Raw genomic sequence first — 57,671 nt, forward strand, 5'->3', positions numbered from 1 at the left:
CCAAGTGCTAACAAGGTAGCTGCGCAAGCCATATTGATTTTAAAGGACATTTTGTCTCCCCCTACCCATTACTCCATATTGGCAATGGTTTTGTGTATTTTAGATGCAAAAAACTCATCGCCCTCAGACAGGTAAGTTAGTACAACTGTCCTTGGTACGATGAGTTCCGGCAATAAAACTAACGCATTAGTTTAGCTTGGTCAAATGATTAGTTTTATTTATTCATAAAAATGTTTCGAACGCTCAATAATCAGCCAGTTATAGCTCAAATGTATCGCTATGTATCGTATTTTATAGTTTTCTGTCGTGTATGCTTTTAAAAGGAGAGGCAAGAGTGAATATCAACAATGCATTTTTGCATTAGTTATTTTTTTATAATTCAGGACAGGTTATAGACTGCCTAAATCTACATTTCTCTGAAAATGGGAAGGTAAATTGTGTCAATACCTCTGTCAACGACCAAGCGAGATATGGTCGGTACACTTCTCTGGAGCGGGTGATTTTTGTGAAATGTTGTGTGTAGAAGCGAGTGTTTATACAAATTCCAGCGCAATCTTCTCGTCATCAATTCGAACAATACGCATGGCATGTAGAATCATCTTGCTTTCGTCCTCACCGAGGATGCCTTCAATATGAACCTTAACTACATCGCCTGAATTGACTCTATCGCCGAGATTGTTTTTGATGAGAACGCCACCTTCTGAAATGTCGAGGCTTTCTGTTAGAAATACCTGCGAATCATGCTGGCGAACAGCCACTGGCAGGTGAACAGTTACGCGGTAAAAACGACGTGCATCTTCCATATAAGGTACTGTGTTAGGTTTCATACTCATATCCTTGAGTGATTTCCATAAGTTCCATAATAATCAAAGTCGCTTATGCTGTAAAGGGGCAAAATTCTTGATCAAACAAGCACTTAATCTGCTTGATTTAACTCCACTTGACGACAAATATCTACAAATTGAGCCAACGAAAGTTGTTCTGCTCGTTCGGTGGATTTGATATCCAGTTGCTCTAAGCCGGATTCATCAATAAAGTTCTTCAGGCTGTTACGCAAGGTCTTGCGGCGTTGGCCAAATGCGGCGGTAACGATGTGGTTCAGGAGCTTTGCATCTTCAACCGGAAAAGGGAGTTGATCGTAAGGTTGTAATCGGACAATCGCAGACTCGACTTTAGGGGGAGGTTGGAAAGCCCCGGCCGGGACCAGAAACAACAGGTCGGCCTGACAGTAGTATTGAGTCATAACGCTTAAGCGGCCGTATGAGCTGGTACCTGGTTGGGCGCAAATGCGTTCTACCACCTCTTTTTGCAACATGAAGTACATATCTTTGATGCTTTCACGTTGATTGAGAAGATGGAAAATCAGTGGTGTTGAAATATTGTAAGGCAAGTTACCGACGACTCGGATTTGTTCACTATTGGCTAGTTGGCTGAAGTCGAACTTAAGCGCGTCACTATGGTGGATTGTGAAATTATTATGTTGGCCAAATTTTTGCTCTAAGCGCGGAATAAGATCGCGATCGAGTTCAACCACATGCAGCTCGGAAACCTTATCGACCAAGTGTTCGGTTATAGCTCCAAGACCTGGGCCAATTTCAACCAGTCGGTCACTAGCCTGGGGAGCAATCGACTCAACAATACGCTGAATATAGTGATTGTCTGAGAGGAAATTCTGACCGAAACGTTTGCGGGCCTGATGACCCTGAACCATACGAGATTTTGCCATGAGTTAGTAACTTAAGTGATTAGTTCGATTTGCTGTTATGAATCAATTGCTGAGTGAATTGTAGCGCATATTGCATGCTACCGATATCAGCAAAGCCTTGTCCTGCAATATCCAGACCTGTGCCGTGGTCAACTGAGGTGCGAATATAAGGCAGCCCGAGAGTCAGATTAATGGCATTGCCGAACCCTTTGTACTTTAAAGTCGGCAGGCCTTGGTCATGGTACATTGCCAAAACGGTATCCACCTGCTCTAACCATTTGGATTGGAAGGCGGTATCAGCGGGAATAGGGCCAATCAGCTCGGCATCGAACTGAGTGCGCATCTTTTCGAGAGTCGGAATAATGGTATCAATTTCTTCGCGCCCTAAATGTCCATCTTCGCCAGCATGAGGGTTCAATCCACAGACTAAAATCTTAGGGCGCTTAAGGGCAAACTTGTACTGTAGCTCGCCAATAAGAATCTCAATAACTTCATGCAACAATTGAGGCGTAATGGCATCAGGAACATCTTTTAATGGCAAGTGAGTAGTCGCTAGAGCTACTCGTAATCCTTCGGTCGCCAGCATCATAACTACTTTGCTGACATTGCTTTGCTCTGCAAAAAATTCAGTGTGCCCAGTGAAGGTTAAACCTGATTGATTAATAATGCCCTTGTGAACCGGGCCAGTAAGAATGGCATCAACCGTACCATTGAAGGCCAGCTTATGCGCTGTTTCAAGAGTGTTAATCACATAAGCAGCATTAGCCTGATCAAGTTTACCGGGTGCCACAGAGGACTCTAGATCAACTGGAACCAGCCAAAGGTGACCGCTTCGATGAGCGAGGACTGTTTCATTGGCATTAAACTCGGTAAGTTGCAGAGGAAGGTTTAATTGCTGGGCGGTATCTTTAAGAAGTGCTGGAGAGGCGCAGACAATCAGTTGGTCACTGTGAGGCAGTTGTGCCAGTTTGACGATAATTTCAGGGCCGATCCCGGCAGGTTCCCCTGCCGTAATCAGAATTCGTGCCGGTTGGATCAAGCGTCTTCTTCCACAATTTTCTTAACGTAAGCTTCGTCGCGTAATTCGCGAATCCAGTTTTCAACTTCTTCGCCAAACTTACGCTGTTGTAGAATGCGCATAGCTTGTTGGCGTTTCATCGCATCAGTTTGATCATTGGTGCGACGGCCAAGAAGCTGAACGATATGCCAGCCAAAACTAGACTGGAATGGTTCGCTGATTTCATTATCGTCAAGCCCTGCTAAGGTCTGTTCGAATACTGGGTCATACACACCCAAGTTATTCCAACCTAGCTCACCGCCAAGTTTTGCTGAGCCCGGGTCATCTGAGTGTTTCTTTGCTTCGTCCCCAAAGTCTGCTTCGCCTGCAAGCACGCGTTGACGAATATTTTGTAACTGCTGTTTAGCGTCTTCTTCGGTAGTGATAGCGTCAGGGCGGATTAAGATGTGTCGAGAGTTGGTTTGCTGAACTAAATGCTGCTGCTCGCCACGCTTGTCTTTAATCTTTAGGATATGAAAACCTGAAGGACTGCGAATTGGCTGTGAAACATCGCCGGTATCCAAGAAGCTCACCACATTAGCGAATAGTGTAGGCATGTTGCTTTCTGTACGCCAGCCAAAATCACCGCCTTCTTGTGCGTCAGGGCTATTTGAAACAGCTTTCGCAGTTTCAGTAAAGTCTGCACCAGCTTTAAGTTTTTTCATGACTGCTATAGCTTTTTGTTTAGCTTGGTTTTCAGTGTCTTCATCCGCATCTTCAGGTACTGAAATCAGGATATGTCCAAGATGATATTCGACCTGGTTTTGTGCATTCATGGATTGAATGACCGAGTCTATTTCTTTGTCACTGATTTTTATCCGGCGAGACACAAAAGCATCACGCAATTGACCGGTCAAAATTTCTTTGCGCAAGTCAGCCAGGAATAGTTCATAAGAAATTCCTTGCTGTGCCAGATTCAAGCGGAACTCATCCAGCGTCATGCCACTATTTTGTGCGACTTGAGCTGCATACTGCTGTAGTTCAGCCGGTTGAAGTTGCATGCCAGAGCGTTGGGCCATCTGATATTGCAAGCTTTGAATAATAAGCTGCTCAAGCAATTCTTTGCGTAGAATATCTTCAGGAGGCAATTGCCCGCCGCGTGAACGAATTTGTTGCTTAGCTTGAATTACTTTGCGATTAAGCTCGCTTTGCAGAATCACATCTTCATCCACATGCGCAATAACTTTATCAATGACTTCTGCCTGTAGAGAAAATGCCGCAAGGCATAAAGTAAAACCAATTAATGCTTTTTTAAGAATCATAGATTATTTGCCTAATAAATCTTCGTAACCGTAAATGCTGTCTTCTAAAAACTCTGTGGTACTGCCGCGCAGACTACCAATCCCTTTTAAGACAAACTGTAAAAAGACGCCGGAGTTATGTTCATCGCTTTGCCCCGGCAAGATAAATCCTTCACTATCGAGCTGAATATTCAAGTATCGTCGTGCCACTAAACGCACTGCCCAACAACATGACTCATACTCTAGACCAAGAAAGGAGTCATTGGTTCGATTTTCCACCAAATCTTGGTTGTAACGGCCTAAAAGGCGCCAATTATCTTTGATCGGCCAGGCAAAAGCCAGCTCTGCTTCTTCCTGCCTTCTATCCAGGCGTTCGCGGTAACGGTGGCCTAAATTGATAATGTGGTTAGGTTCTGGTTCGTAGTGCAAATTGATCAAGCCATGAGTGGTATCGTTGGTCTGATCATCCCATTCTACAACCGATTTCACTTCAAGCGAGTCGGTCCAGCGCCAGTTGACTTCGGCAAGTAGCCCCGACTGCTTTTCAGTCTCTCGGTCTGTGGTGTCTATCAGTTGCACCTGACGATCAGCCAAATAGACAATTCGACCTAATGACATGGAAACCTTTTCGCGTCCTTCAGAGTCTAGGATTCGGCTGGTTAATGCACCGCTGATTTGATTGGCGTCACCAATGCGGTCAATTCCGCTGAATCGGTTGGTGTTAAACAGTTGAGTAAAGTTGAAGGTGGGCAAGCTGGTGTCATAGATACCAATATCACTTTGTGCTTCGTAGGGCGTATAAAGGTAGAACAGTCTCGGCTCCAGGGTGTGGGTATAGCGTTCATCATCCACATCCATAAAGCGCTCGAAATACAGGCCCGTATCCACAGAGGCGGTAGGCAATGTACGAGTTAAGTGGTCGACATTGCCAGTGAGATCTTTCTGCTGATAGTGGGTTACTGCATATTTAACCTGTGGGCGGAAGAAGCTGTATAAGGTTTCATGGCTCCAGCCAATAGATGGCTCAAAATGATAGCGGTTGGCGGTAATCTCATTATCTTTATCGAATCGAGTCAGCTCGCTGTGAATTTGTGCATGGAAGCCGTTTTCATCTGGCTCGAAAAAGCGAGTCATTTGTATGCGTGGGGCGATGGTATAACGCTCTACCGGACTATTCAGCAATTCCCAATCTTTATACTCAGTGCGGAAAAACCAGTCCTTACTGCGGTGTTGAACATATAAGTTCTGCGATAAAATATCCTGGTTACTGTTTTCCAAACTGCCGCCAAAGTCCTGATAATAGCCATCATCGCTGACGTTGCGGGCATTGATGCCGGTGGTCCAGTCATCGCCAAGGTCGGTCAAGTGTTGAACTTCGTATTGCCAACGCTTATCACCCAATGCATTGGGGTCTTTATCGTTAGGCAGATATTCGAAAAACAGTTCGCCATTGCTGTCTTCCGTTAAATAGCGAAACTCTGAACCCAGCATGGAACCGCGTGAGGTCATGTAGCGCGGAGTGAGCGTTAAATCATAATTGGGTGCCAGATTAAAATAATAAGGCACACTAATATCGCGGCCATTGCGATCTGAGTTACTGAATGATGGTGGCAAGATTCCGCTTTTGCGACGGTCATCAATTGGGAATGTAATGTAGGGTAGCCAGAATACCGGCACATCCGCCACTTTAACGACACTGTTGTAAGCTTTGCCCCAGCCACTTTCCCGATCAATAACAATTTCGTCGGACTCAAAAGCCCAGCTTCGTTGATTGGTCGGGCAGGTAGAAAATTCAGAGTCCGAAAGGGTTAAAACCTGGTTGTTATCAATGGTAATGGTCTCCGCTGAGCCGTTACCATTGTTGCTGTATAGGTGAAAACGCGTGTTGCTGATTTCAGTTTTACCTTGTAGAGCCTGGAAGCTCAGGTTATCAGCACCGACCACGAAATTCTGATTAGTGAATAATAAGTCGCCTTCCGCTCGGTAACTTTGCGTCAGGTTGTCGGCTGTCAGGCTATTGGCAGTCAGTTGCTGGCCATCTTGAGTGACCACCACATTGCCATTTAAGTAGGCTCTATCACCTTCGCGCACGGCGCTATCAGAATAGACTCGAATTGGACCGGTTTCTTCATTACGAACAGCTTGATAACGAATAGGCTCCATCGGCTCACTAGGGCAGGTGTAGAACTCTGGAAACTTAAAGCCAACATCTTTACTGACTAAGTCATTCTCTTCGGTCTGCTCAATAAGGGTTTGCTCAGAGAGGTTATTTTCTGAAAGAGCTTCTTCTGAAAGAGTTTCCTGCGTGACGGTTTGATTTTCAGCAGCCAAGGCAAGCGCCGGCACAGAAGATGCCGCAAACAGGAAGCCAGTCGCTAAAAAAGGGTGTACCCAAGGAGTTTTCTTGCTTACCATGTATCCGTTATTTTACCTTCCGCTATTCGCCACCAACGCTTTGTTACATAGGTTTCAAGGCGCGGAAAGTGACCAAGTGATAGAATGGCACAATGATAAACGCTTATTTGCAAGAATGAAAACCTATAATGGAAAAAGATAGCCGACAAGAAGCTCTTAAATTCTGGGCATACGCCAAAATTCGCACTCTGAATCCTCATGTTGCAACACTGCAATGGAGCATGGTGTCCGGTGATGCCAGCTTCCGCCGTTATTTTCGCTGGGGCAATGACCAGCAAAGCTGGATCTGCGTTGATGCGCCACCAGAGCACGAAAACTCCGAACAATTCATTAAAGTTGCTGATATGCTCAAAGTAGTCAATGCCCCGCAGGTATTGGCCTACGACCTTGCTGATGGCTTTATGTTGCTGTCAGATTTAGGCGACCAGCTGTACTTGCCACTACTACTCAATCCTTCCGAATCGGCTCCAAGTGCTGATGTTCTGTATAAAAGCGCAATTGATAGCCTGGTCACCATGCAGTCGATTGATAATGCCGATTCACTTCCTGCTTATGACAGCACTCTATTGAATACTGAGATGGAGTTGTTTCGTGAGTGGTTTTTAGGTCGTTATCTGAATTATCCGTTGTCGGAGCAGGAACATCAGTTACTGGACAAGACTTTCGAGCAACTGACGGTCAGCGCACTGGAACAGCCGCAAGTATTTGTGCATCGCGATTATCATTCTAGAAATATCATGTATATCGAAGGGCAGGAGCCCGGCATTATTGATTTCCAGGACGCGGTTTATGGTCCAATAACCTATGATTTATTGTCATTGCTGCGTGATTGCTATATCCAATGGCCGCAGGACAAAGTGCTGGACTGGATTGACTATTTTATTGAGCAGTCGCCGTTTCCACTCGAAAAACAAACCTTTCTGAAATGGTTCGACTGGATGGGCCTACAGCGCCATATCAAGGTTGCTGGCATTTTTTCGCGCCTGAATTTCCGGGACGGCAAAGCGGGTTACTTGAAAGATATCCCACTGACCCTCAACTATATACTTCAGCAAGCAGAAAAATATCCTGAAATGGCTAATTTCCATCAGTGGTTACAAGACACCATTATGCCGCTCTATCGTAAGCGTATTGAAGAAGATGCATTAGGGGTCGGTGTATGAAAGCCATGATATTGGCGGCTGGTCGCGGCGAGCGGATGCGTCCGCTGACGGATGAGCGACCCAAGCCACTACTTAAAGTCAATGGCAAAGCACTTGTTGAGTGGCATATCGAAGCGCTCAAAGAAGCGGGCATTGACGATATTATTATTAATACCTCATGGCTCGGTGAGCTGATTCCTGAATACTTGGGCGATGGTGCTTATTGGGGCGTGAACCTGAGCTTCTCACCCGAAGAGCAGGCACTGGAAACAGCCGGTGGCATTCGCAAAGCGTTAGATTTTTTTGAAAACGAACCTTTTATCGTGGTCAATGGCGATGTCTGGACTGACATCGACTATACGCCTATTGCAAAAGAACCTGAGGCGAGCGCACACATTGTTTTAGTGCCAAACCCAGAGCATCATCCAGAAGGTGATTTTTGTGTTACCGAAGGTGGCAAGGTGAAGTCAGAAGGCGAACCTAAACTGACTTTCTCAGGAGTGGGCGTTTATCACCCCAAGGTGTTTGCGGACTTGCCTGAAGATGAGGCGATTCCATTAGGCCCGATCTTGCGTCAGTTGATGGAGCAGGATGAAGTGACCTATGAGTTATATCAGGGGCGCTGGCACGATATTGGAACGCCTGAACGTTTGCAGAAACTAAACGAAAGTTTTCAGCGTAAACTGAAAACCATTGAATTTAACTTAGAGAACGATAAAAACGTATGACTTGGTTTGGAAAATTACTGGGTGGTGTCATTGGCTTTTCGCTTGGCGGCCCTATCGGTGCGATTTTGGGTGGTGTGGTTGGCCATCAAATTGATAAAAAAGGTGAAGAGCATTTAGAGCCAGGTTCGCAGGAACGTGTGCAGGCGGCATTCTTTACCGCAACCTTTTCGGTGATGGGGCATATCGCTAAAGCCGATGGGCGCGTCACAGAAGTAGAAATTCGCCATGCCGAAGAAGTGATGCGTCGAATGGGTCTTGATCAGACTGCGCGCAAATTGGCGGTTGACTTATTTAGCCAGGGCAAAGCGCAGGACTTTGATCTGAATGGCGTGTTGGAGCAATTTAAGCGCGAGTGTCACAGACGGCGCAACTTAATGCAGATGTTTATGGAAGTGCAGATCAGCATGGCGATGGCCGATGGCATTGTGCACGAACGCGAAAGAGCTGTTTTGCATTATGTCGGCAAGTCGCTTGGCTTTGCAGCCTTCATGATTGACCAGCTGATCAAAATGGTGCAGGCTCAGCAAAGGTTTTATCAACATTCGCAACAGCAGGGCGGGCAGCATCACGGTGGATATAGCCAGGCAGATGTGAGCGGGCCCAGTGTTGAGCAGGCCTATCAAGTGCTCGGTGTTAAAGCCAGCGATGACCAGCAAAGCGTAAAACGTGCTTACCGTCGGCTGATGTCGCAGCATCATCCTGATAAACTGGTAGCTAAAGGGTTGCCAGAACAGATGATTAAGATGGCAACTGAAAAAACGCAGGAAATTAAAGCAGCCTACGAATTGATTAAACGCCATAAAAACTGGTAGTTTGAATGTGTGATCGACAGTTAGGTATTGTCATTCCCCAATAGCGGGGAGTTTATAAAGTATTTAAGGAAATGTTATGCCAGATAAACACACCATGATTAGACAAATTGCAGTGATGCTTGAAATGCAAAACGCCATGAATGCCAAAGTGAATGAACAGTGGTTCGAACAAGGTTTCGAATGGTATCGCGCGATCTGGATTGAATGTGCCGAAATGTTGGAGCACTACGGTTGGAAATGGTGGAAACATCAAAAGCCGGATGCGGATCAGGTGAAGATGGAGCTGGTGGATATTCTTCACTTTGGTTTAAGTTCGCGTATTGATGGTGAAACCTCGTTCGAAGCCATTGCTGAAGAGCTTGCCAATGAAATGTTAGAGCCAAAAGTTAAAGATGACTTTAAACAAACGCTTGAAACGATGGCAGCTCAGGCTGTAATGTACCAACATTTTGATGGCGCCAGTTTCGCCGGTTGTATGCAGCAAATGGAGATGCCATTTGAAGAGCTATTTAAAAGTTATGTGGGTAAAAATACCTTAAACTTTTTCCGTCAGGATAAAGGCTATAAAGAAGGTACCTACATCAAAGAATGGGATGGCCGTGAAGACAATGAAGTTTTGGTCGAAATTCTGAATAAGCTGGATTCTTCAGAAGAAGATTTCAGACATCTGCTTTATCAGGAATTGGCGGATAATTATCCACGTCCTGATAGTAAATAACCTGCTATAGAAAAAATAGCTCAATGGAAATCGAGCAGGAAGTTCTCGATCTTATAGAAAACGCCAAACGTGTCTGTATTTTAACAGGCGCCGGTGTCTCCGCTGAAAGTGGCATCGCCACTTTTCGCGATGCACAAGAGGGTAAAGGACTGTGGAGCCAATATGACCCACAGCAACTAGCCAGTATTGATGGTTTCCTCAACGATCCGCAAACCGTCTGGCAATGGTATCAATGGCGAAGAGACGTCAACAAAGATAAAGAGCCTAATCCAGCCCACCTTGCCATAGCGCGCTGGCAACAAAGATCACATCAAGACGGCAATCAGCTTGTCAGCTTAATTACCCAAAATGTCGATGGACTGCATCAAAAAGCAGGCTCAAGTCCTGTTACTGAACTACACGGTAATATCTGGCATAACCATTGCTTGCAATGCAACCAAATTCACCAAGCATCCGTTGAAGGGTTAGAGGCTGTTCCCGAGTGTACTTATTGTGGCGGCCAGGTTAGACCCTCTGTCGTCTGGTTTGGCGAAGCCCTTCCCGAACAAGCCTGGCGCGAAGCAGAAAGCGCAGCTTATTCTTGTGACCTCTTTCTATCAGTAGGAACATCCAGCCAGGTCTATCCCGCTGCAGGACTCGCAGCACTGGCTAAAAGTCAAGGCGCAAAAGTGTTAGAGATAAACCCAGATCCAACCAATAGCTCAGTGGTGGATTATCAGATCGCAGGTAAGGCGGGAGAGGTTTTTAAGCGCTTTAATATATGATCTGTCATCTTGTGATATCCGAGGCACCTCCTTTAGGGTGCTCCACGTGTATTTCCTTCCGACACTTGCCGCAGGATCGAGTAACTATTTAAATAATATTAAAAACATTTTAATCAATCATTAAATTATCTTTACGGTGCTGTTCAGCAAGACTGATTCAACTATTCGATGGCTCCATGCATGCTCTTATAAGTCAGACATTACTCTACGATTGGTTGAGATAAGATCCATAGACTTAGCATGGTATAGGCAATCATTAACAATAGCAGTGGGATTTGACTCATTAGCGTTTGTTTGTGGTTTTGGTAAATCTTTATTGCTGAATAGTGAGCTAGTACGACTCCTATAACATGTCCAATTATGATTGCGTATATGGAGATAAACCAAACCGTTTTAACGTTGATCATTCCGATATCTATAGCATAATTTTGAGTCCCAAAAATATCCCATCCGTAACCAAATGGATCAGAAGCAAGAGGAATGATTTGTTGTCCTGCAATCATTAAGTAAAAAATGTAATGAGCTATATGATATGCCAGCGCAATTGGAACCAGTGATAATACGTAATGTCCTGCAGCAACTGTTAGTTGCATTTTGCTTCTTCCAGCTTTAACGCTTAGATAACAAAACATTAAAAAAACCACTAATAAAAGGCACGGCATGATTAATAGGGCCAAGCTCTTGGTCAATATTATGATATCCACGCCACTGGCTTGTAGTTCTATTAGTAATGGCCTTATTAATTGATTTTCTGAAATATAACTGAGCAGGTCTTTCCATAATGGTGTTTCTAAAATCCCGTCAAAAGATACAGTTGAAAGAAGTAAGATCACAAAGAATGTTTCAGAAAAGTGTAATGGCTTGTCATGAGCAAGTCCGGAGCCAGGGACACGAAGTGTTATATTATTACTTTCTAGATTGAAAAGTGAGAAGCGACCGAATAGATTGAAAAAATGACTGAAAAGATCGGCGTTTTGTAACCAGTTGTTGATCCCGAAAATAGCCATGCCTATCCAAGTATATAAACTGTAGATTAGGATTAACCAGAAGAGTGTATTGGGTATTTCTGGTCCTTCGGCTATGAGTTCTAACCAGGCAAAAATTAGAAAGGTTATAACCACTGGCCAGGCACCTAGCTTTTCGGGATATAGACGTCGCTTTTCTACCTTAAATACACGACTCCACAGTGCAAGCGTTCGCCAAGGATTAACAATTGGCCATACATTGGCTATCAGAGCGACGATAAAGGTAAATCCAACCCACCAGATGACCCAAACAAATGTCGGGGAGAAATTATTGAAGGTCTCATTATCTCCAAAGTAAGCTGTTAATAATGTTAAGAAAAATAGCGCGACACCAAGAACCTGAACAATAACTTTAGTGATTTTTCGACTTATTGAACCAGGTGGTAGGAACCAGCTAAGCTGGATAGAGGGTGATAGATTGACAAGCTTTGATTGGCGTAAAAAGACTGCTGCGATTATAAAGGAAATCAGTACGACTATAGCCGCTGACGTTAGATACATGGATAACGGTAGTGGAAGATCATATCGTTCGCCAAAGGAGTGAGCATACAGAGGGTCGCTAATTAAGGCACTAATGCCGAGTACAGCTAAGAATACACAAGTAAATTTAACGCTCTGAACCTTCATTCAGGGTAAATCTCAATATAAAAAATAGCCCCATGACTATCACCGCCATGAGCATCATGCTGAGTGACCGCAAACCTTCCTGCGGTCACTGCATCAAACTCTAATATGGCCAACTCGTTTGCTTTTAAATTCAAAGTAATATCATACCCATGCACATGAAGCTCCATAGGTTTATCTGAATTGATTGTAATCGCGACCTTCTCGTTTTGGTTGTACCTTAAGGTATCTACGCCTTCTATCTTTCCTTGAACAATATTGACCAATACATCGGCAGTTTTATTCCCGGCATGAAGCGATATCGGGGTTAGAGAAAGTATTAAAACGAGTAGGGTGAGGGACGCAGTTTCGACTATGGATGAAAGTTTCATATGACAGCTCCTTTGCTTGGTTAAAATATAAACAAATTTGAGGTGAAATGCACCACTTTAGGATATAGTAATTAGTTCCTCATTTAGAGTAGAACAAGGAGTTGTTTATGTTTAAGTTAGCTATAACGGTAATTATTGTGGTGCTTGGAGCCTATTCCAGCACTAGCCAAGGTGAAATACTGGCCTTAATCAATTATGAGAGCAAGCCTGCAGACTCATTGAAATCCCTTAAGCTTTCTGGACCACAACAAAGGGAAGAAGGTATCGCAGTCATGGATGTAGACCCAAAATCAGATGCTTTTGGGCAAATCCTAGTCGATATACCCCTACCCGCTGACTTAGTGGCACATCATATCTTTTATGACAAAACAATGACCAAAGCCTATATCACTGCCCTTGGCAAGAGTGAGTTACGGGTTATGGAGATGAATAAATTCCCATATCGACTTAAGGTTATTCAGCTTGATAATTGTAAGATGGGTGAGGATGTTGTCTTTTCAGCCGATAACAGCAAGTGGTACCTAACCTGTATGGGTTCAGACAATGTTTATGTTGGAGATGCTAAAACAGATAAGGTGTTGGAAGAGCTTAAAATGCCAAAACCTTATCCACATGGAATTGCAATTAATAATGATATTGACCGAATTTTAGTGACCAGCACGGTCAGTCCAGATATGACAAAAGCTGGTAATTATATTTCAGTGATTGAAGCAAGTACCCACAAGGTGATGGATTCCATTAAGGTTTCTAACAAAGAAGAGCCTGCTGGCGAGGCGCCGGTTGAAGTTTTATTTGTACCCAACAGCAACCCTGTTGTTGCTTATGTGACAAATATGCAAGGTGGTACTTTATGGACCTTAACTTGGGATGAGAAAAAGAAAGATTTTGATGCTGCTGAAGTATTTGATTTTTCAACTGAGGGAGCAGGAGTGCCGCTTGAAATCTATTTTAGCGATGATGCAAACACTCTGTATGTTTCTACTGCAAAACCGGGAAAAGTGCATGTTTTTGATATTTCAGAAAACAGCGCGAAACCCAACTTGGTAAAAACATATGTGACCGCCGAAGGGGCTCACCATATTGCTTTCACAAAAGACGGTAGTTTAGGGTTTGTACAAAACTCCTTTATAAATTTACCGGGGATGAGCGATGGTGAAATAACGGTAGTGGATATGGTTAATAATGAGGTAACTCATAGGATTGATACTTTTAAAGCCAATGGCTTCAATCCAAACTCTATCGTGTTGTTACCCGAGTGGAATCATCTTGCAGGACATTAATTAAGAGTGGCGACTCGTGAGAGTCGCCACTTGTTATATCCGATTAATCAACCAGTTTAAATTCGTCTTTTAAGATCTGAACGATTTCTGCTTTAGGATTATCAGACAATTCGATTTTCTTGCCGGTAATCTTTTCAGCAATGCCGATGTAGGTTCTAGAAACATCCATCAAGGCATCAACAGGAAGGGCGTTGTCACGAGCTAACGCTTGACGTTCGTCCATGCGATCTTTATTGAGTAGAATGTCTGAATCTTCGAAGTGGTTTAACAAGAATTGGCGGAAGCCTTCTTTTGAGTTTTCGACCACTTTGCCTTCTTCGCGGAATGCTTTGCCGTCCCAGATGCGCGATGAATCGGGTGTGCCGACTTCGTCCATGTAGATTAATTTTTCGTTACCATCTTTGTCGGTAACATAGCCAAATTCAAATTTGGTATCAACGAACATCTGGTCTAATTTTTCCAGTTCGCTGCTGATGACGTCGAAACCTTCTTTCAACAACTTCTCGTACAAGTCGATGTCGTGTTGGTTACGGAAGTTGAAGGCTTGATAGTTGTCGTCAATGTTTTGACGTGTGATGTTAACGTCGTCTGCTTCAGGTACGCCTGGGATGCCTTTCAAAATACCTTTGGTTGATGGCGTGATCAGTAGCTCATCAAGTTTCTGGTCTTTTTGCAGGCCATCAGGAATTCGAATGCCGCAGAATTCACGTTCGCCTTTGGCGTAGGCGCGCCACATGGAACCTGTGATGTATTGGCGGGCAATCGCTTCAATCATGACTGGACGTGCTTTCTGTACGATCCAGACGAATGGGTGTGGAATTTCCAGAATATGGCTGTCTGCCAGGCCGTTTTCACGGAACAGTTTAAACCAGTGGTTAGAGATGGCGTTTAGCGCTGCACCTTTACCTGGTACGCCATTTAAACCGTCTTCACCGTGCCAGATGGCATCGAAGGCAGAGATGCGGTCACTGATGACCATAATGGCCAGTGGCGCGTCAGCGGCTACGTTATAGCCACGCTCTTTAATTAGCCGTTTGCTGTCTTCTTCAGTGAGCCAATAAACGGAACGAACTTTTCCGCTATGGACAGGTTGGTTTGTACGAATGGGAAGGTCGTTGTTAACTGCTAAAACTTTTTGTGCAAGGCTCATACCAAGGTGTCCTATTCCAGAAATTACGAAGCCAGTCTCGCTGTGGAATGGCTGAGTGAATTTAGAGCGCATATGATACCAGAATCTATGCTATAGGCTAGTTTTCGCGCACTTTGCATCCGATAAATTAAAACTATGACAAAGGGATAATAAGCACACATTTTACGAGGGTTTATTTCCAAACAGGGGAGGAAGTGCGTTATAGTGATGGTTATATAACTGTCTGATTTAACGATCAATTAATGGATAGGGAGAGAATAATGAGCAACATATCATCAGATTGTAAGCAGCAATTAAAGGTCGGTGGAAAGGCTTTTGATATCTGGAGTTTGACTGCTTTACAAGATCAAGGTCATGCCATCAACAAGCTTCCTTTTTCAATACGAATTCTTTTAGAGAACGCTCTACGTAACCGTGATGGTCTGGGCGTTACCGATGAGCATATTGACACCCTAATGAACTGGGAGCCTATTCCAAAGCAAGAGGAGGTTCCCTATAAACCTGCGCGGGTTTTGATGCAGGACTTTACCGGCGTGCCAGCGGTTGTCGATCTGGCTTCAGTACGTCAGGAAGCAAGCCGTCATGGCGTGGATGCGAAAAAGATTAACCCGTTAATCCCGGTTGATTTGGTCGTGGACCATTCGGTGCAGGTGGATTTCTTCGGTAGTAAAACATCTCTAGAGCAGAATATTGAGATGGAATATGAGCGGAACCGCGAGCGTTATCAGTTCTTAAAGTGGGCACAAACAGCGTTCAATAATTTTACTGTAGTACCACCGGGAATGGGGATTTGTCACCAGGTCAATCTTGAGTACCTGGCGCAAGGTATTGTTGAGCGTGATGGCGCTTTATTTCCTGATACCTTGGTCGGCACTGATTCGCACACGCCAATGGTTAATGGTATTGGTGTGGTCGCCTGGGGTGTTGGCGGTATTGAAGCAGAGGCCGCCATTCTGGGTCAGCCGATTTATTTCATAATGCCGGAAGTCGTGGGTTTGAAACTAACTGGTAATTTGCCGATAGGCACAACAGCCACCGATATGGTGCTGACCATTACCGAATTGCTGCGTAAGCACGGTGTGGTCGGTAAATTTGTGGAAGTGTTTGGTGATGGTCTGGATAACCTGACGGTGACTGATCGCGCAACCATTTCCAATATGTCGCCAGAATTTGGTTGTACTGTAACCTATTTCCCCATTGATGATCGTACCCTTGATTACATGCGCGATACTAATCGTGATGAGGCGGTCATTGAGCGCGTTGAGACTTATTGCAAAAACAATATGCTGTGGCGTAAAGATGAAGACCAAATCAAATATAGCAGTGTGGTTGAGCTGGACTTAAGTTCGGTGGTACCCACCGTATCCGGACCTAAACGTCCACAAGACAAAATTGAAGTGACCAACCTGAAAGCCAAGTTCAAGTCATTGATGGAACTCAATTACGGGCGTAAGTATCAGCTTCTTGAAGAGCGTTCTCCTGCTGATAACGACAAAGGTATTATTAAAACAGTTGATGTCCCTGGCGAAGATTATCAGTTGCATGATGGGTCGATTGCGATCGCGGCAATCACTTCCTGTACCAATACTTCAAACCCAAGCGTCATGCTGGGCGCTGGTCTGGTAGCGAAAAAAGCCAATGACTTAGGGCTTAAAGTTAAGCCTTGGGTTAAAACGTCTTTAGCGCCTGGCTCGAAAGTGGTCACCGATTATCTGGAACACTCAGGTCTGATGGATGATCTTGAAGCGCTGAAATTCTTCTTGGTCGGTTATGGTTGTACTTCTTGTATCGGTAACTCGGGCCCACTGCCGGATGCAATCGGCAAAGCGGTCAAAGAGAATGACATGATCGTATCATCGGTATTGTCAGGTAACCGAAACTTCGAAGCACGCGTTCACTCTGATGTGAAGATGAACTTTTTGATGTCACCAATGCTGGTCGTGATTTATGCGCTGGCAGGTCGTGTTGATATTGATTTCGATAGCGAGCCAGTGACTTACACGGTAGATGATAAGCCTGTGTATTTTAAAGATTTATGGCCGTCGAATGAGGAAATCCAGAAAGTCATGAGCGATGTCTTAACGCCTGAAGACTATGCCAGAAACTATGGTGAGATTTTCGAAGGTAATGAGCAGTGGAAGAATCTGGAAGTTTCAAAAGACAAAGTCTACCAATGGGATGATAAGTCCACTTACATCAAGCAGGCGCCATTCTTCAAGGGTTTGAAACCGGAGATCGAACAGCCCGGCAATATTGAAGGCGCGCGAGTTCTGCTTAAGTTGGGCGACTCGATTACTACCGACCATATCTCGCCAGCTGGCGGCTTTCCAGAAAGCTCGCCCGCAGGTCAGTATCTTGTGAGCAAAGGTGTTGAAAAACGACTCTTCAATTCTTATGGCTCTCGTCGGGGTAACGACGAGGTGATGGTGCGCGGTACTTTTGCTAACGTTAGAATTAAAAACCAGTTAGTGGACAAAGAGGGTGGTTACACACGTTTTATACCAACGGGCGAAACCACGACCATATTTGATGCAGCGACAAAATATCAGGAGTCAAATACACCTCTGGTAGTGTTAGCTGGTAAAGAATACGGTAGCGGCTCATCGCGTGACTGGGCAGCCAAAGGGACAACCTTACTTGGCATAAAAGCGGTTATTGCAGAAAGCTACGAACGGATTCACCGCAGCAACCTGGTCGGGATGGGTGTGCTTCCATTGCAGTTTAAGCCCGGTGAAGATGCTGAGACCTTAGGTTTGAGAGGTGATGAAACCTATAATATTCGCGGCTTGGATCAAGGGATTTCGACAGGGCAAACGCTTCAAGTAGAAGCTGTTGCCAATGACGAGTCTGGCAAAGTCATCAAGTTTGAAGCGGTTTCACGTCTCGACTCTCGCGTTGAGCTGGAATACTACAAAAATGGTGGCATTTTGCACTATGTGCTGCGTCAGTTTATTAATCAGGCGTAATAGAAACTCGCTGAGTTAATAGCAATAACAGGAGTTTTATGACTGAGTCATCCAAAGCTCAATCAAAGCAATCCTCAAATGAAACCGCCTCAACTCTAGAGGCGGTTTATCAATCTCTCACTTCAGAAGATGATGGTCGCGTCTGCAAAGACATTCCCGATGCAGCTTGTCGCCATCAACCGAAAAATGTGGTTACTCATGTTATCTCTCTGACATCAACCAAGATGGCGGATGGCTTGATTGATCCAAAGCTGATCTTAAGTTGGTTGTTATCGGTTTTGGGCGCATCATCGTTCATGATTGGTCTGTTAGTGCCAATTCGAGAGGCGGGTGCTCTGTTACCACAACTTTTCACCGCGGGTGCTTTACGTCGCATGTCCCAACGAAAGTGGGCTTGGGCAGCCGGTAGTTTTGTGCAGGGCCTTTGTGCCATAGGTATGGCATTAAGTGCTCTTTTGCTGGCACCAGAAATAGCCGGTTGGACCATCCTGGGTTTACTTGCTGTTCTCGCAATCGCTCGTAGCGTGTGTTCGGTTTCCTATAAAGATGTGTTGGGAAAAACCGTTTCAAAATCCATGCGTGGACGCACTACGGGCTTGGCTGCATCGATTGCCGCTGGTGCCGTGATTGCCTATGCCCTGCTGTTAAGTTCAGGCTGGCTCGAAAGGCAAAGCTTGGTGCTCGGTGGTTTATTGGTGGCTGGAGCATTATGGATATTTGCCAGTGTTATCTTTACCAGTTTAGCTGAAGAAAAAGGGGCTACTGAAGGGGGAGGAAATCCATTAACCGTCGCGCGTGAAAATCTATCTTTACTGGTCAAGGATAAACAGTTGGTTCGCTTTATTAGCGTACGAGGATTGCTTATTGCGACGGCTCTCGCACCTCCTTTTATGGTGACTCTCGGTGAAGAGGGTGAGGGGGGCGATGTGTTAACGGGCCTCGGTTCGCTGGTTCTAGCGTCGGCATTAGCTAGCCTGTTAAGCAGTTATGTCTGGGGGCATTTGTCGGACCGATCGAGTCGTCGTGTACTGATGTATTCAGGACTTTTTGCTGCTGTTGCTTTAGCTCTTACCGCTTTATTTGACTGGCAAGGTTGGCTACATCAATCCGTTGTACTGCCTGCATTATTGTTTATCTTAATGATTGCTTATCATGGTGTCCGTCTGGGTCGTTCCACCCATCTTGTGGATATGGCAGATGCTGACAAGCGTGCCGCCTATACCGCACTTTCCAATACAATTATTGGCATACTGCTATTAGCCGGAGCAGTGTTTAGTGTGATTGCTGAATATTTTGGTTTGCGAACAGTGATGATAGTAATGACGGCAATGTGCTTGCTGTCGTCATGGATAGCGATGGGGTTGAAGGAAGTGCAGGACGAATAATAAGCAATTGATATATCGATGAATCTTAAGGTATAACAAGAGGGTTATTAAACAATAACAGCTATAACAATGGGGGAAATTATATGAATAAGTTACCTATGTGGTTCTGGGTTATTGCCATACTGTCTTTGGTCTGGAATCTGATTGGAGTTTATCAATACATCAGTATGCGTTTCATTACGCCAGAAGCTTTTGCGCAAATGGATGCGGCAATGCAGCAACTGCATAATGCTACTCCTGCCTGGGTCACGGGGGCTTTTGCAACCGCTGTTTTTTCAGGTGCTTTAGCCAGTATTTTACTACTGCTTAGAAAAAGTGTCGCTCAATTATTCTTTTTGATATCGTTAATCGCGGTTTTGGTTCAAGCGAGTTATATTCTGTTTATGAGTAACAGTATTGAGCTCATTGGAACCCAAGCAGCAGCGTTACCTGCGGTGTTATCGATTATGGGAATATTCTTACTATGGTTTTCGAACTTTAGTAAAAGCAGAGGTTGGTTATCATAATCTGAGTTGTCATATTAAAAAAGGCACGTGATGTGCCTTTTTTAATGGTTAAACTTCCTCGGCTGGTTAGAGTTCTTAAGCAACAATCTCTATAATACGCGACCACAGCCATTCTAGAACTTAGTGTTCGCTTGATATGAATTATCTTCAGTTTGTTAAATCCAATAAATATTTACTGCTATTCGGTTTTCTCTGTGTCTTTTTGGGCAACTTGGGGCAGACCTTTTTTATCTCACTATTTAATAAGGATTTGATCACTAACTTATTGTTAGAAAAGGATAATTTAAGCCTGGTCTATTCTGTCGCAACTCTGATTAGCGGTTTTACGCTATTTTTTGTCGGAGCCAAGATCGATGATATTCCAGTCAAGAAATTCACCACCTTGGTGGTGATTGGCTTGGTAGCTGCCTGTGTGGTTTTTGCCAGTAGCACCAATTTATGGATGTTATTTATTGCTTACCTGGGCATTCGACTCTGTGGCCAAGGACTTATGACCCACATTGCAGTCACTACTTTGATGCGCTACATGCCGAATCATCGAGGTAAAGCCGTGAGCTTGGCGCTGCAGGGGATGGGCGCAGGTGAAATTGTGTTGCCGATTATGGCGGTGCATTTGTTGCTGAACTATGGACACACCAGTAGCTGGCACCTATATGCTTTAGTCAGCAGTGTTGTGATGTTCCCCCTTATGATGTGGTGTTTACACAAAGCCAAGCTGGAGCCGATTAAGCGTGATACTGACGGTGTAGATGAATTAGAAGAAAATAATGACTGGACTCGCAAGCAGGTTATGAGAGATTGGCGTTTCTGGTTAATTCTGCCCGCTATTATTGCCCCAGCTTTTTTAATCACCGGGATATTTTTTCATCAGACATTATTAGTCGATAGTAAAGGTTGGCAGATTGAGTGGCTATCCGTTACTTTGGCAATTTATGGTGTTATTCATGTGGTCGGTGCCTTGGTGACAGGGCCTTTGGTTGATGCCAGTCATCCCCGCAAGTTTTTACGCTGGTATTTATTGCCATTAATTATAGGCGTTGCCTGCTTGTGGTACGGTCAAACTGACTGGTGGCTGATGGCCTTTATGATACTTGCAGGGATGACTGTTGCGGCCAATGGCCCAGTGGTCAATTCGTTTTATGCGGAAGTATTTGGTAATACCCATCTGGGAGCGATTCGTGCGTTGGTGTCCGCTGTTATGATTATTTCAACCGGTATTGCACCGTACCTGTTTTCGTTATTCGATGATATCAGCAACTTCCTGGCTTTTGCTTTTGCCTATGGTGTTATCTGTATTCTATTAATACAGAAAAAAATATTGGCTGAGAAGTCATAATGAGAAGTCATAAAAAAGGCGCTCAATTGAGCGCCCTTTTTACTCTCTGGGCTCGTGTTATTGATTAGCGTTCTGCTCAATGTATTGCTGCACACTCTCCGAGTGCTGCTCAACTTTCGCAATACAGAGCTCGATACTTTCAACGGCCTGCATGAAGGAGCGCGGCGCACCTGGGAGCTCTTCAACAATCGGTTCAAAGAAAGTCACAAAGTCTTTCTTCTTCTCTTCTGAACAGAAACCGTTGCCAATCACTGGTAATCGATTTTGGCCGAAAGGTGGAATGCGTGACTTTACGCCGTCGATGTTTTCTTTAAACCAATCCCACATCGCATCTTGTAATTTTGGGTCGTCCATCTGCCCCATTAAAATGTAATAGATTTCATTGTCACGCAATGACTCGGACAAAATCAGCTCACGTATTTCTGCGGCATACTCAGAATCTTGAACGGAGCCTAGCCCGGCTAACATGCGACCACGCACGGTTCCATCGTTTGACTCGTTCAGCTGCGACAGTAAATGCTCAGCGAAGGGGACGCCCAAGTCTTCTACCGCAACGACCATGGCCGTATTGATGACATTACTATCGGCTTTATCTGGGTGTAAGCCGCTATCCTTTTGATAGCCAGTGTAATCGGTGGCCATTTTGGTTAAGTAATGACGTAAGTTTTTGTCTCGCCCTTTGTCCGCTAAAAAGCTCACTAGAGCATTACGCATTTGAACTTCATCAACAGAGTCTTCTTTGCGGGTCACTAGTCCAAGCTCATCTAATTTCTTTTGATAGAGCTCACGATTTAAGCTGGCAAGAATAGCTTTGTCGTCTTCAGTATTAGCGACCTTGTCGTAAGCAAAGCTCAGCATATCGGTTGGCGCCATTGCAACTCGTGGCGATTCGGTATCAATGATTTCAGGAGCAACCTCAATCAGGTCGAGGAAATTTAGCTTGCCGGCATTGATGGCAGCGGAGAAGCTGTCATTTACTGAGATCATATCTTCGGTGGAAAGCATGTCTTTATGCTTCAGCAAACTCTGCCAATTCTCACCAGACATTGAGAAACGATAGTATCCCGCGCCTTCAGAATTGGGCATGACGTAGTCAGGGCAGCCGGCTTCAGGAAGCTCAATGCTGAATTCAGGCGTGTCGATTACGCTACAGTATTCGTGTTGGTTGCCATCAATAGCATATTCAATACAGGCTGGAATTTCCCAGTTTTGCTGACTCGAACCTTTTGAACCAATCGGTAAGTAACGTGACTGCGTTAGATCCAGCGTGGTTTTATCGTCTTTACAGTTCACCTCAATATGCAGGTAAGGTATACCCGGCTGCTCGAGGAAGCTGTTAAAAGCTGAGCGAATGGTTTCGACCGGTACTTTAGTTGATTTTTCACCGATAGCTGTAATGAAGTCATTGGCAGTAGCGGTTCCGAACTCATGCTTTTTCATATAATGCTGAATACCGGCACGAAACTCTTCGGGGGTCATGAATGACTCAATCATGCTTAAAACGCCGCCACCTTTTGAATAGGTGATACCATCAAAAGCTGACTGAATATCGTGGTTGCTTTCGATCGGTTGGCGAATCTGGCGCGCATTAATCAGGCTGTCCTGACGCATGGCTCCCAGCGAGCGTTCTAGCAAGGTCTGGCGGAATTTTTGCTCAGGATAAAGGTTGTTATTGGAGACATGAGCCATCCAGGTCGCAAAAGCCTCGTTAAGCCAAATATCATCCCACCATACTGGGGTGACCAGATTTCCAAACCATTGATGCGCCAATTCGTGAGCATGAACATTCATGTAAGCACGCTTTTGGTCCAATGAAATGGTGTCATCGAATAACAGCAATTGTTCACGATAGATAATCAGGCCAACATTTTCCATAGCGCCAAAATTGAAATCGGGTACTGCAACGATGTCGAGCTTGGCGTAGGGGTAGGGGATCTGGAAATACTCTTCCAGAGAATTCAAAATATCTTTGGTGTTTTCTAATGCATAGGTTAATTTTTTACCCTTGCCCTTAGTTGCAATACCGCGCAATGGAATTTCCCGAGCACGCACATCGGTTGTGGGAATGGCTTTCCATTCAACGACATCTAAATCACCGACTGCAAAAGCCACAAGATAGGTTGGCATAGGCTTTGAACGAGCATAGACAATTTCCTTCCAGCCATTATCCAGGTTCGTTTCTGTCACTGCGGGAGTATTGGTAAAGGCTTTATGGTTGGTACGCACTCTTATCGTATAGTTAAAAGGTACTTTAAATGCTGGCTCATCAAAACCTGGGAAGGCCAGACGCGCAGAGGTTGCTTCGAATTGAGAAAAGGCATAATTCAAACCGCCGTCATTCACACGATATAAGCCTTCTAAAGACTCGTTGAAAGGCGCTTGATAGATGATAGTTAGAGCAAAGTTACCAGCGGGCAGCGGCTGCTTAAAGCCAATTTTAGCAACGCCTGTCGGGTCGACCTCTTGATAAGTACCTTTGATAGACTCACCACTACTGAGCTTGGCTTCAACTGACTGAGCGGTGATGTCCTTACCATGTATCCAGAGGTGCTGAGTTGGAGTTTCCAGCTCTACATTGATTTTAACCGAGCCAGAAAAAGTATCCTGGTCAGGATCAATGCTTAAGTTAAGCCAATACATCGTCGGCCGTGCCAGCTCGGGCAGGCGACCCGTTGGAATCTCGGCAGGATAATCGCTTTCAAATTCTGCAGCATCGGGCAAGTCCGAGACTTCTTCTGGAAGTTCAGATTCAGCGATAGATTTAACCACGGTCTCATGTTCAGAAACCTGAGTTTTGCGAGAATCCTCTTGTTGCTGTTTGTCATCAGGCTGGCAGCCAAATGTTAAAAATCCGGCCAAAAGATAAATAGTGGCCAAATATGATTTACTCATTACTATCCCCTTAAGTGTTATCAACCTCATTTTTGGCTAACTCGCTATTATTAAGTACTTTTTCGGAGTTTAGCCAGACCCTCTTGTCAGCATAATACTCTAAAGGTAGCCAAATTAGAGAGATTTCTTAATATCCTGTTACAATTCATGTCCGAGAACCTACCTGTGACATTAGGGATTTACAGTAAAATTCAAGGTTTTAGGGGATTGCTCAGCTGCCGTATTTCACGTTTTATTCATAAATGTGGCTTATAGTGACTCACAAATCTCGAAAGGTGCGATTTGCTGGCGTATACGATTAGTCGTTTAGCAAGCGCTCATTGATATTTTCATACTCAGTCCGAAACCACTATGACAACACAGAACCAACAGCGCAAAAAGAAAGCCCTGCTAACCTACATACTGCCACTAGCGATTTTAGTGGTGGCTTCTTTTGTTACTTACAAAATGCTTAACAGCAAGCCTGTGGCATTTAACCGGCCCAATATTGAGCAGGTTGAAACGGTGGACGTAAAGGCATTAAAGCTGGTCGATCATCAAATATTTGTAGACTCTTACGGCACAATCGAGCCGACGACTTCCGGTAATCTGGTTGCCCAGGCCTCTGGTGTTGTCACCTGGGTCGCGCCTAATTTCGAGAGTGGTCGCTTGTTTAGCAAGGGTGATACGTTACTCCGAATTGACCGTCGTGATTATGAGATTGAGGTGACTATCGCTGAATCGGAAGTGGCTAATGCTCAATTGGCATTAAATGAAGAAATCGCTCGCTCCGATCAGGCGTTAAGAGACTGGAACAAAATCAATCCAAACCGTGAGGCCAGTGCTCTGGTTTTACGCCAGCCACAAATGGCCTCCGCGCAAGCACAACTGGCGGCAGCTAAAGCACGTTTGGCTAAAGCCAAATTGAATTTAAGTCGTACTAACATTCAAGCGCCCTATGACGGCTATATCGTGCAAAAGCTGTCTGATTTAGGTCAGTTGGTTAATTCTAATATGCCGGTTGCCAGTATTTTCGCCAGTAATTCGTTAGAGGTACGTTTGCCGGTTGCTAGTAACCGAGTGGGTTATTTGCAGTTTGGTGATGAAGAGAATAAACCTAAAATCCGTTTGATTGCCGATTTTGCGGGCGAGCAGAAGATTTGGTTAGCGGAACTGGATCGGACTGATAGTGTTATCGACGATACGACGCGCCAGTGGTTTGTTACTGCAAAGTTACCCGGTTCTATCTTGAAAGATGAGCCTTATCTTAAAGCGGGGCAGTTCGTAAGCGCACAAATTGAAGGCCGCCTACTGCAAGACGTTTTCGTCATCCCATCTAAGTTGATTTCGCAAAATAACGAGGTGTTTATTTTTAGCGAAGGTCAGCTGCGTAGACAAAAAGTCGCGGTTCTCTGGAAGGGCGAAGATAAAAGTGTTGTAGATCCCGAGAATTCTGGCGAACTGGTCAGGGAAGGTAACTTGCTGGTCACCAGCTTGTTGAGCTTTGTTGCGGATGGCGCTAAGGCTCAGGTTCGTGGCGAGTCAGCTAACAAAGATAGTAAAGAACCATCAGGCGGTAAGCGGGAGGCTAAACTATGATCGCATGGTTTGCCCGCAATCCTGTTGCGGCCAATTTGTTGATGGTGGTGATTTTAGTTGCCGGTATATTCACTATCTCGCAACGTGTTCCCATTGAAACTTTCCCCACCACTGAGCTTCAGTATATTAATGTTACTGTACCTTTTCGTGGCGCAACTCCGGAAGAAGTCGAGCAAACCATTTCAACTCGAATTGAAGAGGCTATCTATGATCTGGATGGGATCAAGCAGCTGACCTCTCGCTCTTCGGAAAATGTTTCCCAAGTCACGATTGAAGTTGAAGATGATTTTGATGTTAAAGAATTACTAGATGAAATAAAGAGCCGTGTTGGTGCAATCAATACTTTGCCTGCCGAGGCGGAGCGACCGATTGTTCAGCAGGTTGAGCGCCGCAGAGAAACAATCAGTGTTGTGGTCAGCGGCGATCTCCCTGAAAAAGAATTACGACAATACTCTGAAATCATTCAAGAAGAGTTATCGTCCTTACCCGGCTTAACCCAAATTGAAACTTCAGGTGCGCGCGCTTTTGAAATCGCCATAGAGGTGAACCAGAACCTGCTGAATGAATATGGCTTAACCTTGCAAGAGTTAGCCAACGCAATCAATAGCCGCTCGTTGGATTTATCGGCGGGGCAGGTAAAGTCAGAGCGAGGTGAAATTTTATTACGACTCAAAGCGCAGTCATACACCCAGGATGATTTTTCGCAAATTCCGGTGTTAACCAGACCAGACGGCACTATCTTGATGCTTAGCGATTTGGCGGTTATCAGGGACGGTTTTGAGGAAGAAAGTCTAAATACTCGATTTGATGGCAAGTCTTCGGTTGAGTTAGAGATTTTTCGAACCGGTGATCAAAGTGCGATTGATGTTGCGCAACGGGTCAAAGATTACGTGGCTGCGAAACAATCTGAGCTGCCCGCAGGAGTCAGTTTGTCGATTTGGCGTGACCGCTCTAAGAGTGTTAACGCGCGCCTCAACACTTTGGTCACCAGCGCTCTTCAAGGTGGCTTGTTGGTCATTATATTGCTCGCCCTGTTCCTTCGTCCAAGTATTGCGATGTGGGTTAGCCTTGGTATTCCTATTGCTTTCGCTGGCGGTATGGCGCTAATGCCCGAGATGGGGGTGACCGTTAACTTAATCAGTTTGTTTGCCTTTATTCTGGTGCTCGGGATTGTGGTCGATGATGCTATTGTCACCGGTGAAAATATTTACAGTCATTTGAACCGGGGCGATGATCCATTAGAGGCAGCCATTAACGGAACCAAGGAAGTGGCGGTGCCGGTTACCTTCGGTGTCATTACCACTATGGCTGCCTTCGTTCCCCTGAGTTTCATTGGTGGTGGTTGGGGTTCATTCTATTCGTCTATTCCACTGATCGTTATTCCAGTTCTGATTTTTTCATTGGTTGAGTCGAAACTTATTCTGCCAGCTCATATTGGGCACATGAAAAAACTTAACGCAAAAAATGATAATAAGCTGGTGCAGTATCAACAGAAATTCGCCAAAGGCTTTGAAGACTTTGTGCTGAGGTTTTATAAGCCAGCACTAAAATTTGCGTTAGCCCATTGGCAGTTGTCATTAGCAATATTTTTAGCATTTGGACTATTTGTCTGGGCTGCCGTTTCCAGTGGCATGACCCGTTTTATCTTCTTCCCACGTATTCAATCGGAAATTGCTCGGGCAACGGTGGTGATGCCAGAAGGTACGCCGTTTGAGCTAACCGATAGTTATGTTCAGCGTATGACAGAAGCAGCGCTTGAGTTGAAAGAAAAGTATCGCGAAGAGGATGGAAAGAGCATCGTTGAGCATATTTTCTCAGTCAGCGGCTATGGTGGGGGCGGTGGTGCTGTCAGCTCCAGTAATGGTTTGGTGATGTTTGAGATTACCGCGCCCGAAGAACGCGACAGTGAAATAACCAGTGCAGAGCTGGTCAACGAGTGGCGAAAATTGATTGGCCCATTGCCGGGTGTGGAAAGTTTGACCTATCGAGCTGAAATTGGTCGTAATCGTGATCCGGTTGATGTGCAACTTAGAGGTTCCAATATTCAGCGATTGAGTGGGGCAGCACTTGAAGTCAAAGAAATGTTAGGTGGCATTGATGGAGTGTTCGATGTTTCGGATAGTTTCTCTAAGGGTAAGCAGGAGATCCAGTTCCGCTTAAAGCCTCAGGCAGAAACCCTGGGCTTGACCTTAAGTGATCTCGCGCGTCAGGTCAGAAGTTCATATTTTGGTGTTGAGGTGCAGCGAATTCAGCGGGGGCGTGAAGATGTTCGTGTGATGTTGCGTCTGGCCAAAGAGGAGCGTAGTACTCTGGATGGACTCAACGGTTTGCTGATTGAAACACCAGTTGGAGCAAAAGTACCACTGGAGCAGCTAGCAGATTTATCCTACGGTAACAGTCCTTCAAGCATAACTCGGATTAACCGTCAGCGTACTTTGAACATAACCGCGGATGTGGAAAAAGAAACTGCAGACATTGAAGCAATTAAGCGACGCATACATCAGGAAACCACTGAAATTCTCGAGAGTTATCCTGGCGTTTCTTATTCTCTGGAAGGTGAGGCTCGTGAGCAAGAGGAGTCCACCAGTCGTCTAACCATTAGCCTATACTTTGTGCTGTTTGCCATTTATATTTTATTGGCCATTCCATTTAAATCTTATATTCAGCCCTTTATTGTGATGTCAGTGATTCCGTTTGGTGCTTGTATGGCCATTGTGGGCCACTGGATTATGGGCATGTCGTTAAGCGTGATGAGCCTTATGGGCATGTTGGCGTTAACGGGTGTGGTGGTAAATGATAGTCTGGTGTTGGTCGATTATATTAATCAACAGCGACGCAAGCATGGAGAAAGTTTGCTCGATGCGGTGCTGCATGCAGGGGTGAGACGTTTGCGTCCGGTGATGTTAACCTCATTGACAACATTTGCTGGCTTGATGCCATTGATCTTCGAAAAATCAACTCAGGCACAATTCCTTATCCCGATGGGCGTCTCTCTAGGCTTCGGTATTTTATTCTCAACTTTGGTGACGCTGGTGTTAGTACCACTGCTGTATTACAAAGCGGCACAGGTGAAGCACTATTTTCAGAGACAACTAACCTAAATTGAACTCGGTAGTTCATTTGAACTACCGAGTTTATGACGCAGCGCTAGTTAAGTAGAGGTAGCAAGCGTATCATAGAAGGTTCAAGTGAATGGACCAGCTCAGCTAGTTTGAAAACCATGGATGTTTCAGCCAATAATATTTTTGCCTCTTTTCCTGCTTCGTTACAGAAAAGACTCAACACCTCAATAACTGTACACAAATTTCCCGCCGGAAAAGTACTTTTCGGCACTCAGCAAGCTATTAGTGCGCTTTATTTCCCCATAGATTGCGTTATCAGTTCGATTTACGAAATTTATGATGGCGATGAGGTGCAAATAGCCTGCCTTGGTAGCCATGACATTTGTGGTGATGCGATTTTTTGGGGACATAAACAATCACCGCTCAGGGCTGAAGTGCTGTTTCCTGGGCAGGTTTTAATGCTACCTGCCAAAGAGGCGCTTTATTGGTTTAACAATGATAGGGACTTTCGTGAGCTTATCTTAAAAGCCAGTACAAAGACCAGTCATCAAATGCTGCAGAAAATCGCCTGTTACCGATTTCATACAATCCAACAACAGCTTTGTTACTGGTTGCTTGAGGTGGCCGATAAGATAGATGCACCTATTCTGGACGTGACTCATGAACAGATCGGTCACTTATTGGGCGTTAGGCGAGAGGGTGTTTCAGAAGCTGCCCATAAGTTACAACTGAAGGGTATCATCGATTATAAAAGAGGGCATATAAAGATAGTTGACCGGAAGCGTCTAGAGCAACTTACCTGTGAGTGCTACAACGACTTAAAACAATTAAATAGGCTGATAAATTAAACACCCCGAAAGCGAACTTGCGGGGTGTCAAAAGGTTTAACTATAACGATCGAATGATATTATTTCTGATCGCTACGACCAGGAGCACCTTTTTTGATGTCTTGTCGCTTATCTTCACCGTGTTTTGGATTGGCTTGTTTTTGTTCGCTTTTTGTTGGTGGGGCTTGCTTTTCTTTATTGGGATTACCGTTATTATTACTCATAAAATTTTCCTTGTAGTTCACGAGTCCACAACGTGCAGCAGAATGCTACGCGTTGATACAACCACTATGTGCTTAACTGAAGTCTTTATCTGTACGCTAGCGAACTAAGATAGAACGATACTAAGAACTATGACTCATCTTAAGCATATAACTATTCCATAACATCTTAAGCATTGGCTTTTCTTGGCTTAAGGGTGAGTCGGACAAAACAAGGTGTCAGTGAATAGTTGCAATCTGAGAAAGCAAAACGCCCCGAAAGCGAACTTTCGAGGCGTTAAATTGTTAGATTAAGCTAATGAACAGAATTATTTTTTACCGCTACGGCTAGGAGCGCCTTTGGCTGCATTTTGTTTTGGAGCAGCTTGCTTAGGTGCGCTTTTGCTAGCAGGAGCTTGTTTCGCTTTATTACTCATAGGATTCTCCTTAAAGGTCATGAGTTACCGGCGAACAACACCATGCTGAACGCCGATGTGCATAATGTGTTCCTATTTTAAATTCTGATCTGTACGGTGGCGCACAAAGCGAATAAAAATTTAACTAATTTATGCAAGGTAGACTTCAGGTAGATGTAACGGCTGAGTACTTGTTTGCACTCAGCCAGCTTTCACAATCAAAGATGGTATAGATTAAGGCCAAGGGTAGTAGCCGTAGGCTTGCTCAATAAGTGGTGGCAAAGGTTCGGTCGGGCTGGTTTGGCTATACCCGCCTCCCAAAGCATCTTCGTATTTAACCCCAATAAGATAATCAACAAACCCATCAGGGAATTGATTAGACTCAATTTCTAAGCCTATGGCATTAAACATATGTGCGTCAGAAATTGGGAAAGGTGTTGGCAAGTAGATAGTTCTTTGGCCATAGCCATGCCAGTTTGTAACCAACTTAAATCCAGCTCCATCCATCTCTGACTTGGCTCGTTTAAACAATTGGATCGTCATGTTCTTGCCATCAAGCAGGATAGTTTCCTGATCGACTAGAACATCAGGTGTAACATCTTGAAGAAAACCGTTAGCGTCATAAATAGATGGGCCTACGCTCATGTTGACATCATCGAGCACACCTTCCAGCTCAACAACATTGAGTGAGATATAAACATCCTCATTGGAAACTAATGGTTGCGGAGCCATGACTTGAACTAGTATTTTACGATAGACCCAAACATCCTCAACGACAGCTTTATAGGAGCCGTTAGTATATTTGAAGTTGCCTGCCTTAAAGTTGGTAGCATTTTCGAAAACAATTTCTAGCTCGTCGATTTGCATCATCGGATCATGATAAGAATTCGAGGCTTTAATTTTAATTTTCTTAGCGTAACCTAAATCGAGACCTGGGTAGGTTACACTAGAACCTCCTGATGGATAAGGAATTTCAAATTGAAAGTCTTCAGCTTGGGTGGTGGTGGTAGAAAAAATGGTGAAAATGGTGAGAAAAGCAATAATAGCTTTCATAAATTTCTCCTTCATACATTATTTGAATAATTAGTCCTGAATTGTGAAAGCACCAGAATGCTAGCACAGCAGATAAAGTAACAACAATATGTAAAGACAATAATCAATGAAGACGATGATTGTTCAGTTTCGTTGTGGAAGTATTGTTGATAGACAAGCTGGTTAGAATTGATACAATCAATTAACCGATGCAAATATGACTTGAGGCAAGTGTATGGTTATGGTGGCTCAGATTAAGCTAAGAACGATAATTATCATCACCTTGCTATCATTTTATTTTTTGTCAGTTACGTCGCAGGCCGCGGAGCCAGAGCAACAGATTACGTTAGAAGAGTTACAACAACTACCAGCTTTCCCAGACGAGTATACAGTTCGTACATACTATGCACGAATCGATTGGCTTAATACGCAAATCGAACAGGATAATAGCGACGTTCTGGACTATCATTTAAAGCGAGAGTTAGCCTTTCAACATTTTTCCCAGTATAAGAACAATCAAGCGCATGAAGTCTGTCAATACAATCCTCCTTTAGATTTTGATTTAAGATATCGCTTTATTTGCATTGCTTCTAACAATCAGGGGTATGAAGAGCCGATTCAGAAACTTTGGGGTTTATATAATGACGCCATGGCGGCTGGTTGGAATGACACAGCCGCACATGCCTTAACTACGATGGGGTGGATGCAGTCGAGTAATGGCGATATTGCTTCGGCATTCCAGAGTTATGAGCAGGCACTAACACTGGGTGAAGACATCGATATCTTTAGTATGACTGATATCATGATTAATACTGCCACACTTTATATCGTGCATGGTGATGAAGACTATATGCAGAGAGGTTTAGATCTTCATAAAGAGTCACTTCAAAAATTAAGGGCTCAGATAGAAGAGCAGCCGGAACAAGCGAGTCGTATCGAGTCAAACATTGAAGTTGTACTTTATAATCTTGGTATTGCTTACACTTTACACTTCGAGGATTATGAGCGAGCGCTGGAATGGTTTGGTAAAATCACGACCAACCAAACGGGCATCGAGAAAGCAGCCTTAGTTTTCTCGGCGTTGGCAGCTGTAGAATTGGGCAAAGAGAAGTTAGCTCAACAATATTTAAATGATTCTTACAGAGTAGCCTCTAGTGAACGAGTTGATACTGAATACTTGAAGTGTTACCAGCAATTGGTAGAAGTAAAACTAGGTCGTTCTGAAAGCCTTGAAACCTGCAATAATCTTAATGAACTGACTCCTCTAGAGTCTGAACTTGATATCTATAAGCGCATATCCAGACTTGACGATCCAGAGTTACGGTATAGTGGGCTCGTGAATCTTTATACATTATTTATCGAAGAGCTGGAGCCTCAGCTTAAATACAGTTCCTCCAGAGCGGCATCAACGGCTGAGTTAAATCGTCTACAACAGGAATCGAGATTAAAAAGCCAATTGATTGAAAAAGAGCAGGCACTCAAGATATCTGAGAAAGAAAAAAGTAAAGGGCAGATACGACTCGCGATAGCAATCACGTTAATTTTATTGATGGCAATTCTGATGATTGCTATTCGTTTAAACCAAAAACGTAAGCTGGCTGAACAATACGAAGCGTTGAGTGTGATAGACGTTTTGACTGGCCTTCATAACAGACGCTATTTCGAGCAAAATATTAAACGAGAGCTAAGCTTTGTCGAGCGCTCAAAGAATAATGGTTCGCAACAAGCGATCGGAGTTTACCTGATAGATATCGATCACTTCAAAAAAGTGAATGATACATACGGTCACGATGTGGGCGATAAAGTACTGACTGAATTTACCAGTCGTATTCAATCGGCGATACGTGAAACCGATATGTTCATTCGTTGGGGCGGTGAGGAGTTTCTTTTGGTCGCAAGACTGGAGCAGAGCGAGGATCATAAATTTATTGCTAACCGAATTAGTAAAGCGATCACTGATAGCCCATTCGCTGTGGGGGCTGACACCACCATTAACGTCACTTGCACGATAGGTTCGACTATCTATCCATATGCTTCAAATCAGGATACAGCAACTCATTGGAGCAATCTGGTACAGCTGGCAGACCTCGCGCTTTATTATAGCAAGAGAAAGCAGCGAAACTGCTGGGTTTGTATCGAAGGAGTTGTCGTTGATAAATCGTTAGATGAAATATTAAATCAGGATCTTAAGGTTTCTCTGAAAAGTGGAGCGGTCAGTATTAGCAGTTCGTTCGATTCAGGCCAAAGTGAGTAATGAGTCCGTTTAAATTTTGTATCATATTGCTTTGAGCATGCGACAGGGTATTATCAGTCCAAAGTATCTCACTCATAAAATATTAATGAAGACTTATTATAAAGTTGCCTTGCTCATCGTCTTAGTCCTGATTTCAATCCAAGCTAACGCCAACGGCTCGATATTAATAACCAACACTAAAGTCATTGATTCTGAATTCACTTTAGAGAAAGCCGATGTGCTTATCATCGATGGCATCATTGAAAAAGTTGAACCCAATATCAAAGTTGAAGCCAGTATTAAGCTTATCGAAGGAACCAACACCACACTCATTCCCAGCTTTGTCGCTACCCACAACCATCTGCATATGCCCGGTGCAACATTTCTTGGTGAGGCTGGCGCGAGACTCTACCTAGCCGGTGGTGTAACAACCATGCAGACTACTGGCGCTGCTGAACCACTAAAAGAGTTACAGCTCAAGCAGGATATTGAGCAAGGAAAAGCTGCAGGCCCAGATATTGTGGCAACGGGCCCATACTTTACTGGGCCTGATGGTAATGCCGTTATGTTGCGCATTACCGATACAGAAGCTATTGATAAAGAGATTGGCCAATGGGTCGATAGAGGTGTGAGCTGGTTTAAGGTTTACCGCCACACTACTGAAACACAACTGAAAACCATTATTGAATCTGCTCATAAGCGAGGAGCGAAAGTTACCGGTCACCTGTGCAGCATCACAATGCAGCAGGCAGCGGAGCTTGGCATTGATGCGATTGAGCATGGTTTCATTCACGCCTATGATTTCGCAGAAGACAAATCAGCCGGAGAATGTGGTGGCAGCAACAGCTATCGAAGTTCGCTGGATATTCAGGGTGAAGCGCTAGAACAGTTACACGAGACGTTGATAGCGAATGAAGTTGCGATTAGTTCGACTCCCTCCATATTTGAAGCGCAAACGCCGAACACTCAGATTAATCCAGCCTACAAAACTTATCTTGCGCCGCATCTTTTGGAGCGTGCTGAAAACTATCTGCAAAGGCGAGAAAAAGCAGGTGACAGCTGGTACTTTAAACAAGAGTGGTTGGAGAGAACGCTAGAGCATGACTTATTATTCCTCAAGCGAGGCGGCTTACTCACCATAGGCCCCGATCCAGGCTTGCACAGTATTCCAGGCTTTGCCGACCGACGAAATTTCGAACTGCTGATTGAAGGCGGCTTTACCATTCAGGAAGCGATTCAGGCGATGAGTGCCAATGGTGCTAAATTGTTAGGCTTTAATGATAGAGGTTATATCAAAGAGAGTTATCGAGCTGACCTGATTATCGTAAAGGGCGACTTAGAAATCACGCCGCAAAATATTAATGACATTAAACTGGTTATTAAAAATGGCGCGGTATACACGCCGAAAGATTTACGCAAAGGTTTAGAAGGCCAATTAGGAAAAGGATCAGGAGAATGAACATTAAAACAATTGGAATGTTATTATTAGTCTCTTGTATAGCTTTCTACTCAGCCCAGAGTCTGGCTAAAGACAGCAAAAAAATTGCAGTAACCATTGATGACCTTCCGTTTACAGCAAGCACTCAGAAGACGCTAGATGAAAAGACTGAGCTGACTAAGCAACTACTCGCCAGCCTAAAGAAGCATGACATTGAAGCCGTTGGCTTTGTGAATGAGAAAAAGTTGTTGGTAGAAGATGAAGTCGATGGACACATTGCCATTCTTGAGCAATGGCTAGAAGCGGGCATGGAACTAGGCAATCATACCTTTGATCATTCAGGTATGAATCAAACCTCACTAGACGCCATGAAAGAATCTGTGATTAAAGGGCGAGTCGTCAGCGACTGGCTATCCAAAAAATACAACAAACCCTATCGTTATTTCAGGCATCCCTTTACCCAGACCGGCAATAGTGTTGAAGATAAAACAGAGTTCGAAAACTTCTTGAAGCAGCAAGGACTCAAAGTCGCACCATTTACCATCGAACATACCGACTACCTGTTTTCCTGTGCTTATGATAGGTCTAATGGCTCTGAAGAAAATATTGCTCAAATTAAAGAAGACTACCTCCTGCATTTAAACGATGCCCTAGATGCCTTCGAAACCATGAGCGATGAACTTTTTGACAGACAGATCCCACAAATTTGGTTGATACACGCCAACGCCATTAATGCAGAAACTCTTGATAAGCAATTGGGACTACTCAAAGCCAGAAACTATGAATTTATAACTCTGGAACAAGCTGTGAAGGATCCTGCCTATCAAATTGAAACGGCACCCAGCAAACGCTTCGGCCCCTCATGGTTAATGCGTTGGGCGAAACAACTCAAGGAAAAACTGTCAGTATATGGTCAACCTGAACCGCCCGAAGGAGTAATGGGGCTTTATAAAGAATTGTGTCATTAAGAAATCAATTAGGAATTAGTGGTTTCTAGAAAGTAGAACTTGGAATTATACCAGTCTGGTTATTTGCAAAACTGACATTCACTGATTAGTATGACCTGAATAACATGAAGAAATATAGCCTGACAGGCTTTATAGATTATTATTCAGGACACCACATGAAAACTAAATATTTTTTAGCTCTTCTTCTGGCTTTGCCACTTTACTCCAACGCAACATCCGTTATTTTTTCAAGTGAATTACGATTCGACAATTGCAGTACGCCCAAGGATGTACCAATTGTTTACTGCAAAGAAGCCGATGATAAAGCGATTATTCAGCTAGGCGAAAGTAATGTGTTAATGGGTCTTGTCCTGGGTGAAAAAGAGGCTCGCCCATTCTCAGTTAAGTCTGTGACAGAAAATGGAGCAACAAATTATTACAACCTACTCAGTGATGAAGTCTACGAGGATGTTGACGTTCCCGAATACGAAACTCCGAATACTATATTTAAGGCGCTTACCAACCATTCAAATAGTCTTAGCAGCAATATTGAGACAGCAAAGCAAGAACAACCTGAGATTGTTAGTGATCTGACTGCACTACAAGAGCTTATTGCTGAGCATACTCAAAGATTAAAAATGTCGGTTCCCGAAGCTAGACGATTTTTGTGGGTGTATTCAGAGGAAAACGGCAACCAAAATTGTGAACAACTGAATTCAGGCAAGTGTCCATTTTTATCATGTGGCGATAACCACTATCTTTTATACGATATCAACAGAGGGCTCTTCCTACCCATAAGCTATACTCGAAATAATAAAGGCGAAGCTAAGTTCACTAAAAATGACCCAACTGCTTTGATTGTTCGAGGAATGTATACCACCTTCATACGTTATAATGAGGAATTCAAGCATTCTCGCCTTACTGATGCTCGCAAGGTTCCTGAAAATCTACAGAATAATGTCACTGCCTATTTCACTTTCCAGGATGCCGACTTTAGCGAGTATCTTAAGGACATCATTCCACAGTGCCCATCAAGTTTCAAAGATGACATCATATCTCTGGGCGTTCAGACCAATGAAGAGCGCTCAGCACTGCAATTTGTTCACCTGGTTGAGAAAGTAAACGGTAATATCACCAGCCAGTATATAAACAAGGCATTCCTACCAGCCGGTATTCGACGCAAAGATAATACTTATTACACGCACGAAGCCTTAAAAGATATGTCCAAATTTGAGCCGGGATCCGTTAAGGCAATATCTGTAAACAAGGCCAAAACGCTTTTCACAAAAGCTAAAGCAATGAAAAATATGGCCTGGTCACAATCTCAAGATGGTGCTTTTGCACGGACTGAGCTAATGGTGAATATGTTTGAAAAAGAAGGAGTCATTGCTGATAAGGCGTGGGCTTCCGGTTTCCTAAAAAGTAAAAATATTCCATATCCATGGATTTATCATGTTGCACCTGTTGTCTATGTTGAAGGTAGCAGCGGAAAAGTTGATAAAATGATCATTGATCCTCTTATCGCTGATCAGCCAGTAACAATCTCTCAATGGTTGTCATTGATGGGCATTACTAACCCAGATACCGTATATAGTGTCGGATTCCCCGTGTCTTTGGATGCCAAAGATGTGGGAAAGATTTCATTTACCATCACAAATCGTGACGCATTCCACCCGACAGTAGTAAAGAGTTTTTCTAAAGAGGAAAGGCTAGAAGAAGCGCGCAGAGTGCTGGCTAACCTGGAGAAAGGGTAATCACGCAGTCCATAATAGCTTGCGGGTACCGTCGAACAGTCAAGCACGTAAGACTAACGGGTTTATAGTAACTGATAGTTGGAGTTTATTTGTTTAGGTTCTCTGAACTCATAATTCTAAAAGGAGTTTGAAATGCCTTACAAATCGAATGACGAACTACCTGATAGTGTTCGGAATAACCTGCCAAAGCATGCCCATGAGATTTACCGAAAAGCTTTTAATTCAGCTTGGGATGAATACAAGAACCCCGAGGATCGCAGGGGAAACGACAGTCGCGAAGAAGTTGCTCATAAAGTCGCCTGGTCCGCAGTGAAGAAAGAGTATCACAAGGAAGATGGGAAGTGGGTTCGGGATGAATCTTAAAAATAATGGGGTGGGTTATCGTTAATGTACTCTCACCCCATTAACTGCTATTAATTCATATTAAATAACGCCGAGTTAAGTAGTGTGCAACGCAGCCACTCAACCTAAACCATTACACCTTAAACACAAAACTCAATTTGAACTGAGAATGCCACGCGTTGCGAATCTGCCTTAAACGCTTTGTTAGCTTGCTGACTTACGTTTTTCGTCCCAAGTTTCAAGCACAAACATCGCTATTGTATGCGCAGAGTGAATTGCCAAACGAGCATGACGAGGCTTTAATTTATACATAACTCGACCCTCACCATGCGCTGAACTGGCGTGTGTGCGAAACGCTCCAATACCGTCAACAATTGACAGGATGCCTGATAACACTCTTTTTAAGTCATCATCTTGAACCAATTTAGGATCGAAACCTAAATCACCACGCACAACTTTCCAAACGTTTTGTAGATCTTGCTTTTGAGGTTGTGCTAATTGCTCGTCAGCAATATATACCTTAAATATGGATTCCAAAATGTTGCAAGCTGCTGACACTGATTCTCTAGGTTCAGAGTTTACATTTGTTAGCGCTCTTGTAAATTCAGCTTCAATTGAGGGAATGTCTCTACCTTTAATTAAGTCAGACAAGGAGCGACTTAGAGCTGAGCTACCATCAGATACAATACCGCCATTAATGTAAGTTAGATTGCACTGCGCAAGTATTGACTCAAGCTTTTCTTTGAATTCCTTTTTATGATTTGTAACGTTAGTTCCCCACAGGAAAACCTCTTTCTCTTCTTGCTTTGGTAATTCCATATACGTTTCAATCAACTTACCAAGGACTTTTAATGGTTCGCCTGATTCTTTGTTAATTCGTCTTAGCCACGCTTGAACTTTAACGGACTTAGAACCTTCAGGCGGCTCCCCTGGAGCATTAGCATATAAGAATAGGTTATCGAGACTTGCATGAGTTTCGAGCGCAGATAAATTGTCTGATAAAACCGCGATTACGGGCGCAGGAATGTCTTTTCTCATATTGCCTCTTAATTAAAAAATGATGATTGCGAGCTAACGCCTTGGGTAAGTCGCCTGGACGAAGCACAGCGTAGTACCGATCGGCATCACCCTCTGGTTAAGCACTGTTTCTCGCAGTATCTGAGAACCTTTTTTCAAAATCACTATATACATGGAAAAGTCGACCTCTCGGCGGAGGCGCAGAAAAAACTCTTTCAGACACTGAATGTGCTGCAACAGCTGCTAGCCCCCTAAGAATCTGAATAGATTCCTGCAAATACTCCTCAGTTATTTTTATCTTATTCCCAATAGAAACGGAATTATCACCAGTTTCCCGGAGATATTTCCTATCTACACGCCCACCGTTATGAGCATGAATATTCCGTCTCGCTATTATTTCTGAATAAATTTCTATATTTCTTGTGTGATTATCTTTGAACAAGCTTCCAAATTGAAGCTTTAGCTTTTTATCTTTTAGGAAGAAATCGACTGGGTTTCCATAAAATATACCTCTCACTTTTTCCTCAATAAGCTTCTCCAATATTTCACCCTTGTCTTCACTTTTAAGAATAACATCAATTACTTTATTTACCCTTTCTGGAGAATCCTTAGACTCTCCACCAGATAGCTTTTCAGGATACGCCGTATAAACTGTCTTAACTAAGTCTTGAAGAAAATCTTCAGTTAAAGCAACTGCTGTAATAAGAGACCTTTCTGGATTCACTTTTTTCAGGATATGATCTATATACCCAAAAGTCTTATTCTTATCTAGTCGGTTCTCTACGCCATCGGTACTAGCAAGAGGAACAACGGAAAAAGGGGGGATGGTATCGTCTTTCACTAACGAATGAATGTGGGATAAGTACTTGTTGATAAAGTTATATGACTCCCAAACATCTTTCATATCGCTACTGTAGGTCTTAAAGCGCCTCGAAATATTCTTGGAGTAGAGCTCACTATCCATATCTTCCTCAAGTATTGTAGTGCTTAACATTATATTACCGGACATCACCGGTAACTTTTTGATTTAAAATGATTTATTTGTAATGTCCGTTTTTCAAGTTAATACCATATAAAACCGGACATTCCTGTTCTGGTATCCATTTTTATAATGAGTTTGCAGGTACCATGGTCAATGACCTACAGGTCGTATAGTAATTGGCTCCTTTGTAATTGCAATGCTTTTTTAGTATGCAGTTGAACCCGACAAACAGGACAAGAAGTTTCTGGTTTAACTTTTTACGGCTTGTTCGAGATAATCTGTGTTCAAATTAGTTCTGCTAATAAAACTAGAAGGGTCGCCCGTATTGTTTAAGTAAAAGGGGGGTGCGGGCACGAAAAAAGTATTGTTGATTTTGTTATTGAGTAAATGTGTGAGAGAGGGTAAAGAATTTTCAGGAAAAATGGTGGGCCTTCCCAGACTTGAACTGGGGACCTACCGATTATGAGTCGGGTGCTCTAACCAACTGAGCTAAAGGCCCATTTTTCCATGTGTAGTTAATCAGGCGGTGCCTAATTGTTCTACAAATTTAGGATGTGTTTCTTGAAAAAGAACGCGCAGGAGTTTACGAGAAATCTCCTGCGCTTGCAATATTTATGCTTTGTTTTATTCGTCTAGATAAGTTCTAAGCTTCTCCGAACGGCTTGGGTGGCGTAGTTTACGCAGTGCCTTGGCTTCGATCTGACGAATACGCTCACGGGTTACGTCGAACTGTTTGCCGACTTCTTCGAGAGTGTGGTCTGTGTTCATATCGATTCCAAAACGCATACGCAAGACTTTCGCTTCGCGTGCCGTTAGACCCGCCAGGATTTCATCAGTGACTTCTTTCAAGCTTTCGCCTGTTGCTGCGTCTACTGGTGAATCAATGGTAGTGTCTTCGATGAAATCACCTAAATGCGAATCTTCATCGTCACCAATCGGCGTTTCCATGGAGATCGGCTCTTTAGCGATTTTTAGCACTTTACGGATTTTGTCTTCCGGCATTTCCATACGCTCTGCCAATTCTTCAGGCTGTGGCTCACGGCCCATTTCCTGTAGCATCTGGCGAGAAATACGGTTCAATTTATTGATGGTTTCAATCATGTGAACCGGAATACGGATGGTGCGTGCCTGGTCAGCAATCGAACGCGTGATTGCCTGACGAATCCACCAGGTGGCGTAAGTCGAGAACTTATAACCGCGACGGTATTCGAATTTGTCGACCGCTTTCATCAGACCGATGTTACCTTCCTGAATCAGATCCAGGAATTGTAGGCCACGGTTGGTGTATTTCTTAGCGATAGAGATAACCAGACGTAGGTTAGCTTCGACCATTTCTTTCTTGGCGCGACGGGCTTTAGCTTCACCAATCGACATTTCGCGGTTGGCTTCTTTAATTTCCAGCACGCTTAAGCTACAGCTTTCTTCGATCAATTGAAGTTTACGCTGGGCTTTTAGAATCTCTTCGGCGTGTTCGGCCAAAGGTTCTGAGTATTTGCTTTTCTTTTTAACGTGTTGCTCGATCCAGCTTGGATCGGTCTCTGAACCTGAAAAGGTTGAGATAAAGGTTTTACGCGGCATACGAGCGCCGTTGACTGACAACATCATGATGTAACGTTCTTGCTCACGGATGCCGTCCATTTTCTGACGCAAGTTAGTGACCAGAAAATCAAACATTCTTGGTGCCAGACGAAGTTGCATGAACAACTCTTTCATGGCGTCCAGTTGCTTGATAGTCGATTTATGCGTACGGCCGTATTTCTCTACAGCTTTGACGGTTTTGTCGTATTGCTTTTTCAGTTCGCCGAAACGTGCTGCTGCTTCTTCTGGATCTGGGCCAGTATCCACTTCAGTTTCGTCTTCGTCGTCATCGTCGTCGTCTGCATCATCATCGTTATCAATTTCTTCGCTAGCATTGGCTGCGATTTGCGCCGCCTCGGACTCTTCCTGAACGAACTCAGCTTCTTCACCATCAGAGAAACCAGTGACGATTTCTGTTAAGCGTACCTGCTCTTCTTCGTAGAGCGCGTACTCTTCTAACAGAATGCGGATAGTGTCTGGATAGTTGGCGATAGCGCCTAGAACCTGGCGGATACCTTCTTCGATACGTTTGGCGATATCAATCTCGCCTTCGCGAGTCAGTAGCTCGACACTACCCATTTCACGCATATACATACGTACTGGGTCAGTGGTGCGACCGAATTCGCTGTCTACGTTAGCTAATGCAGCAGCAGCCTCTTCAGCGGCTTCTTCATCAGTTACGGATTCGTCATTCATCAATAACTCATCGGCATCAGGTGTTGTTTCATAAACCTGAATACCCATGTCATTGATCATGCGAATAATGTCTTCGATTTGCTCGGGATCAACGATATCCGGCGGTAAGTGGTCGTTCACTTCAGCGTAAGTGAGGTAACCCTGCTCTTTACCTCGAGCAATTAGTAACTTTAATTGTGACTGTTGCGAATTCTCTGACATCTAGAATAACCTTTGTAGGGCCCGCAAGACATTTTGCGAGTCAAAAACCAAGCGACGGCTTGCGCATAGCGAACCGCGAATTATACAGAATTTGCCCCTTCTACAGCAAGCGCTACTTATTTGAGCCTTGGCTGCCGGAGCCTTGTTTGGCCAGCAATAGTAATTGCCGGTATTCAGACTTTTCCTGATTGGTTAGACCTTGTTCCGCCGCTTTTTGTTGCAAATAGTCCACCCGTATCTTGCGGGCGTAGACTAAGAGGCGATTAATACAATCTTGTAATTCCTGCTGCTCATTACCTTGGATACGCTCTTCGCGTTCGCTCATGGCTAAACTGGCCAGCCGATCATACAGCTTGGTATTGTCGCGCCAGTGCTCAAGCAGCATACTTGTATTGATCTTGGGGGTTTTGTGAATAATTTCAAGTAATTGGTGCAAAAGTTTTGAGCCTTTATCAGGCAGTGTCTGCAACCAGCCGTAATTATTGATGCTCAATGCAAGGCTGGGTTGCTGTAATAATAGGGTGATAGCCAGTTGCAGGGTTTTATTGGCCTTGGAGCTCTGTGGTGCGCTTGGCTTAGGTTTGTGCGCCTGTTGTGGCTGTGCTGGAGCCTCGATAATGGCGGCCAGCTTGCTCTCCGAAAGATTGGCTTTTTCGGCCAAAGCACTGCTGAAGAACTCGTGATATATGGGGTCTGTGATTTTGTCCAGATACGGCTTTGCCAGGTGCACCAGTTGACCACGACCCGAAACCGAGCCTAAGTCGACCTGAGAAGACAGGTGCTCGAGGATGAACTCAAATAATGGGGTGGCTTCGCTAATCATGCGTTCAAACTGTTCTTTGCCGACTTTACGGACCATTGAGTCCGGATCTTCGCCATCGGGCAGGAACATCAGGCGAATTTCACGCCCTTCACGCATCTGCGACAGGCCGTGTTCAAGGGCGCGTAACGCGGCATCACGACCCGCTCGATCGCCATCAAAGCAGAGCACCAGCTCACGGGCGGCGCGGAACAACTGCTGTAAATGACTGGTTGTGGTCGCTGTACCCAAGGTTGCGACCGCATAGTTGATGTCGAACTGAGCCAGCGCCACCACATCCATATAGCCTTCGACGATAAGCAGACGACTCAACTTTCGATTGGCCTGGCGCGCCTGATATAAGCCATACAGCTCATTGCTTTTGTGGAAGATGGGGGTTTCAGGTGAATTGAGGTACTTGGGCTCGCCTTGACCCATAACGCGGCCACCGAATGCAATCACACGGCCTCGTTTGTCTTTAATGGGGAACATGATGCGATCGCGGAAGCGGTCATACAACGACTTATCCTTACGGATCAGCATGCCGCAATCGACCAGCTGTTGTTGCAGTGTCTTGTCTTGCTGCAACTTAGGGAACACTGTTTCCAGGTTGCGCCATTCGCCCGGCACATAGCCAATAGCAAACTGTTTAGCGATTTCGCCACTCAAACCACGACTTTTCAGGTAATCTATCGCAGTTTTGTTACTTTTTAGCTGCTTTTGGTAGTAGTTGGCGACTTTTTCCATTAAATCATAAAGTGAGGTGTCGACTTTCGGCTTGTTGGATACCGTCTCTTCACGCGGCACTTCCATGCCCATCATGGCAGCCAACTCCTCCACCGCATCGGGGAATTCCAGGCGATCGTACTCCATCAAAAAGCCAATCGCGTTGCCATGCAGACCACAGCCGAAACAATGGTAGAACTGCTTATCCTGACTGACGGTAAAGGAAGGTGTCTTTTCACCGTGGAAAGGGCAACAGGCTTTATAATTAGCCCCCGCTTTTTTTAGCGGCACACGAGAATCAATCAGGTCGACAATATCAACCCGAGCCAAAAGTTCGTGTATAAAATGTTGCGGGATCAGGCCCATTGAGTATTTATAATTAGGTAAGGCTTAATTGGGCAATCATAGCAGAGCTACTGGTTTTTATGTAGCGACTTATGATCGTATGATTTATTGCTGGTGGAACGATTACAGAGACATTAACCCAGGCGGCTTTTGATTTTTCCGCTGACTTGTCCCATATCGGCACGGCCTTGTAATTGTGGCTTTAGAATGCCCATTACTTTACCCATGTCTTTAATGGATTCTGCACCAGTACTGCTGATTGCTTGCTCGATAAGTTCGGCAATTTCGTCATCAGTTAGTTGCTTTGGAAGGAATTCTTGAAGAACTTCTATTTCGGCGTGTTCGACGTCGGCCAGTTCTTGACGGCCAGCATCTTCATACTGCTTGATAGACTCACGACGCTGTTTGACCATTTTATCTAAAATGGCAAGGATAGCGGTATCGTCTAACTCAGTACGGGTATCGACTTCAACTTGCTTAATAGCAGACAGGACTAAACGTATGGTTGACAGGCGGGCCTTTTCTTTGGCGCGCATGGCATCTTTCATGGCTTCTTTAATTCGATCATTTAGAGCAGACATGTGTTAATCCTTCTATCTAATAGAATTTAGGCTTTTGCCCGGAACTAATCCAGGAAAAAGCCTAAAACAACTATTAATACAAGCGGATGCGACGAGCGTTTTCGCGAGATACTTTTTTCGCTGCACGCTTTACTGCCGCTGCTTTTTCACGCTTGCGTACAGATGTTGGCTTCTCGTAGTATTCACGCTTACGAACTTCAGCCAAAATACCTGCTTTTTCGCATGAGCGCTTGAAGCGACGTAATGCAACGTCAAAAGGCTCGTTATCTTTTACTCTTACGCTTGGCATTAAAAATCACCTAACCTTAAAATGTGGGTTTATTAAAAAGTAATAAAATCAAAAAGTTACAATTGGTGAGACGTGAGAATCACCAAGAGGGCGCAAATTTTAATCATTTTTTGATCAAAAAGCAAAGAGAAAGCCATTAAATATTGATTTAATGCTTGGTTCTGGCCATAACAGGAATGTGCTACAAACTCGCTAAATGAAGCAAACTCGATTAAAATTGCCGATCTTTGCTGAAAGAACTTGAAGTCAACGCTTGTTGAAAGCGCGGTTTGCTACGACAGCTAGCGGAATTATAAGGTTGTAACTTGATGAAAATACTGGGTATTGAAACCTCCTGCGATGAAACCGGCATTGCTATTTATGATAGCGAGCGGGGCATCATTGCGGATGCGCTATACAGCCAGGTGAAGTTGCATGCTGAGTATGGCGGTGTGGTGCCTGAACTGGCTTCGCGTGACCATGTGCGTAAGACGATTCCGCTGATTAAAAAAGTGATGGCCGAAGCAGGCTGCACTCAGGATGACATTGATGCGATTGCCTACACCAAGGGCCCTGGTTTGATTGGTGCGCTGTTTGTCGGCGTTGGTATCGGCCGTAGCCTGGCTTATGCGTGGGATGTTCCGGCTATTGGTGTTCATCACATGGAAGGTCATTTGTTGGCACCGATGCTGGAAGAAGAGCAGCCTGAGTTTCCATTTGTAGCATTATTGGTGTCAGGTGGGCATACCTTATTAGTGGATGTGCAAGGTTTAGGTCAATACACCATTCTAGGTGAATCGATTGATGATGCGGCGGGCGAAGCGTTTGATAAAACCGCCAAGATTATGGGCCTGGGTTATCCTGGTGGGCCTGCGCTGGCGAAGCTTGCCGAAAAAGGTCGAGCAGGTATCTATAAATTGCCGCGTCCTATGACCGATCGTCCTGGACTGGATTTCAGTTTCAGTGGTCTGAAAACGGCGGTGGCTAATTTATATCGTGGTTCTGATAAGTCAGAACAGGATTTGGCTGATATTGCTTACGCATTCCAGGAAGCGGTAGTCGATACCATTTACATTAAGTGTCGTCGCGCGCTGGAGCAGACTGGTCATAAGTATCTGGTGGTTTCCGGCGGAGTGAGTGCTAATGTTGCGCTACGCCAAAAGCTCTCAGATCTGCTGCAAAGCAAAGGCGGTAAGGCTTACTACCCACGGCCACAGTTCTGCACCGATAATGGCGCCATGATTGCCTATGCCGGTTATTGTCGCTATAAAGCGATCCTTAATCAGCAGGGTGAGTTTGAAGAGCCAGTGATTCGTGCACAACCGCGCTGGCCGATCGCTGACTTGAGTTAGCGGTTTGGGCTAGTAAGCTTGAGTTAGGATGTTGATGGGTTACGATTAGCGCCGGTTCTGCCCTCTTGGGTACAAATTATCCTAGTAAGTTAGTGCCTGCTCGATCGGCAAATCCCTCTAACATTCGCTGATGGACTCTAAATGCTGGTCCAATTGCGAAGTCTTCTCGGTTTCTGTTTCTCTGGTGTCAGCTTTAAAACCTGCTCGGCAGTCAGTCCATTCAGAGGATTGCTGGCTGGTAGCAAGCTGTATTGTTTTTGCAGGTAGTAGGTGTGTTGAGCATAGTCGACGGCTCGATCAAATTGTTCGATAGATTCTTCATCAACTTGTGAGCGTACTTGACTAAGACTTTCGGTATATAGTTGTTGATTGCTGGTATCAATGCGAGGCTCAGCTTCCTGTTGTTGACAGCCTGTCATTGCTCCGAGCTTTAATATTCCCAAAGTTATTATTGTTCCTGCTAGCGCAAGCCTTCCTAAAGCTTTCATGCTGTTTCTCCATTGCTATATGTTAATCGCTCTCTTGCTGTTATGTTTTATCGCAAGTTTGTTATTCCGTTATGTCATTTTTATTGTCATTGTATGCTCCACTAAAAAAACCGACTCTTATGAGCCGGTAAGTTAAGTAGTCGAGCATCGGGGGCTATAAACTATCTTATTGCTTTGTTACAGCTAATCCTATTTCTGGACCAGTGTATGAGTTTTACGAGTGTTGATATCTTTAATCACCCACTGCAGGCTCTTATCATTGGCGCGCATATAATCTTCAGCAGTTAATTCAATCGCAACATCAGGGAATACTGCGTCCATGTCTCCGTCTTTAAAGCGGTACATTCTTTTTGAGTAGGTCACGATAAGACCTGAGTTAGGCAAGCTGAACTGCCACATGTCTTGATAGCCGGTAGGTTTTGAGCCGGTAGGCTGACCGACCAGGGTTGCATTCAATAGTTGAGCATACTGGGAAGCATTCGACATAGCCGCTGAGTAGGTTTGGTTATCGATCATGACGTAAACGCCTGACTTCCAGTTAATGCTGTTAGCAAGTACTAACACCTGTGCTAGCTTAAGTCCTATAAAGAAGTCTCCACCCTCATTACCGCGTAAATCAATAATGATGTTTTCAGTTTTATAGTGATTAATGAAGCGCAATAACTCAGCAGACATCTCATCCATTTTAGTCATTGAGCTGTATTTCTCGAAGTTGACGTAAACCGTTTTACCTTTGTCGGCAGCGCCGTACCACAGATCATCATCAACGCCACCATAAGGTTTGAACGGTAGCTTCTGTTTGAAGTTGATGCGCTGAGTAACCTGACTATTTTGGTTGGCCGATAAGTGGTATTTAAAACTTTGTCCAAGATTGCTGAAAGTGAACTCAACTTCGCTTTCATCATTGATGATACCAAAGCCACGTAGTAGCTCAGCTGTCATCATATATTCAGCAACGCGGATAGGTGTGGAGTAGTCATTTTCAGCAAAGGGTACAACTTCAGCAAAGAGCTCATAAACACGTTTAATGGGGGTGCCATTAATAGCAACCAGCTCATTGCCGATTAAACTAACGTATTCATTGGATGAGCCTGTGACTAGAACTTCATCATTGATGACTTTAAGTTCCAGTGGGAATTTGTGGTATTTCTGATCCCATAAAGGAATAGTGGTGTGGCCATCGCCGACTTTGTGGGTCAGACGCATGAGCTCAAGAACTATCTCTTCATGAGTTAATGAAGGAAGCTGGCTTTTAATGGTGTTGATTTCACGTTCGAAATCCTTATAGGTCAGCTGGTGATAGAGATCGATATGCTTTTCTTCAAGAGTTCTCCAGTAGGCATCAATGTCCTGGCTCCATTTCTCAGCATCTGCCTGACTAACCGCAACTGCAGTATGAGAAGTAATAGCCGCTAATAAAGGTAGGGCTAAAAGGAGCGAAAATGCTTTTTTGCTGAAAATCTTCATTTGGACCCTCCTGGTCGGTATCTATTGAAGAAGTTGTATTAATCACTAAAACTGTCAGGATTTTTTACATCTGTCTGATGCCCATAATATACCTGTCAGGATTTTTTACAACTAATTCCATCCTTAAAATGTAAAAAAGTTTGACACTATTCTCAAATTTCTCTTATTGAAGTTGGATATTTGTCTAATATTTAACCATATATGCATTTATTTAATGTGAATATCAAATGAACTTTGCTACCCAAATGTAAAATTTGAGGGGGGCAACATAGAACTTGGCTTGTTGCGGGATGATTTTTTCAAAAACAATGGGTTAGGTGAGATGTAAGTGGCGTCTGATTAATTGAACTATCATGACGATAGCGACTGAACCGAACATCAAAATCGCGAAATTGAGTGGTGTTCCATCAAAAAGTAGAGCCAAGATCGGCCCAGCAAGGGCGCCACTACCAAATCGTAGGGTGCCAATAACAGCGGTGGCGGTGCCGGTTTGCTGAGGAAATTGATTGAGTATCAAGCCGTCAGAATTGACGGTTATCAGCGCCAGTGAGCCAATTAGAGGAAATAGAGCAGCAACCGTCCAGTAGAGTGACCAGCCAAAAACAGTGACCAAAAGCAAGCTGAGGGCGAAGAAGTTGGCAATCACGGTACCAATCATCAGCATTCTGGCAGACCCTGCGCGCTCAACCACTCGGCTATTGATAATGTTGGTGATCATCAAAGCAACCACATTGGCGCCAAACAGAATACTGAATTTACCCTCTGAAATGCCGAAATACTCAATATAAACAAAGGATATGGTAGTGATATAGCAGAAAAAACCAAAGGAACCCATCATCGAACTGATGATATTGAGTCTCGAGGCGGGATGGCTAAAGACCAGTTTATAGTTGCTGGCAAACTCATGCAGCCAGTTGCGGTCCGAACGTAAAGGCAGCTTGCGTGGCAGTTTCCACAGCACCAATAATAGAATCAGAATGGCATAACCGGCAAGGCTCAGGAAAATGGTGCGCCAAACTGACAACTCTAATATGAGACTGCCAATCCCGGGAGCGATCATCGGCGCCACCATCATGATCAGACTGACATAGGATAAGCCTTTAGCAGTGTGTTCTTTATAGAGGTCGCGAATAATACCGGGTACCACCACAGTTGCGCCGCTACCAAAGGCGGCTTGTAGAAAGCGGTAGCTCAGGAATTCATTGATGGATTCAGTAAAGGCCAGTAATAAGGAAGTGATGATAAAGCCCAGCAACCCCACTAAAGCCACTTTACGGCGACCAATGCGATCGGCGATGGGACCGAACATCATCATGCCCAGGGCATAACCGGCCAGATATAAACTCAAAGAAACCTGAATCGCACTCGATGTGGTCCCTAACTCTTTGGCGATGATCGGCATTGCCGGCAAATACATATCAATTGCCAACGGCGTAATCGCCACCATTGAGGCCAGCAGAGGTAATAATTGAGCTACATTAATTTTGCTACGAGTCATGCGGTTTCTTATCAGTAATTTTTCGCTCGGTACCATTCCATAAGTTACGAATATTGCGGTGATGTCTTGCGGTCATAAACAGGAACATGGCAAACAGCGGGAAGAAATACCTATGATCCAGATAAAAGCCGAATGCGGCAACAGCAAAACTGGATAGTATGGATGCAAGCGATGCATAGCGAGTAAAGAATGCTGTGATGAGCCAGGTGACAATACAGTAAGCCAATAATAAGGGTGATAAAGCGACTAAGGCGCCGAAATAGGTGGCCATGCCTTTACCACCACGGAAGCGAAAATAGATGGGATAAAGATGACCGATAAAGGCCATGAAGCCAACCCAGCCCAAATTTCGGGTGTGTAGGTCGAGGGCATAACCAATCAGGATGGGGATGATGGCCTTGAGCATATCGCCGATCAGGGTAAAAATCGCAGCCTTCTTACCACCCAGTCGCAAAACATTAGTTGCGCCAGGATTATGCGAGCCGAAATCACGCGGATCGGGCAAACCCATAATCCGACAAACAATCACTGCACTCGAAATTGAGCCCATCAAATAGGCAAACACCCATAGGCCAGCAAGCTGCCACTCCATGGTTAACACTTATCCTTAGCGCAGTTTTTAATTACAGCCACACCTGACATTAACGAAACAAACTCCATCTTATTAACAAACGTTTGGTTGAAAACCAAAACGTCAGCGGATTTGTTATAGGATACTGTTATTTTTTAATCAGGTCATGGGAAAGTCTTTGATTTGTGTAATCAAATGCCACTTTATTTGCTATCCTATGGCCCACATCAAATTTAAAAAGCACATCAAGAGACGCCTGTGGACATCGTTTTTATTGAAGACTTAAAAGTAGATACGGTTATTGGTATTTATGACTGGGAACGACAAATCCGTCAAACCATCAGCATTGATCTGGAAATGGCGCACGATATTCAGCCAGCGGCGCAGGAAGATACCATTGATAAGTGTCTTGATTATAAGTCTGTGGCTAAGCGGATTATTGGGTTTGTTGAGGAGTCAGAATTTCAGTTAGTGGAAACGCTGGCTGAGCGCATTGCTGAGCTTGTGCGTAATGAATTCAATGTGCCGTGGTTAAAATTAAAACTCAGTAAACCGGGCGCAGTGCGTGGCTCGAAAAATGTCGGCGTTATTATCGAGCGTGGCAGCAAGTAACTTATGGCAACCATTTTTATCAGTATCGGCAGTAATCAGGATGCAGCAAGGCAGATTCGTTTTGGCGTGCAGCGTCTTGATGAGATGCTCAGTCATTTAACGCTGTCGAAGGTCTATGAAAGTGAAGCGGTGGGTTTTGACGGGGATAATTTTTTAAATCTTGTTGCAAAAGCCGAAACTCAAATGACGATTTCTCAGGTTGAACAGGTTTTTAAAGCGATTGAGAAAGCCGCGGGACGTCGTCGCGACACCCCCAAATTTAGTGATCGAGCTTTGGATATCGACTTGCTGTTGTATGACGATATTGTTTGCGACAAGCCTATTCGATTGCCTCGTGGTGAGATTTTGCATCATGCTTTTGTGCTGCAACCCCTGGCGGAAATCGAGCCTGAACGAAAGCATCCTGTTGTGCAGAAAAACTACCGAGATTTATGGCAGGCTTTCGATAAAAAAGACCAACAAAAGCTGTGGGCCATTGAATTCGATTGGCAACAGGCATAAAGGTAACTATTCATGAGTCAGCAGAAAGTCGCAATCATAACCGGTGGTGCGGTTCGAGTAGGGCGAGCCATTGCGCTCGAACTGGCCAAGCAGGGTTTTGCCATAGCGCTTCATTATAATCATTCAGCCGAGAAGGCCCAGCAAACCGCTAAAGAGATTGAAGACTTAGGCGTGTCGGTCAAACTGATTCAAGCCAACCTTGCTGTCCCTGACAGTTGTAACGAGATCATTCGACAATCTGCTGAGCTGGGCAATTTAGCGGTCTTAATCAACAACGCAGCAATTTTTCCAGACAATGATACCTTGGCCGATGACCTGTCCCATTGGGATCAGGTGATGAATTTAAATCTACGTGCGCCTTTGTTGCTCAGTCAGGCCTTTGCAGCAAGCAATCCTCAACAGGCGCATATCATTAATATTCTCGATGCTCGAATTAATCATCCTGCCGGTGACCATATAGTTTATCGACTGTCGAAAGCAGGTTTATGGCATCTGACTGAGTCGTTGGCGCGAGAATTGGCGCCACACATTCAGGTTAACGGATTGGCGCTGGGCGCGATTTTGCCGCCACCGGGAGCGGATGAGGATCACTTCAAGCGGATGGCGGAACAGATTCCACTCAAGCGCACCGGCAATCCGCAGGCGATAGCCGACACCGTTGCATTTCTTCTTGGGCAGTCATTTATCACTGGCACAGTCATTCCGGTTGATGGTGGCGAGTTCCTATAATCAATATCTAGAACGAATTATTAATTAGAGAGATATGGTGCATTTTTTAAAGGATTATCCAACCTATTTTGACTGGCTGACGCAGCAATGCCAGAGGCTTAAAATTCCCTGGGTCAATGGCATGCAGGGAAAAGTCAGTTATAAATTAAGCCAGACTATTGCCGGTGAAATTGAAAAGACTGATAGCATTCCGTTCAGTCAATTTATGCATCATGCGCTTTATGAGCCCGGTTTAGGTTATTACAGCGCGGGTAGCCACAAACTCGGGGAAGGCGGTGATTTTGTCACTGCGCCCGAACTCTCGCCATTATTTGCGCAAACTTTTGCTAAGAGCTTTATCAAAATTTTCGAACAAAGCGCAGCCAAAGTTTTAGAACTGGGTGCGGGCACAGGAACTTTTGCAGTCGACTTATTGAAAGAGCTCGAAACGCAGGGCAGCCTGCCGGAGCGATATTATATTCTGGAAGTTTCCGCAGATTTAAAGCAGCGACAACGACAAACTATCGAGCAGAAAATCCCTCATCTGGCCAATCGCTTTGAGTGGCTAAATCATTTGCCGAGCGAATTTTCTGGCGCTATTTTTGCTAATGAGGTGGCCGATGCGCTACCAATTGACCTTGTGAGAAAACAAAAGGCCGACTTGCAAAAAGCCCAGGTCAAACTGATCGACTCAGGTTTCAGGCTCAGCTGGCAGGATACCAGCTCATTGCTGGAAACGAATCCGTATGTCAGGCAATGGCCACATGGCTATACCACAGAGCAACATTTACAAACTGATTTTTGGCTGGCTGGTCTGGTCGAGTGTTTAACAAAAGGTGCGATTATTCTGGTCGATTATGGCTACAGCGCCGACGAATATTATGCACCGCAAAGAACCGACGGCACTTTGCAGTGTTACTACCGACAGCACAAACATAATGATCCACTCTTGCTGCCAGGCTTGCAGGACATTACCGCATCGGTGAACTTTAGCCAGATAGCTTATGCTGCCCATAAATTGGGTGCAGAGATTGTTGGCTACTGTGAACAGGCTCTGTTTCTAATGTCCAGTGGCATCGAAAAAGAAGCAGCAGAACTAGCTGAAAAGCTCGGATCTGATACAATGGCGCAGGTTAAAATCAGCCAGCAACTGAAGAAATTGCTGATGCCTGACGAGATGGGCGAAAACTGTAAAGTTCTTATCGCCGCTAAGAATTGTCCTATCCAATTACAAGGTTTTGCATTGAGCAATAAATTACACCGACTATGAATATCATCATTAGAATATGTTTTGCTATCGCGCTATTGGTACTGCCACAACTGGCCTTCGCCGCTAGCGGCACAGATAACTGGTACTGGCTGGCGTTAGTTGCCGTCATCAATTCTGTCATCGTTTCTACGATCCTGGTTTGGAAAAGTAAAAAACTCGATACCCTCGCCACCAAAGCCGTCGGCTTCGGAGCCTGGTTTTGGTTTTTGATTTTTATTCAGGTGATGTTGTATGGGTTTTATGTCGGCTTAACTAAATAGTTTTGCTGGTTATTTTGTGCTTAAGCTTTGTTGGAGTAAAAAGTTAAAAAAGTCATTTATTAGAATAAACTCCTTTTTTATCCTTTTTCCTCCGCCGCGCCTAAGAACAAAATCCCTCAGCAAAATGTTTCACGATATGGTTTCTTAGAAAAGTTTACACAGATATTAACCGGATAAAGATATGGATTGGCTTCAAGCATTATTTCTAGCATTAATTCAGGGCTTAACTGAGTTCCTCCCGATCTCGAGTTCTGCACATTTAATTCTGGCGTCGAAGGTTTTGCAGTGGCAGGATCAGGGTTTGGCGTTTGATGTGGCGGTGCATGTGGGGACGCTGACAGCTGTGTTGGTATATTTCCGTAAGGAAGTAGTTGAGATGATCAGTGCCTGGTTTAAGGCGGTGCTGGGCGGTAAGCCGACGGCAAATTCACGCTTGGCTTGGGCGGTGATTTTCGGCACGATTCCGGTGGGGTTGTTTGGTTTATTCCTTGAAGCTTTTGATATTGTGGATTTGTATTTGCGTGAGACTTATGTGATTGCGATTACGACCATTATTTTTGGTTTGTTGTTGTGGTATGCCGAGCGTCAATACAAGGGCAAATCGCCTGAGCAGTTTAAGGATGAGTATCAACTGCGCTGGCGCGATATTTTTACTATTGGTGGTGCGCAGGCATTGGCTTTGATTCCTGGCACATCGCGTTCCGGTATTACCATGACTGCTGCTGCTTTATTGGGTTTTTCTCGCACCGCTGCAGCCCGTTATTCTTTCCTGTTATCGATTCCGGCGATTGTCTTGCCCGGTGGCTTAAAGGGTATTCAACTGGCGCAAGAAGGCGCTAAGTTTGATTGGGACTTTTTGATTTTAGGAATTGTGGTTTCGGCGCTGAGTGCTTTTGCCTGTATTCATCTATTCTTGAAATGGCTTGAGAAAATTGGCTTTATGCCATTCGTCTGGTATCGCCTGATTTTAGGTGTGGTTTTATTCGCTATCGTGTTTATGAGCTAAACATTCCTTGATGGCTTTTAGTCGAGCTCGGTCGATGGCTTCGCCGAGCTTGGCTCCTTCATATCCCTTTTCGATCAAAGACTGAACATCAACCGTTTCAGATACCTTGAAGCATTGTCTTAGCAGGTCACCCTGCGGATAAGGCTTATCTTCATTACCCAGACGCCCATTAAAATCTGCTTCGCAGGTTAAAATAAATGCTTCTAAAAAGTTAGGGTTGCGATAGGCGCTTAAGCCTTTCAGCATTTTCAATACGGTACTGGGGCGTAGCTCAAACATCTTATGGCTATGCAGATGATAGCGAGATACTTGTGTGGCCAATTGTTCATAGATTTTGGGGATTTTCAGGCGCTTGCAGAGTTTTTTGATGATCGGTACGCCTGACTCTTCATGCCCGCGGTGTTGCGGCCATTGCTCGCGTGGTGTAGCCCCTTTACCCAAATCATGAACCGTAGCCGCAAAGCGAACGCGTAGATCGGATGTTTTGTTTGCGGCTTGAGCAATGACCATCAGGGTGTGAATACCGGTATCGATTTCGGGATGCCATTGTTCAGGGTTGGGAACTCCCCACAGGCAATCAAGCTCAGGCATCAGGACTGCCAGGGCTCCGCATTGGTGAAGTACGTCAAAATAGACTTGTGGTGACTGAGTGGCCAGGGCTTTTTCCGTTTCTGCCCATACCCTCTCAGGAGTTAGGTGCTTCAGCTCATCACCAAAGGACAGCTCCTGCATTAGAGCAAAGGTTTCATCGGCGATAATAAAGCCCAGATGAGCAAAGCGAGCGGCAAAACGAGCCACGCGCAGCACACGTAAAGGATCCTCGGCAAAAGCGGGGGAGATGTGGCGTAAGGTTTTGTTTTGCAGATCTTGTTGCCCATTGTAAGGGTCAATAAGATTGCCCTGTTCATCCTGAGCCATGGCATTGATGGTTAAATCACGACGGATAAGGTCTTGCTCTAAAGTAATGTCTGCCGAGAAATCGACACTGAATCCCTTGTAGCCTTTGCCAGACTTTCGCTCGGTTCGGGCTAAAGCGTACTCCTCACCGGTTTTAGGGTGTAGAAAGACTGGGAAGTCTTTACCGACCTCCTTAAAACCTTTGGCCAGCATTTGCTCGGGCGTCGCTCCGACCACCACATGGTCTTGGTCAACAACATCAAGCCCTAAGAGTTTGTCTCTAACTGCGCCACCGACCAAATAGATTTGCATACTTACCTTATGAGTTAACGTGTTGAGTTGCCTTGCATCATTGTTTCTTAACGCTATTTTATACAGCTTCTAGCATCTTTATTTTGTGCTGCACACTTTAACAAAGCTTGCTCATCAGGTTGTGCGTTTTTACAATTATCGGGAGCAGTAATTCTTTTTAAATCATCCAACTTGGCTAAGCCTTGCGCAAACTGTTCATCAGTAATCTGCTTTTTGGCAAGCTTTTCTACCAGCTCACCACGGTAGAGTGGCTCGGTGTTCTTCAAGTTAGTGGTGGCAGTCTGACATACCTTTTCTGAAAGAGGGGTTACTCTCTGTGAGCGAGGCATGCTGGTAATGGTTAGCTTGCTTGAATCTATCTTCTGCTCTTCAGCTTTAATCGATTGATCTTTGGGTGGTTTATCCGAGAAGTGGATTTTGCCATTCTTATCAGTCCACTTGTAAATTTTACCTTCAAAAGCCTGACTTGCCGCTGTGAAGGAAAGCATGATAATCAAAGTAAATGTTAGTAAAAGTCCGTGCATCTTCACACACTATCCCTTAGATTGAGAGGTTGTAATTTATAGGTCATAATATGCAAAGCACAATAACTATACAATATTCAATAGGGAACTTTGGGAAATAGAGCCTAATATGTACAACGATTTCTTCGGATTAAAAGAAACACCGTTTACCATAGCGCCGGATCCTCGCTATTTATTCATGAGTGAGCGCCATCGCGATGCTTTGGCGCACCTGTTATATGGCATTGGTGCCGGTGGTGGTTTTGTGCTGCTCACTGGCGAAGTAGGGACCGGAAAAACCACGGTCTGCCGCTGCCTGCTGGAACAGTTGCCTGGTAATGTGCGTCTTGCTTATATTCTCAACCCTAAGCTGAACGCCATCGAGTTAATGGCGACCATGTGCGATGAGCTGGGTATCGACTACGATGTCAAAGAATCGAGCCTGAAGACCTTTACCGACCTCTTGAGCCGTCGGTTGCTGGATAATCATGAGCAGGGTTTAAACACTGTGTTGATGATTGATGAAGCGCAGAATTTAAGTGTTGAAGTCTTAGAGCAGATCAGACTTTTAACGAATCTTGAAACCAATCAGAAAAAACTGCTGCAAATCATCTTGATTGGCCAACCTGAATTACAGGAGTTGCTGGCCAAGAAAGAGCTACGTCAGTTAGCGCAGAGAATTACTGCTCGTTACCACCTGCGCCCTTTATCCCTTAACGAAACGAAATCGTACCTTGAGCACCGCTTGCGAATCGCAGGTGTTATGCGGCCTGTATTTAAAACCAAAGCGATAAAGTTGATTCATAAAGCCAGTGGCGGCATACCTCGCCTGATTAATGTGATCAGTGACCGGGCCTTGCTGGGAGCTTTTGCAGATAACTTGCATCATGTGGATACACGGACGGTCAATAAAGCGGTTGAAGAAGTGCTGGGTCATAAAACTGAATACCAGCAAGCTGTACCAACCGTCCAGTATTGGAAGTGGGCTGTTCCGGTATTGCTGGTTGGACTGACCCTTGGCGTTGCGGCATGGTCATTTGGGCTGTTTGATAAAGACGCTGATCAGTCTGTTGTTAAGGCTACTGAA

Annotated in this window: 50 protein-coding genes and 1 tRNA gene (2 of these 51 cut by a window edge); 26 read left to right on the forward strand and 25 right to left on the reverse strand. The window is 44.5% G+C overall.

The genetic code is table 11. The features are described from left to right. The 6 genes from ACN0VI_RS03850 to ACN0VI_RS03875 form a co-directional block, all read right to left on the reverse strand. Positions 1-50, reverse strand: partial view of a S8 family serine peptidase gene (locus ACN0VI_RS03850; RefSeq protein WP_417445828.1) — the 5' end (the start) only. The gene continues 2,266 nt to the left of window position 1, outside the view; the window shows 50 of its 2,316 coding nt (coding positions 1-50); its start codon is at positions 48-50; its stop codon lies off the left edge, out of view. 483 nt (positions 51-533) lie between these two features. Then, positions 534-827 (reverse strand): PilZ domain-containing protein, encoded by a 294-nt coding sequence (locus ACN0VI_RS03855; protein WP_331893059.1) that lies wholly within the window; start codon positions 825-827, stop codon positions 534-536. Between the two features lie 89 nt (positions 828-916). Then, a complete protein-coding gene (gene rsmA / locus ACN0VI_RS03860) occupies positions 917-1,726 on the reverse strand; it encodes a 16S rRNA (adenine(1518)-N(6)/adenine(1519)-N(6))-dimethyltransferase RsmA (protein ID WP_417445829.1) in 810 nt (269 codons plus the stop codon). A 19-nt stretch (positions 1,727-1,745) separates the two neighbouring features. Next, entirely contained in the window at positions 1,746-2,744 is a 999-nt protein-coding gene (pdxA, locus tag ACN0VI_RS03865) for a 4-hydroxythreonine-4-phosphate dehydrogenase PdxA (RefSeq protein WP_417445830.1), read from the reverse strand. Beyond that, positions 2,741-4,024: a peptidylprolyl isomerase gene (locus tag ACN0VI_RS03870; protein ID WP_417445831.1), complete on the reverse strand. Its 1,284-nt coding sequence runs from the start codon at positions 4,022-4,024 to the stop codon at positions 2,741-2,743. The genes pdxA and ACN0VI_RS03870 overlap by 4 nt, the downstream gene beginning before the upstream one ends. Before the next feature lie 3 nt (positions 4,025-4,027). Continuing rightward, on the reverse strand, positions 4,028-6,418 hold the full coding sequence (locus ACN0VI_RS03875) for an LPS-assembly protein LptD (protein ID WP_417445832.1): 2,391 nt from the start codon (positions 6,416-6,418) through the stop codon (positions 4,028-4,030). A 128-nt stretch (positions 6,419-6,546) separates the two neighbouring features. Here ACN0VI_RS03875 and ACN0VI_RS03880 point away from each other — a divergent pair, with 128 nt between their 5' ends. The 5 genes from ACN0VI_RS03880 (at position 6,547) to ACN0VI_RS03900 (ending at position 10,582) form a co-directional block, all read left to right on the forward strand. After that, the gene (locus ACN0VI_RS03880) at positions 6,547-7,581 is read left to right on the forward strand and encodes an aminoglycoside phosphotransferase family protein (protein ID WP_417445833.1); all 1,035 of its coding nucleotides are present in this window, start codon (positions 6,547-6,549) and stop codon (positions 7,579-7,581) included. After that, positions 7,578-8,288: an N-acetylmuramate alpha-1-phosphate uridylyltransferase MurU gene (gene murU / locus ACN0VI_RS03885; RefSeq protein WP_417445834.1), complete on the forward strand. Its 711-nt coding sequence runs from the start codon at positions 7,578-7,580 to the stop codon at positions 8,286-8,288. The genes ACN0VI_RS03880 and murU overlap by 4 nt, the downstream gene beginning before the upstream one ends. Continuing rightward, positions 8,285-9,100 (forward strand): co-chaperone DjlA, encoded by an 816-nt coding sequence (gene djlA, locus ACN0VI_RS03890; RefSeq protein ID WP_417445835.1) that lies wholly within the window; start codon positions 8,285-8,287, stop codon positions 9,098-9,100. Before murU ends, djlA begins: the two co-directional genes overlap by 4 nt. A gap of 76 nt (positions 9,101-9,176) precedes the next feature. Beyond that, positions 9,177-9,818, forward strand: a complete 642-nt coding sequence (locus ACN0VI_RS03895) for a dUTP diphosphatase (RefSeq protein WP_417445836.1) — start codon at positions 9,177-9,179, stop codon at positions 9,816-9,818. A 23-nt stretch (positions 9,819-9,841) separates the two neighbouring features. Further along, positions 9,842-10,582 carry an NAD-dependent deacylase gene (locus ACN0VI_RS03900; protein WP_331889510.1) on the forward strand — a complete coding sequence of 247 codons (741 nt, stop codon included), beginning with the start codon at positions 9,842-9,844 and terminating at the stop codon, positions 10,580-10,582. Between the two features lie 200 nt (positions 10,583-10,782). On the opposite strand, the gene ACN0VI_RS03905 is transcribed toward ACN0VI_RS03900, so the two are convergent. Together ACN0VI_RS03905 and ACN0VI_RS03910 are read right to left on the reverse strand one after the other, a co-directional pair. Further along, positions 10,783-12,234, reverse strand: coding sequence for a hypothetical protein (locus ACN0VI_RS03905; protein ID WP_417445837.1), 1,452 nt, complete (start codon positions 12,232-12,234; stop codon positions 10,783-10,785). After that, positions 12,231-12,602, reverse strand: a complete 372-nt coding sequence (locus tag ACN0VI_RS03910) for a hypothetical protein (RefSeq protein WP_331889514.1) — start codon at positions 12,600-12,602, stop codon at positions 12,231-12,233. The genes ACN0VI_RS03905 and ACN0VI_RS03910 overlap by 4 nt, the downstream gene beginning before the upstream one ends. A gap of 107 nt (positions 12,603-12,709) precedes the next feature. On the opposite strand from ACN0VI_RS03910, the gene ACN0VI_RS03915 reads away from it, so the two are divergent. Then, positions 12,710-13,882 (forward strand): YncE family protein, encoded by a 1,173-nt coding sequence (locus ACN0VI_RS03915; RefSeq protein WP_331889516.1) that lies wholly within the window; start codon positions 12,710-12,712, stop codon positions 13,880-13,882. Between the two features lie 43 nt (positions 13,883-13,925). Here ACN0VI_RS03915 and ACN0VI_RS03920 read toward each other — a convergent pair whose 3' ends face one another. Continuing rightward, entirely contained in the window at positions 13,926-15,032 is a 1,107-nt protein-coding gene (locus tag ACN0VI_RS03920; RefSeq protein WP_417445838.1) for a phosphoribosylaminoimidazolesuccinocarboxamide synthase, read from the reverse strand. A 260-nt stretch (positions 15,033-15,292) separates the two neighbouring features. Between ACN0VI_RS03920 and acnA the strand changes: the two genes are divergently transcribed. The 4 genes from acnA to ACN0VI_RS03940 all read left to right on the forward strand — a co-directional run bounded on the left by acnA (position 15,293) and on the right by ACN0VI_RS03940 (position 21,225). After that, entirely contained in the window at positions 15,293-17,998 is a 2,706-nt protein-coding gene (acnA, locus tag ACN0VI_RS03925) for an aconitate hydratase AcnA (RefSeq protein ID WP_417445839.1), read from the forward strand. A 38-nt stretch (positions 17,999-18,036) separates the two neighbouring features. Continuing rightward, positions 18,037-19,383, forward strand: a complete 1,347-nt coding sequence (locus tag ACN0VI_RS03930; protein WP_417445840.1) for an MFS transporter — start codon at positions 18,037-18,039, stop codon at positions 19,381-19,383. Positions 19,384-19,466: 83 nt separating this feature from the next. Continuing rightward, positions 19,467-19,889, forward strand: a complete 423-nt coding sequence (locus tag ACN0VI_RS03935; RefSeq protein ID WP_331889524.1) for a hypothetical protein — start codon at positions 19,467-19,469, stop codon at positions 19,887-19,889. Between the two features lie 136 nt (positions 19,890-20,025). After that, the gene (locus tag ACN0VI_RS03940) at positions 20,026-21,225 is read left to right on the forward strand and encodes an MFS transporter (protein ID WP_417445841.1); all 1,200 of its coding nucleotides are present in this window, start codon (positions 20,026-20,028) and stop codon (positions 21,223-21,225) included. A 57-nt stretch (positions 21,226-21,282) separates the two neighbouring features. On the opposite strand, the gene ACN0VI_RS03945 is transcribed toward ACN0VI_RS03940, so the two are convergent. Further along, positions 21,283-24,117 carry a M1 family metallopeptidase gene (locus tag ACN0VI_RS03945; protein WP_417445842.1) on the reverse strand — a complete coding sequence of 945 codons (2,835 nt, stop codon included), beginning with the start codon at positions 24,115-24,117 and terminating at the stop codon, positions 21,283-21,285. Between the two features lie 351 nt (positions 24,118-24,468). Between ACN0VI_RS03945 and ACN0VI_RS03950 the strand changes: the two genes are divergently transcribed. The 3 genes from ACN0VI_RS03950 to ACN0VI_RS03960 all read left to right on the forward strand — a co-directional run bounded on the left by ACN0VI_RS03950 (position 24,469) and on the right by ACN0VI_RS03960 (position 29,605). Next, positions 24,469-25,695 (forward strand): efflux RND transporter periplasmic adaptor subunit, encoded by a 1,227-nt coding sequence (locus tag ACN0VI_RS03950; RefSeq protein ID WP_417445843.1) that lies wholly within the window; start codon positions 24,469-24,471, stop codon positions 25,693-25,695. After that, positions 25,692-28,796, forward strand: a complete 3,105-nt coding sequence (locus ACN0VI_RS03955; protein ID WP_417445844.1) for an efflux RND transporter permease subunit — start codon at positions 25,692-25,694, stop codon at positions 28,794-28,796. The genes ACN0VI_RS03950 and ACN0VI_RS03955 overlap by 4 nt, the downstream gene beginning before the upstream one ends. A gap of 119 nt (positions 28,797-28,915) precedes the next feature. Then, positions 28,916-29,605, forward strand: coding sequence for a Crp/Fnr family transcriptional regulator (locus ACN0VI_RS03960; protein WP_417446566.1), 690 nt, complete (start codon positions 28,916-28,918; stop codon positions 29,603-29,605). 59 nt (positions 29,606-29,664) lie between these two features. On the opposite strand, the gene ACN0VI_RS03965 is transcribed toward ACN0VI_RS03960, so the two are convergent. Together ACN0VI_RS03965 and ACN0VI_RS03970 are read right to left on the reverse strand one after the other, a co-directional pair. Beyond that, positions 29,665-29,808 carry a hypothetical protein gene (locus tag ACN0VI_RS03965; protein WP_417445845.1) on the reverse strand — a complete coding sequence of 48 codons (144 nt, stop codon included), beginning with the start codon at positions 29,806-29,808 and terminating at the stop codon, positions 29,665-29,667. Between the two features lie 626 nt (positions 29,809-30,434). Beyond that, the gene (locus tag ACN0VI_RS03970; RefSeq protein ID WP_417445846.1) at positions 30,435-31,253 is read right to left on the reverse strand and encodes a hypothetical protein; all 819 of its coding nucleotides are present in this window, start codon (positions 31,251-31,253) and stop codon (positions 30,435-30,437) included. 214 nt (positions 31,254-31,467) lie between these two features. Here ACN0VI_RS03970 and ACN0VI_RS03975 point away from each other — a divergent pair, with 214 nt between their 5' ends. From ACN0VI_RS03975 to ACN0VI_RS03995, 5 genes are all read left to right on the forward strand, one after another. Then, a complete protein-coding gene (locus ACN0VI_RS03975; RefSeq protein WP_417445847.1) occupies positions 31,468-33,486 on the forward strand; it encodes a diguanylate cyclase in 2,019 nt (672 codons plus the stop codon). Between the two features lie 85 nt (positions 33,487-33,571). Then, a complete protein-coding gene (locus tag ACN0VI_RS03980) occupies positions 33,572-34,924 on the forward strand; it encodes an amidohydrolase family protein (RefSeq protein WP_417445848.1) in 1,353 nt (450 codons plus the stop codon). Next, on the forward strand, positions 34,921-35,871 hold the full coding sequence (locus ACN0VI_RS03985; protein ID WP_417445849.1) for a polysaccharide deacetylase family protein: 951 nt from the start codon (positions 34,921-34,923) through the stop codon (positions 35,869-35,871). The genes ACN0VI_RS03980 and ACN0VI_RS03985 overlap by 4 nt, the downstream gene beginning before the upstream one ends. A gap of 155 nt (positions 35,872-36,026) precedes the next feature. Further along, positions 36,027-37,604 (forward strand): protein-glutamine glutaminase family protein, encoded by a 1,578-nt coding sequence (locus ACN0VI_RS03990; protein WP_417445850.1) that lies wholly within the window; start codon positions 36,027-36,029, stop codon positions 37,602-37,604. Positions 37,605-37,736: 132 nt separating this feature from the next. After that, complete coding sequence (locus tag ACN0VI_RS03995; protein ID WP_417445851.1) at positions 37,737-37,967, forward strand: ChaB family protein; 231 nt, start codon at positions 37,737-37,739, stop codon at positions 37,965-37,967. A gap of 183 nt (positions 37,968-38,150) precedes the next feature. Here ACN0VI_RS03995 and ACN0VI_RS04000 read toward each other — a convergent pair whose 3' ends face one another. The 7 genes from ACN0VI_RS04000 to rpsU form a co-directional block, all read right to left on the reverse strand. Then, positions 38,151-38,984 carry an abortive infection family protein gene (locus tag ACN0VI_RS04000; RefSeq protein ID WP_417445852.1) on the reverse strand — a complete coding sequence of 278 codons (834 nt, stop codon included), beginning with the start codon at positions 38,982-38,984 and terminating at the stop codon, positions 38,151-38,153. A 97-nt stretch (positions 38,985-39,081) separates the two neighbouring features. Further along, the gene (locus tag ACN0VI_RS04005) at positions 39,082-39,957 is read right to left on the reverse strand and encodes a hypothetical protein (RefSeq protein ID WP_417445853.1); all 876 of its coding nucleotides are present in this window, start codon (positions 39,955-39,957) and stop codon (positions 39,082-39,084) included. A gap of 410 nt (positions 39,958-40,367) precedes the next feature. Beyond that, a tRNA-Ile gene (locus ACN0VI_RS04010) sits at positions 40,368-40,444 on the reverse strand. 125 nt (positions 40,445-40,569) lie between these two features. Continuing rightward, complete coding sequence (gene rpoD, locus ACN0VI_RS04015) at positions 40,570-42,420, reverse strand: RNA polymerase sigma factor RpoD (protein ID WP_417445854.1); 1,851 nt, start codon at positions 42,418-42,420, stop codon at positions 40,570-40,572. Between the two features lie 112 nt (positions 42,421-42,532). Then, positions 42,533-44,311, reverse strand: a complete 1,779-nt coding sequence (gene dnaG, locus ACN0VI_RS04020; RefSeq protein WP_417445855.1) for a DNA primase — start codon at positions 44,309-44,311, stop codon at positions 42,533-42,535. A gap of 113 nt (positions 44,312-44,424) precedes the next feature. Beyond that, complete coding sequence (locus ACN0VI_RS04025; RefSeq protein ID WP_331889568.1) at positions 44,425-44,871, reverse strand: GatB/YqeY domain-containing protein; 447 nt, start codon at positions 44,869-44,871, stop codon at positions 44,425-44,427. 73 nt (positions 44,872-44,944) lie between these two features. Beyond that, positions 44,945-45,160 (reverse strand): 30S ribosomal protein S21, encoded by a 216-nt coding sequence (rpsU, locus tag ACN0VI_RS04030; RefSeq protein WP_015781188.1) that lies wholly within the window; start codon positions 45,158-45,160, stop codon positions 44,945-44,947. Positions 45,161-45,468: 308 nt separating this feature from the next. Here rpsU and tsaD point away from each other — a divergent pair, with 308 nt between their 5' ends. Beyond that, complete coding sequence (tsaD, locus tag ACN0VI_RS04035; protein ID WP_417445856.1) at positions 45,469-46,491, forward strand: tRNA (adenosine(37)-N6)-threonylcarbamoyltransferase complex transferase subunit TsaD; 1,023 nt, start codon at positions 45,469-45,471, stop codon at positions 46,489-46,491. A gap of 137 nt (positions 46,492-46,628) precedes the next feature. Here tsaD and ACN0VI_RS04040 read toward each other — a convergent pair whose 3' ends face one another. The 4 genes from ACN0VI_RS04040 to plsY all read right to left on the reverse strand — a co-directional run bounded on the left by ACN0VI_RS04040 (position 46,629) and on the right by plsY (position 50,536). Then, positions 46,629-46,979 carry a hypothetical protein gene (locus ACN0VI_RS04040; RefSeq protein WP_417445857.1) on the reverse strand — a complete coding sequence of 117 codons (351 nt, stop codon included), beginning with the start codon at positions 46,977-46,979 and terminating at the stop codon, positions 46,629-46,631. A 189-nt stretch (positions 46,980-47,168) separates the two neighbouring features. After that, a complete protein-coding gene (locus ACN0VI_RS04045) occupies positions 47,169-48,446 on the reverse strand; it encodes a S41 family peptidase (RefSeq protein WP_417445858.1) in 1,278 nt (425 codons plus the stop codon). A 313-nt stretch (positions 48,447-48,759) separates the two neighbouring features. Next, positions 48,760-49,944 (reverse strand): multidrug effflux MFS transporter, encoded by a 1,185-nt coding sequence (locus tag ACN0VI_RS04050; RefSeq protein WP_417445859.1) that lies wholly within the window; start codon positions 49,942-49,944, stop codon positions 48,760-48,762. Further along, complete coding sequence (plsY, locus tag ACN0VI_RS04055; RefSeq protein ID WP_417445860.1) at positions 49,934-50,536, reverse strand: glycerol-3-phosphate 1-O-acyltransferase PlsY; 603 nt, start codon at positions 50,534-50,536, stop codon at positions 49,934-49,936. Before plsY ends, ACN0VI_RS04050 begins: the two co-directional genes overlap by 11 nt. Before the next feature lie 237 nt (positions 50,537-50,773). On the opposite strand from plsY, the gene folB reads away from it, so the two are divergent. The 6 genes from folB to ACN0VI_RS04085 all read left to right on the forward strand — a co-directional run bounded on the left by folB (position 50,774) and on the right by ACN0VI_RS04085 (position 54,872). Further along, positions 50,774-51,127: a dihydroneopterin aldolase gene (folB, locus tag ACN0VI_RS04060; protein WP_331891948.1), complete on the forward strand. Its 354-nt coding sequence runs from the start codon at positions 50,774-50,776 to the stop codon at positions 51,125-51,127. A gap of 3 nt (positions 51,128-51,130) precedes the next feature. Then, the gene (gene folK, locus ACN0VI_RS04065; RefSeq protein ID WP_417445861.1) at positions 51,131-51,628 is read left to right on the forward strand and encodes a 2-amino-4-hydroxy-6-hydroxymethyldihydropteridine diphosphokinase; all 498 of its coding nucleotides are present in this window, start codon (positions 51,131-51,133) and stop codon (positions 51,626-51,628) included. Between the two features lie 12 nt (positions 51,629-51,640). After that, positions 51,641-52,357, forward strand: a complete 717-nt coding sequence (locus ACN0VI_RS04070) for an SDR family oxidoreductase (RefSeq protein WP_417445862.1) — start codon at positions 51,641-51,643, stop codon at positions 52,355-52,357. Positions 52,358-52,391: 34 nt separating this feature from the next. Further along, a complete protein-coding gene (locus ACN0VI_RS04075; RefSeq protein WP_417445863.1) occupies positions 52,392-53,606 on the forward strand; it encodes a class I SAM-dependent methyltransferase in 1,215 nt (404 codons plus the stop codon). After that, on the forward strand, positions 53,603-53,866 hold the full coding sequence (locus ACN0VI_RS04080) for a hypothetical protein (RefSeq protein ID WP_331891944.1): 264 nt from the start codon (positions 53,603-53,605) through the stop codon (positions 53,864-53,866). The genes ACN0VI_RS04075 and ACN0VI_RS04080 overlap by 4 nt, the downstream gene beginning before the upstream one ends. A gap of 181 nt (positions 53,867-54,047) precedes the next feature. Beyond that, positions 54,048-54,872, forward strand: a complete 825-nt coding sequence (locus ACN0VI_RS04085) for an undecaprenyl-diphosphate phosphatase (RefSeq protein WP_417445864.1) — start codon at positions 54,048-54,050, stop codon at positions 54,870-54,872. Here ACN0VI_RS04085 and ACN0VI_RS04090 read toward each other — a convergent pair. Together ACN0VI_RS04090 and ACN0VI_RS04095 are read right to left on the reverse strand one after the other, a co-directional pair. Then, positions 54,846-56,081 (reverse strand): multifunctional CCA addition/repair protein, encoded by a 1,236-nt coding sequence (locus tag ACN0VI_RS04090; RefSeq protein WP_331891941.1) that lies wholly within the window; start codon positions 56,079-56,081, stop codon positions 54,846-54,848. The two genes, ACN0VI_RS04085 and ACN0VI_RS04090, sit on opposite strands and share 27 nt — an antisense overlap. Positions 56,082-56,134: 53 nt before the next feature. Then, positions 56,135-56,605, reverse strand: coding sequence for a DUF4124 domain-containing protein (locus ACN0VI_RS04095; RefSeq protein WP_417446567.1), 471 nt, complete (start codon positions 56,603-56,605; stop codon positions 56,135-56,137). 109 nt (positions 56,606-56,714) lie between these two features. Here ACN0VI_RS04095 and ACN0VI_RS04100 point away from each other — a divergent pair, with 109 nt between their 5' ends. Then, on the forward strand, positions 56,715-57,671 hold the 5' portion of the coding sequence (locus ACN0VI_RS04100; protein WP_331891940.1) for an AAA family ATPase. The gene runs 735 nt beyond the window's last position; only the first 957 of its 1,692 coding nucleotides appear in the window; the start codon lies at positions 56,715-56,717; the stop codon falls past the right edge of the window.

The organism is Kangiella sp. (assembly GCF_048265365.1).
Taxonomy (GTDB): Bacteria; Pseudomonadota; Gammaproteobacteria; order Enterobacterales; family Kangiellaceae; genus Kangiella.

Excerpts from the sequence above, each read along its gene's own strand:
- ACN0VI_RS03855 (WP_331893059.1), bottom strand. The coding sequence starts at position 827 with ATGAAACCTAACACAGTACCTTATATGGAAGATGCACGTCGTTTTTAC.
- rsmA (WP_417445829.1), bottom strand. The coding sequence starts at position 1,726 with ATGGCAAAATCTCGTATGGTTCAGGGTCATCAGGCCCGCAAACGTTTC.
- ACN0VI_RS03870 (WP_417445831.1), bottom strand. The coding sequence starts at position 4,024 with ATGATTCTTAAAAAAGCATTAATTGGTTTTACTTTATGCCTTGCGGCA.
- ACN0VI_RS03875 (WP_417445832.1), bottom strand. The coding sequence starts at position 6,418 with ATGGTAAGCAAGAAAACTCCTTGGGTACACCCTTTTTTAGCGACTGGC.
- ACN0VI_RS03880 (WP_417445833.1), top strand. The coding sequence starts at position 6,547 with ATGGAAAAAGATAGCCGACAAGAAGCTCTTAAATTCTGGGCATACGCC.
- murU (WP_417445834.1), top strand. The coding sequence starts at position 7,578 with ATGAAAGCCATGATATTGGCGGCTGGTCGCGGCGAGCGGATGCGTCCG.
- djlA (WP_417445835.1), top strand. The coding sequence starts at position 8,285 with ATGACTTGGTTTGGAAAATTACTGGGTGGTGTCATTGGCTTTTCGCTT.
- ACN0VI_RS03895 (WP_417445836.1), top strand. The coding sequence starts at position 9,177 with ATGCCAGATAAACACACCATGATTAGACAAATTGCAGTGATGCTTGAA.
- ACN0VI_RS03900 (WP_331889510.1), top strand. The coding sequence starts at position 9,842 with ATGGAAATCGAGCAGGAAGTTCTCGATCTTATAGAAAACGCCAAACGT.
- ACN0VI_RS03905 (WP_417445837.1), bottom strand. The coding sequence starts at position 12,234 with ATGAAGGTTCAGAGCGTTAAATTTACTTGTGTATTCTTAGCTGTACTC.
- ACN0VI_RS03910 (WP_331889514.1), bottom strand. The coding sequence starts at position 12,602 with ATGAAACTTTCATCCATAGTCGAAACTGCGTCCCTCACCCTACTCGTT.
- ACN0VI_RS03915 (WP_331889516.1), top strand. The coding sequence starts at position 12,710 with ATGTTTAAGTTAGCTATAACGGTAATTATTGTGGTGCTTGGAGCCTAT.
- ACN0VI_RS03920 (WP_417445838.1), bottom strand. The coding sequence starts at position 15,032 with ATGAGCCTTGCACAAAAAGTTTTAGCAGTTAACAACGACCTTCCCATT.
- acnA (WP_417445839.1), top strand. The coding sequence starts at position 15,293 with ATGAGCAACATATCATCAGATTGTAAGCAGCAATTAAAGGTCGGTGGA.
- ACN0VI_RS03930 (WP_417445840.1), top strand. The coding sequence starts at position 18,037 with ATGACTGAGTCATCCAAAGCTCAATCAAAGCAATCCTCAAATGAAACC.
- ACN0VI_RS03935 (WP_331889524.1), top strand. The coding sequence starts at position 19,467 with ATGAATAAGTTACCTATGTGGTTCTGGGTTATTGCCATACTGTCTTTG.
- ACN0VI_RS03940 (WP_417445841.1), top strand. The coding sequence starts at position 20,026 with ATGAATTATCTTCAGTTTGTTAAATCCAATAAATATTTACTGCTATTC.
- ACN0VI_RS03945 (WP_417445842.1), bottom strand. The coding sequence starts at position 24,117 with ATGAGTAAATCATATTTGGCCACTATTTATCTTTTGGCCGGATTTTTA.
- ACN0VI_RS03950 (WP_417445843.1), top strand. The coding sequence starts at position 24,469 with ATGACAACACAGAACCAACAGCGCAAAAAGAAAGCCCTGCTAACCTAC.
- ACN0VI_RS03955 (WP_417445844.1), top strand. The coding sequence starts at position 25,692 with ATGATCGCATGGTTTGCCCGCAATCCTGTTGCGGCCAATTTGTTGATG.
- ACN0VI_RS03960 (WP_417446566.1), top strand. The coding sequence starts at position 28,916 with ATGGATGTTTCAGCCAATAATATTTTTGCCTCTTTTCCTGCTTCGTTA.
- ACN0VI_RS03965 (WP_417445845.1), bottom strand. The coding sequence starts at position 29,808 with ATGAGTAATAATAACGGTAATCCCAATAAAGAAAAGCAAGCCCCACCA.
- ACN0VI_RS03970 (WP_417445846.1), bottom strand. The coding sequence starts at position 31,253 with ATGAAAGCTATTATTGCTTTTCTCACCATTTTCACCATTTTTTCTACC.
- ACN0VI_RS03975 (WP_417445847.1), top strand. The coding sequence starts at position 31,468 with ATGGTTATGGTGGCTCAGATTAAGCTAAGAACGATAATTATCATCACC.
- ACN0VI_RS03980 (WP_417445848.1), top strand. The coding sequence starts at position 33,572 with ATGAAGACTTATTATAAAGTTGCCTTGCTCATCGTCTTAGTCCTGATT.
- ACN0VI_RS03985 (WP_417445849.1), top strand. The coding sequence starts at position 34,921 with ATGAACATTAAAACAATTGGAATGTTATTATTAGTCTCTTGTATAGCT.
- ACN0VI_RS03990 (WP_417445850.1), top strand. The coding sequence starts at position 36,027 with ATGAAAACTAAATATTTTTTAGCTCTTCTTCTGGCTTTGCCACTTTAC.
- ACN0VI_RS03995 (WP_417445851.1), top strand. The coding sequence starts at position 37,737 with ATGCCTTACAAATCGAATGACGAACTACCTGATAGTGTTCGGAATAAC.
- ACN0VI_RS04000 (WP_417445852.1), bottom strand. The coding sequence starts at position 38,984 with ATGAGAAAAGACATTCCTGCGCCCGTAATCGCGGTTTTATCAGACAAT.
- ACN0VI_RS04005 (WP_417445853.1), bottom strand. The coding sequence starts at position 39,957 with ATGTTAAGCACTACAATACTTGAGGAAGATATGGATAGTGAGCTCTAC.
- rpoD (WP_417445854.1), bottom strand. The coding sequence starts at position 42,420 with ATGTCAGAGAATTCGCAACAGTCACAATTAAAGTTACTAATTGCTCGA.
- dnaG (WP_417445855.1), bottom strand. The coding sequence starts at position 44,311 with ATGGGCCTGATCCCGCAACATTTTATACACGAACTTTTGGCTCGGGTT.
- ACN0VI_RS04025 (WP_331889568.1), bottom strand. The coding sequence starts at position 44,871 with ATGTCTGCTCTAAATGATCGAATTAAAGAAGCCATGAAAGATGCCATG.
- rpsU (WP_015781188.1), bottom strand. The coding sequence starts at position 45,160 with ATGCCAAGCGTAAGAGTAAAAGATAACGAGCCTTTTGACGTTGCATTA.
- tsaD (WP_417445856.1), top strand. The coding sequence starts at position 45,469 with ATGAAAATACTGGGTATTGAAACCTCCTGCGATGAAACCGGCATTGCT.
- ACN0VI_RS04040 (WP_417445857.1), bottom strand. The coding sequence starts at position 46,979 with ATGAAAGCTTTAGGAAGGCTTGCGCTAGCAGGAACAATAATAACTTTG.
- ACN0VI_RS04045 (WP_417445858.1), bottom strand. The coding sequence starts at position 48,446 with ATGAAGATTTTCAGCAAAAAAGCATTTTCGCTCCTTTTAGCCCTACCT.
- ACN0VI_RS04050 (WP_417445859.1), bottom strand. The coding sequence starts at position 49,944 with ATGACTCGTAGCAAAATTAATGTAGCTCAATTATTACCTCTGCTGGCC.
- plsY (WP_417445860.1), bottom strand. The coding sequence starts at position 50,536 with ATGGAGTGGCAGCTTGCTGGCCTATGGGTGTTTGCCTATTTGATGGGC.
- folK (WP_417445861.1), top strand. The coding sequence starts at position 51,131 with ATGGCAACCATTTTTATCAGTATCGGCAGTAATCAGGATGCAGCAAGG.
- ACN0VI_RS04070 (WP_417445862.1), top strand. The coding sequence starts at position 51,641 with ATGAGTCAGCAGAAAGTCGCAATCATAACCGGTGGTGCGGTTCGAGTA.
- ACN0VI_RS04075 (WP_417445863.1), top strand. The coding sequence starts at position 52,392 with ATGGTGCATTTTTTAAAGGATTATCCAACCTATTTTGACTGGCTGACG.
- ACN0VI_RS04080 (WP_331891944.1), top strand. The coding sequence starts at position 53,603 with ATGAATATCATCATTAGAATATGTTTTGCTATCGCGCTATTGGTACTG.
- ACN0VI_RS04085 (WP_417445864.1), top strand. The coding sequence starts at position 54,048 with ATGGATTGGCTTCAAGCATTATTTCTAGCATTAATTCAGGGCTTAACT.
- ACN0VI_RS04090 (WP_331891941.1), bottom strand. The coding sequence starts at position 56,081 with ATGCAAATCTATTTGGTCGGTGGCGCAGTTAGAGACAAACTCTTAGGG.
- ACN0VI_RS04095 (WP_417446567.1), bottom strand. The coding sequence starts at position 56,605 with ATGCACGGACTTTTACTAACATTTACTTTGATTATCATGCTTTCCTTC.